Annotated in this window: 53 protein-coding genes and 2 pseudogenes (1 of these 55 running past the window's edge); 26 read left to right on the forward strand and 29 right to left on the reverse strand. The window is 66.3% G+C overall.

The genetic code is table 11. The features are described from left to right. The 9 genes and pseudogenes from B0I08_RS09815 to B0I08_RS09855 form a co-directional block, all read left to right on the forward strand. Nucleotides 1-480: pseudogene (locus B0I08_RS09815) on the forward strand (L-rhamnose isomerase); the annotation flags it as partial. Nucleotides 481-833: 353 nt separating this feature from the next. Continuing rightward, nucleotides 834-3,035, forward strand: coding sequence for a bifunctional aldolase/short-chain dehydrogenase (locus tag B0I08_RS09820; protein WP_106212345.1), 2,202 nt, complete (start codon nt 834-836; stop codon nt 3,033-3,035). Continuing rightward, entirely contained in the window at nt 3,032-4,477 is a 1,446-nt protein-coding gene (locus tag B0I08_RS09825) for a rhamnulokinase (RefSeq protein ID WP_106212347.1), read from the forward strand. The genes B0I08_RS09820 and B0I08_RS09825 overlap by 4 nt, the downstream gene beginning before the upstream one ends. A 70-nt stretch (nt 4,478-4,547) precedes the next feature. Next, nucleotides 4,548-5,786: an alpha-hydroxy acid oxidase gene (locus B0I08_RS09830; RefSeq protein ID WP_106212349.1), complete on the forward strand. Its 1,239-nt coding sequence runs from the start codon at nt 4,548-4,550 to the stop codon at nt 5,784-5,786. A gap of 293 nt (nt 5,787-6,079) precedes the next feature. Beyond that, on the forward strand, nt 6,080-6,742 hold the full coding sequence (locus tag B0I08_RS09835; RefSeq protein WP_146134380.1) for a hypothetical protein: 663 nt from the start codon (nt 6,080-6,082) through the stop codon (nt 6,740-6,742). 55 nt (nt 6,743-6,797) lie between these two features. Further along, nucleotides 6,798-7,385 (forward strand): SipW-dependent-type signal peptide-containing protein, encoded by a 588-nt coding sequence (locus B0I08_RS09840; protein WP_106212354.1) that lies wholly within the window; start codon nt 6,798-6,800, stop codon nt 7,383-7,385. Between the two features lie 57 nt (nt 7,386-7,442). Beyond that, nucleotides 7,443-10,475 carry an RCC1 domain-containing protein gene (locus B0I08_RS09845; protein WP_106212356.1) on the forward strand — a complete coding sequence of 1,011 codons (3,033 nt, stop codon included), beginning with the start codon at nt 7,443-7,445 and terminating at the stop codon, nt 10,473-10,475. Next, nucleotides 10,475-10,984 carry a signal peptidase I gene (locus B0I08_RS09850; protein ID WP_106212358.1) on the forward strand — a complete coding sequence of 170 codons (510 nt, stop codon included), beginning with the start codon at nt 10,475-10,477 and terminating at the stop codon, nt 10,982-10,984. The genes B0I08_RS09845 and B0I08_RS09850 overlap by 1 nt, the downstream gene beginning before the upstream one ends. A gap of 173 nt (nt 10,985-11,157) precedes the next feature. Beyond that, entirely contained in the window at nt 11,158-12,069 is a 912-nt protein-coding gene (locus tag B0I08_RS09855) for a PIG-L deacetylase family protein (RefSeq protein WP_106212360.1), read from the forward strand. Nucleotides 12,070-12,161: 92 nt separating this feature from the next. On the opposite strand, the gene B0I08_RS09860 is transcribed toward B0I08_RS09855, so the two are convergent. Next, complete coding sequence (locus B0I08_RS09860) at nt 12,162-13,277, reverse strand: acyl-CoA dehydrogenase family protein (protein ID WP_106212362.1); 1,116 nt, start codon at nt 13,275-13,277, stop codon at nt 12,162-12,164. Between the two features lie 48 nt (nt 13,278-13,325). Between B0I08_RS09860 and B0I08_RS17780 the strand changes: the two genes are divergently transcribed. Next, entirely contained in the window at nt 13,326-13,499 is a 174-nt protein-coding gene (locus B0I08_RS17780; protein ID WP_181243375.1) for a hypothetical protein, read from the forward strand. A 102-nt stretch (nt 13,500-13,601) separates the two neighbouring features. On the opposite strand, the gene B0I08_RS09865 is transcribed toward B0I08_RS17780, so the two are convergent. The 12 genes from B0I08_RS09865 to B0I08_RS09920 all read right to left on the reverse strand — a co-directional run bounded on the left by B0I08_RS09865 (nt 13,602) and on the right by B0I08_RS09920 (nt 26,064). Then, nucleotides 13,602-14,780 carry a low temperature requirement protein A gene (locus B0I08_RS09865; RefSeq protein ID WP_219905643.1) on the reverse strand — a complete coding sequence of 393 codons (1,179 nt, stop codon included), beginning with the start codon at nt 14,778-14,780 and terminating at the stop codon, nt 13,602-13,604. 122 nt (nt 14,781-14,902) lie between these two features. Next, nucleotides 14,903-16,261, reverse strand: a complete 1,359-nt coding sequence (locus B0I08_RS09870) for an NtaA/DmoA family FMN-dependent monooxygenase (RefSeq protein WP_181243376.1) — start codon at nt 16,259-16,261, stop codon at nt 14,903-14,905. Between the two features lie 140 nt (nt 16,262-16,401). After that, a complete protein-coding gene (locus tag B0I08_RS09875; protein ID WP_106212368.1) occupies nt 16,402-17,058 on the reverse strand; it encodes a TetR/AcrR family transcriptional regulator in 657 nt (218 codons plus the stop codon). Beyond that, on the reverse strand, nt 17,055-18,053 hold the full coding sequence (add, locus tag B0I08_RS09880) for an adenosine deaminase (RefSeq protein WP_219905644.1): 999 nt from the start codon (nt 18,051-18,053) through the stop codon (nt 17,055-17,057). Before add ends, B0I08_RS09875 begins: the two co-directional genes overlap by 4 nt. Nucleotides 18,054-18,152: 99 nt before the next feature. Beyond that, nucleotides 18,153-19,202, reverse strand: a complete 1,050-nt coding sequence (locus tag B0I08_RS09885; protein WP_106212372.1) for an ABC transporter substrate-binding protein — start codon at nt 19,200-19,202, stop codon at nt 18,153-18,155. Nucleotides 19,203-19,346: 144 nt separating this feature from the next. Next, complete coding sequence (locus B0I08_RS09890) at nt 19,347-20,102, reverse strand: ABC transporter permease (protein WP_106212374.1); 756 nt, start codon at nt 20,100-20,102, stop codon at nt 19,347-19,349. Then, entirely contained in the window at nt 20,099-20,857 is a 759-nt protein-coding gene (locus B0I08_RS09895; RefSeq protein ID WP_219905645.1) for an ABC transporter permease, read from the reverse strand. Before B0I08_RS09895 ends, B0I08_RS09890 begins: the two co-directional genes overlap by 4 nt. After that, nucleotides 20,854-21,687, reverse strand: a complete 834-nt coding sequence (locus tag B0I08_RS09900; protein WP_106212376.1) for an ABC transporter ATP-binding protein — start codon at nt 21,685-21,687, stop codon at nt 20,854-20,856. The genes B0I08_RS09895 and B0I08_RS09900 overlap by 4 nt, the downstream gene beginning before the upstream one ends. Before the next feature lie 224 nt (nt 21,688-21,911). Continuing rightward, the gene (locus B0I08_RS09905) at nt 21,912-22,442 is read right to left on the reverse strand and encodes a flavin reductase family protein (protein ID WP_106212378.1); all 531 of its coding nucleotides are present in this window, start codon (nt 22,440-22,442) and stop codon (nt 21,912-21,914) included. Further along, a complete protein-coding gene (locus tag B0I08_RS09910; RefSeq protein ID WP_106212380.1) occupies nt 22,439-23,008 on the reverse strand; it encodes an NADPH-dependent FMN reductase in 570 nt (189 codons plus the stop codon). Before B0I08_RS09910 ends, B0I08_RS09905 begins: the two co-directional genes overlap by 4 nt. Nucleotides 23,009-23,269: 261 nt before the next feature. Then, nucleotides 23,270-24,484 carry an MFS transporter gene (locus tag B0I08_RS09915; RefSeq protein WP_106212381.1) on the reverse strand — a complete coding sequence of 405 codons (1,215 nt, stop codon included), beginning with the start codon at nt 24,482-24,484 and terminating at the stop codon, nt 23,270-23,272. Between the two features lie 110 nt (nt 24,485-24,594). After that, nucleotides 24,595-26,064 carry a peptide MFS transporter gene (locus B0I08_RS09920; RefSeq protein WP_106212383.1) on the reverse strand — a complete coding sequence of 490 codons (1,470 nt, stop codon included), beginning with the start codon at nt 26,062-26,064 and terminating at the stop codon, nt 24,595-24,597. Between the two features lie 153 nt (nt 26,065-26,217). Here B0I08_RS09920 and B0I08_RS09925 point away from each other — a divergent pair, with 153 nt between their 5' ends. After that, the gene (locus B0I08_RS09925; protein ID WP_106212384.1) at nt 26,218-26,655 is read left to right on the forward strand and encodes a VOC family protein; all 438 of its coding nucleotides are present in this window, start codon (nt 26,218-26,220) and stop codon (nt 26,653-26,655) included. On the opposite strand, the gene rocD is transcribed toward B0I08_RS09925, so the two are convergent. Further along, nucleotides 26,652-27,881, reverse strand: a complete 1,230-nt coding sequence (rocD, locus tag B0I08_RS09930) for an ornithine--oxo-acid transaminase (RefSeq protein WP_106212386.1) — start codon at nt 27,879-27,881, stop codon at nt 26,652-26,654. The two genes, B0I08_RS09925 and rocD, sit on opposite strands and share 4 nt — an antisense overlap. Then, nucleotides 27,878-28,711, reverse strand: a complete 834-nt coding sequence (ddaH, locus tag B0I08_RS09935) for a dimethylargininase (protein WP_106212388.1) — start codon at nt 28,709-28,711, stop codon at nt 27,878-27,880. Before ddaH ends, rocD begins: the two co-directional genes overlap by 4 nt. 103 nt (nt 28,712-28,814) lie before the next feature. On the opposite strand from ddaH, the gene B0I08_RS09940 reads away from it, so the two are divergent. Next, nucleotides 28,815-29,252, forward strand: coding sequence for an Lrp/AsnC family transcriptional regulator (locus tag B0I08_RS09940; protein WP_106212390.1), 438 nt, complete (start codon nt 28,815-28,817; stop codon nt 29,250-29,252). Nucleotides 29,253-29,698: 446 nt separating this feature from the next. Here the strand turns inward: B0I08_RS09940 and B0I08_RS09945 are convergent, their stop codons facing one another. Next, nucleotides 29,699-30,586 (reverse strand): SMP-30/gluconolactonase/LRE family protein, encoded by an 888-nt coding sequence (locus B0I08_RS09945; RefSeq protein WP_106212392.1) that lies wholly within the window; start codon nt 30,584-30,586, stop codon nt 29,699-29,701. A 39-nt stretch (nt 30,587-30,625) separates the two neighbouring features. On the opposite strand from B0I08_RS09945, the gene B0I08_RS09950 reads away from it, so the two are divergent. The 4 genes from B0I08_RS09950 (at nt 30,626) to B0I08_RS09965 (ending at nt 33,757) form a co-directional block, all read left to right on the forward strand. After that, entirely contained in the window at nt 30,626-31,540 is a 915-nt protein-coding gene (locus B0I08_RS09950) for an endo alpha-1,4 polygalactosaminidase (RefSeq protein ID WP_106212909.1), read from the forward strand. A gap of 188 nt (nt 31,541-31,728) precedes the next feature. Beyond that, nucleotides 31,729-32,013 carry a helix-turn-helix domain-containing protein gene (locus tag B0I08_RS09955; RefSeq protein ID WP_106212394.1) on the forward strand — a complete coding sequence of 95 codons (285 nt, stop codon included), beginning with the start codon at nt 31,729-31,731 and terminating at the stop codon, nt 32,011-32,013. Next, a complete protein-coding gene (locus B0I08_RS09960) occupies nt 32,006-33,301 on the forward strand; it encodes a type II toxin-antitoxin system HipA family toxin (RefSeq protein ID WP_106212396.1) in 1,296 nt (431 codons plus the stop codon). Before B0I08_RS09955 ends, B0I08_RS09960 begins: the two co-directional genes overlap by 8 nt. 102 nt (nt 33,302-33,403) lie before the next feature. Next, nucleotides 33,404-33,757, forward strand: a complete 354-nt coding sequence (locus tag B0I08_RS09965; protein WP_106212398.1) for a GntR family transcriptional regulator — start codon at nt 33,404-33,406, stop codon at nt 33,755-33,757. A 262-nt stretch (nt 33,758-34,019) separates the two neighbouring features. Here B0I08_RS09965 and B0I08_RS18040 read toward each other — a convergent pair whose 3' ends face one another. Then, nucleotides 34,020-34,949 (reverse strand): RNase H family protein, encoded by a 930-nt coding sequence (locus tag B0I08_RS18040; protein WP_245884746.1) that lies wholly within the window; start codon nt 34,947-34,949, stop codon nt 34,020-34,022. A gap of 49 nt (nt 34,950-34,998) precedes the next feature. Then, complete coding sequence (locus B0I08_RS09975) at nt 34,999-38,607, reverse strand: proline dehydrogenase family protein (protein ID WP_106212400.1); 3,609 nt, start codon at nt 38,605-38,607, stop codon at nt 34,999-35,001. Nucleotides 38,608-38,752: 145 nt separating this feature from the next. Between B0I08_RS09975 and B0I08_RS09980 the strand changes: the two genes are divergently transcribed. From B0I08_RS09980 to B0I08_RS10000, 5 genes and pseudogenes are all read left to right on the forward strand, one after another. After that, a complete protein-coding gene (locus tag B0I08_RS09980) occupies nt 38,753-39,265 on the forward strand; it encodes a MarR family winged helix-turn-helix transcriptional regulator (protein ID WP_106212402.1) in 513 nt (170 codons plus the stop codon). Between the two features lie 112 nt (nt 39,266-39,377). Beyond that, complete coding sequence (nrdD, locus tag B0I08_RS09985; RefSeq protein WP_106212404.1) at nt 39,378-41,579, forward strand: anaerobic ribonucleoside-triphosphate reductase; 2,202 nt, start codon at nt 39,378-39,380, stop codon at nt 41,577-41,579. Nucleotides 41,580-41,600: 21 nt separating this feature from the next. Beyond that, a pseudogene (gene nrdG, locus B0I08_RS09990) lies at nt 41,601-42,107 on the forward strand (anaerobic ribonucleoside-triphosphate reductase activating protein); the annotation flags it as partial. Nucleotides 42,108-42,233: 126 nt separating this feature from the next. Next, a complete protein-coding gene (locus B0I08_RS09995; RefSeq protein ID WP_106212408.1) occupies nt 42,234-42,752 on the forward strand; it encodes a DUF1269 domain-containing protein in 519 nt (172 codons plus the stop codon). A gap of 46 nt (nt 42,753-42,798) precedes the next feature. Next, complete coding sequence (locus B0I08_RS10000; RefSeq protein WP_106212410.1) at nt 42,799-43,770, forward strand: SDR family NAD(P)-dependent oxidoreductase; 972 nt, start codon at nt 42,799-42,801, stop codon at nt 43,768-43,770. A 21-nt stretch (nt 43,771-43,791) separates the two neighbouring features. Here the strand turns inward: B0I08_RS10000 and B0I08_RS10005 are convergent, their stop codons facing one another. From B0I08_RS10005 to B0I08_RS10030, 6 genes are all read right to left on the reverse strand, one after another. Beyond that, the gene (locus tag B0I08_RS10005; protein ID WP_245884747.1) at nt 43,792-44,466 is read right to left on the reverse strand and encodes a flavin reductase family protein; all 675 of its coding nucleotides are present in this window, start codon (nt 44,464-44,466) and stop codon (nt 43,792-43,794) included. Nucleotides 44,467-44,683: 217 nt separating this feature from the next. Then, entirely contained in the window at nt 44,684-45,823 is a 1,140-nt protein-coding gene (locus B0I08_RS10010; protein ID WP_106212412.1) for an IS3 family transposase, read from the reverse strand. Then, entirely contained in the window at nt 45,724-46,164 is a 441-nt protein-coding gene (locus tag B0I08_RS10015; protein WP_106212414.1) for a hypothetical protein, read from the reverse strand. The genes B0I08_RS10010 and B0I08_RS10015 overlap by 100 nt, the downstream gene beginning before the upstream one ends. Nucleotides 46,165-46,450: 286 nt before the next feature. Next, a complete protein-coding gene (locus B0I08_RS10020; protein WP_245884749.1) occupies nt 46,451-47,452 on the reverse strand; it encodes a DNA-3-methyladenine glycosylase family protein in 1,002 nt (333 codons plus the stop codon). A 148-nt stretch (nt 47,453-47,600) separates the two neighbouring features. Further along, nucleotides 47,601-47,918 (reverse strand): AzlD domain-containing protein, encoded by a 318-nt coding sequence (locus B0I08_RS10025; RefSeq protein ID WP_106212416.1) that lies wholly within the window; start codon nt 47,916-47,918, stop codon nt 47,601-47,603. After that, nucleotides 47,911-48,582, reverse strand: a complete 672-nt coding sequence (locus tag B0I08_RS10030; protein ID WP_181243377.1) for an AzlC family ABC transporter permease — start codon at nt 48,580-48,582, stop codon at nt 47,911-47,913. Before B0I08_RS10030 ends, B0I08_RS10025 begins: the two co-directional genes overlap by 8 nt. A 65-nt stretch (nt 48,583-48,647) precedes the next feature. Here B0I08_RS10030 and B0I08_RS10035 point away from each other — a divergent pair, with 65 nt between their 5' ends. From B0I08_RS10035 to B0I08_RS10050, 4 genes are all read left to right on the forward strand, one after another. Then, the gene (locus tag B0I08_RS10035) at nt 48,648-49,199 is read left to right on the forward strand and encodes a helix-turn-helix domain-containing protein (RefSeq protein ID WP_106212419.1); all 552 of its coding nucleotides are present in this window, start codon (nt 48,648-48,650) and stop codon (nt 49,197-49,199) included. Nucleotides 49,200-49,290: 91 nt separating this feature from the next. Further along, nucleotides 49,291-49,791 carry an SRPBCC domain-containing protein gene (locus B0I08_RS10040; protein WP_106212421.1) on the forward strand — a complete coding sequence of 167 codons (501 nt, stop codon included), beginning with the start codon at nt 49,291-49,293 and terminating at the stop codon, nt 49,789-49,791. Between the two features lie 103 nt (nt 49,792-49,894). After that, nucleotides 49,895-50,761 carry an oxygen-dependent tRNA uridine(34) hydroxylase TrhO gene (trhO, locus tag B0I08_RS10045; RefSeq protein ID WP_106212423.1) on the forward strand — a complete coding sequence of 289 codons (867 nt, stop codon included), beginning with the start codon at nt 49,895-49,897 and terminating at the stop codon, nt 50,759-50,761. 119 nt (nt 50,762-50,880) lie between these two features. Next, entirely contained in the window at nt 50,881-51,906 is a 1,026-nt protein-coding gene (locus tag B0I08_RS10050) for an ATP-dependent 6-phosphofructokinase (protein ID WP_106212425.1), read from the forward strand. On the opposite strand, the gene B0I08_RS17585 is transcribed toward B0I08_RS10050, so the two are convergent. Then, nucleotides 51,903-52,097 (reverse strand): hypothetical protein, encoded by a 195-nt coding sequence (locus B0I08_RS17585; protein ID WP_146134381.1) that lies wholly within the window; start codon nt 52,095-52,097, stop codon nt 51,903-51,905. The two genes, B0I08_RS10050 and B0I08_RS17585, sit on opposite strands and share 4 nt — an antisense overlap. On the opposite strand from B0I08_RS17585, the gene B0I08_RS10055 reads away from it, so the two are divergent. Continuing rightward, nucleotides 52,075-53,142 carry an MDR family oxidoreductase gene (locus tag B0I08_RS10055; RefSeq protein WP_106212427.1) on the forward strand — a complete coding sequence of 356 codons (1,068 nt, stop codon included), beginning with the start codon at nt 52,075-52,077 and terminating at the stop codon, nt 53,140-53,142. The two genes, B0I08_RS17585 and B0I08_RS10055, sit on opposite strands and share 23 nt — an antisense overlap. A 494-nt stretch (nt 53,143-53,636) precedes the next feature. Here the strand turns inward: B0I08_RS10055 and hemL are convergent, their stop codons facing one another. The 4 genes in view from hemL to hemC are tightly spaced (at most 2 nt apart) and all read right to left on the reverse strand, a layout consistent with a single transcriptional unit that may run on beyond the window. Further along, nucleotides 53,637-55,067, reverse strand: coding sequence for a glutamate-1-semialdehyde 2,1-aminomutase (gene hemL, locus B0I08_RS10060; protein WP_106212429.1), 1,431 nt, complete (start codon nt 55,065-55,067; stop codon nt 53,637-53,639). Further along, the gene (hemB, locus tag B0I08_RS10065) at nt 55,064-56,104 is read right to left on the reverse strand and encodes a porphobilinogen synthase (protein WP_281260206.1); all 1,041 of its coding nucleotides are present in this window, start codon (nt 56,102-56,104) and stop codon (nt 55,064-55,066) included. The genes hemL and hemB overlap by 4 nt, the downstream gene beginning before the upstream one ends. A 2-nt stretch (nt 56,105-56,106) precedes the next feature. Then, complete coding sequence (locus tag B0I08_RS10070; protein ID WP_106212433.1) at nt 56,107-57,120, reverse strand: uroporphyrinogen-III synthase; 1,014 nt, start codon at nt 57,118-57,120, stop codon at nt 56,107-56,109. After that, nucleotides 57,117-57,671, reverse strand: partial view of a hydroxymethylbilane synthase gene (hemC, locus tag B0I08_RS10075; protein WP_106212435.1) — the 3' portion only. The gene runs 411 nt beyond the window's last position; the window shows 555 of its 966 coding nt (coding positions 412-966); its start codon lies off the right edge, out of view; the stop codon is at nt 57,117-57,119. The genes B0I08_RS10070 and hemC overlap by 4 nt, the downstream gene beginning before the upstream one ends.

Consider the following 57,671-nt stretch of genomic DNA (forward strand, 5'->3'; position numbering starts at 1 on the left):
CAGCTGTTGCGTCTCGGCAAGCTGGGGTCGTTCGACTTCAACTCCCGTTTCTACGCCGATGACGACCTCATCGTCGGGGCAGCGGACCCGTTCCAACTGTTCCGTATCCTCTACGAAGTCATCCGCGGCGGCGGACTGGCCGAAGACTCCCCGGTCGCGTTCATGCTCGACCAGTGCCACAACGTCGAAGACAAAATCCCCGGGCAGATCCGCTCGGTCCTGAACGTGCAGGAAATGACCGCGCGGGCCTTGCTCGTCGACCGGGAGGCACTGACCGCGGCGCAACTCGCCGGCGACGTTCTCGGCGCCAACGGGATCCTGATGGACGCGTTCTACACCGACGTGCGACCCGACCTCGCGACCTGGCGACAGTCGCGGGGACTCGACGGCGACCCGATGGCCGCCTACGCGGCATCCGGCTACCAACAATCCATCGCCGACACCCGCGTCGGGGGCCAACAAGCCTCCTGGGGCGCCTAACCCACACGCCCGGCGCGGAGAAACCGGCACCCGGACGAAGAAACCTGCCCTCCCGGACGGAGATACCCGCTCCCGGACGGAGTTACAACTCCCTCTGGGAGCCGGTTTCTCCCTCCGGGAGCTAGCGGGACCAGCCACCCGACATCCGCCCCACACCGCAGCGACCGCACCGCCGGCACCGCACAGCTCACCCGCACCGCGCCGCACCCAGACCTAGACCCAGACCCACACCCACACCCACACCCACCAACGCAGCACCGCACCAACGCCGCACCGCACCGCACCGCACCGCACAGCCTCCACCTTCACCGCTCACCGCCGCAGCAGCCGTCACGAACCGAAGGACACCCGCAATGACGAATTCGCAGACCCCGCAACCGACTCCCCCGCAGACTCTTCCGCAGACTCCCCCGCAGACCGCCCAGACGACATCCCAGACGAACCCCGCCGCGGCCGACCTGATCGCGCGGAGCAATCGCCTCGGGTCCGACCCGCGCATCACCAACTACGCCGGCGGTAACACCTCCGCGAAGGGTTCCGAGATCGATCCGGTCACGGGCGAGCAGGTGGAGCTGCTCTGGGTGAAGGGATCCGGCGGCGACCTCGGAACCCTGAAGGAGTCGGGGCTCGCGGTGCTGCGCCTCGATCGGCTTCGCGCGCTGAGCTCGGTGTATCCCGGGGTGGAGCGCGAGGACGAGATGGTCAGCGCCTTCGACTTCACGCTTCACGGCAAGGGAGGCGCCGCGCCCTCGATCGACACGGCCATGCACGGCCTCGTCGACGCGGCCCACGTTGACCACCTGCATCCCGACTCGGGAATCGCGTTCGCGACCGCTGCTGACGGCGAGGCGCTCACCGCGAAGGCCTTCGGAGACAAGGTCGTCTGGGTGCCGTGGCGACGTCCCGGGTTTCAGCTCGGACTCGACATCGCCGAGATCAAGCGCAGCAACCCGCAGGCGATCGGAGTAATCCTCGGCGGCCACGGCATCACCGCTTGGGGCGACACCAGCGACGAAGCCGAAACGAACTCGCGCTGGATCATCGACACCGCCGAGCAGTTCATCGCGGCAGAGGGACGCGAACAGCCGTTCGGCCCCGCACTCGACGGCTACGGCGCCCTGCCCGAGGCCGAACGCCGGGCGAAGGCCGCGGCACTGGCGGCGCACCTGCGCGGCATCGCATCCAGCGACCGCGCCCAGGTCGGCTCCTTCACTGACGCCGCGGTGGTCACCGACTTCCTGGCCAGCGCCGAGCACCCCCGCCTGGCGGCACTCGGCACAAGCTGCCCCGACCACTTCCTGCGCACCAAGGTGCGTCCTCTCGTACTCGACCTGCCCGCGGACGCCTCTGTCGAGGAGTCGATCGCGCGTCTCGACGAGCTCCACGCGCAGTACCGCACCGATTACGAGGCCTACTACGCGGCCTACGCACCCCTGCTTGAATCCGAGCTCGCAGGCTCGCTCGGCACTGGCGTCGCGGGATCGCTTCGCGCTCCCCATAGCTCCAGCGTGCCCGCCATCCGCGGCGCGGACCCTGCCATCATCCTCATCCCCGGGGTGGGCATGTTCAGCTACGGCGCGACGGCGCAGACCGCGCGCGTCGCCGGCGAGTTCTACATCAACGCCATCAATGTGATGCGCGGCGCGGAGTCCCTCTCCACCTACGCGCCCATTTCCGACGAGGAAAAGTTCCGCATCGAGTACTGGGCGCTGGAGGAGGCAAAGCTCAAGCGCCTTCCCGCGCCGAAACCCCTCGCCTCCCGAATCGCCCTGGTGACGGGAGCAGCCTCCGGCATCGGCAAGGCGATCGCCACCCGTCTCGCCGCCGAGGGCGCCTGCGTGGTCATCGCCGACCTCGACCTGGAGAAGGCGCAGGCCGCGGCAGCCGAGATCAGCGCTGGCTCCCCGAACCCGGGCGACGTGGCCATCGGCGTGCAGGCGAACGTCACAGATGAGACGCAGGTGCAGCAGGCGGTGGATGCCGCGTTGCTCACGTTCGGCGGCCTCGACCTCGTCGTCAACAACGCGGGACTCTCTCTGTCGAAGTCGCTGCTCGAGACCACCGTCGCGGACTGGGACCTCCAGCACAACGTCATGGCAAAGGGCTCCTTCCTGGTCTCCCGTGCCGCGGCGAAGGTGCTGATCGACCAAAAGCTCGGTGGGGACATCATCTACATCTCGTCGAAGAACTCCGTTTTCGCCGGCCCGAATAACATCGCCTACTCCGCGACGAAGGCCGACCAGGCACACCAGGTGCGGTTGCTCGCCGCGGAGCTTGGTGAGTACGGGGTCAAGGTCAACGGCATCAACCCCGACGGGGTGGTGCGCGGATCCGGCATCTTCGCCGGCGGCTGGGGAGCCAAGCGCGCCGCGGTCTACGGGGTACCGGAGGAGGAGCTCGGCAAGTACTACGCCCAGCGCACCCTGCTGAAGCGCGAGGTGCTGCCGGAGAACGTCGCGAACGCGGTGTTTGTGCTCTGCACGTCTGACCTCAGCCACACCACCGGACTGCATATCCCGGTGGACGCCGGCGTCGCCGCTGCCTTCTTGCGATGAGTGCCCGCACGAGCTCCAGTGCGGTCGCGGCCGTCGACCTCGGCGCCACGAGCGGCCGGGTCATCCTGGGCCACGTTTCGCACAACGAGCTGAGCATCATGCCGGTCGCCCGGTTTCCGAACACCCCGGTGCGCACAATCGACGGGCTGCACTGGAACATCCTCGAGCTGTACCGCAGCGTGCTCGCCGGGCTGACCGTCGCCGCCCGCGAGGAGCCGGCGCTCTCGAGCATCGCCGTCGACTCCTGGGCGGTCGACTACGCGCTGATGCGGGGCGGGCGCATGCTCGGCGTTCCCTACCATTACCGCGACGAGCGCACCGCGGCCGGAGTGGATGCGGCCCACCGTCGGGTCGACCCGCAAACCCTGTACGCGACGAACGGCCTGCAGCACCTCCCCTTTAACACCCTGTTCCAGCTGGAGGCAGACCAGATCGCGGGCAGCCTCGACGCGGCAGACGGGCTCCTGCTCGTGCCCGACCTGATCAACTACTGGCTCACGGGGGTGGCCGCCGCCGAACGCACCAACGCGTCCACCACCGGCCTGCTTGGGGTGCAAAGCGGCGAGTGGGACGACGACCTGATCGCCGCGCTCGAGCTTCCGCGCGCTATTTTTCCTAAACTGGTGGATGCCGGCACCTCACTCGGACCCGTGCTCGGCCGGGTCGCCGACGATCTCCAGCTCGGCCCGCACACGCGGGTCACCGCGGTCGGGTCGCACGACACCGCCTCCGCGGTGGTCGCCGTTCCCGCCACCGGCGATGACTTCGCCTTCATCTCCTGCGGCACCTGGGGTCTGGTCGGGGTCGAGTTGCCCTCCCCGGTGCTCACAGCCGAAGGACGGCTCGCGAACTTCACCAACGAGGGCGGTGTCGACGGCCGGGTTCGATACCTGCACAACGTGATGGGGCTGTGGCTGCTGAGCGAGTCGGTGCGGATCTGGGAGAAGGACGGCGAGAGCATCGACCTTGCCGCGCTCCTCGCTGGGGCTGCTGCGCTGACCACCCCGGTGAGCGTATTCGACGCCAACGACCCCGTTTTCCTCTCGCCGGGCGATATGCCCGCACGGATCGCGCAGTGGTGCAGCGAGCACGGCGTCGGCGCACCGGGTTCCCGGGTCGAGTTTGTGCGCAGCATCGTCGAGTCACTCGCCGAGGCTTTTGCGAGCGCCGTGCGGCGGGCCAGCGAACTGTCGGGGAAAACCGTGTCCGTCATCCACATCGTGGGCGGAGGCTCGCTGAATTCGCTGCTCTGCCAACGCACCGCCGACCGCAGCGGGCTCCCGGTGCTCGCCGGTCCGGTCGAGGCGACCGCGATTGGCAACGTGCTCGTGCAGGCGCGCGCGCAGGGCATGGTGAGCGGCTCGCTCGAGTCGCTGCGTTCACTCGTGGCGCTTGCTTTTGCACCGCTGCGCTACACGCCGACGGCCGACCGGGCACGGTAGCCGACATCCGCCTTCATTAATCACGAAGAATAAAGCCAGAAGACCACGAGAAGACCAGCTAAGGAATCCCATGCTCGAGCGACGTATCCCCAAAGTGCGCGACCTCGCACCCCTGATGCACTTCAAAACCCCCGAGCTCAACGGGCGCAAGCGTCGCCTGGCGGGCGCCCTCACCATCGAGGACCTGCGCACCATCGCCAAACGCCGCACGCCCAAGGCCGCGTTCGACTACACCGATGGGTCGGCCGAGGCGGAGCTGTCGCTGCGGCGCGCGCGCCAGTCGTTCCGGGACGTGGAGTTTCACCCGGCGATCCTGCGGGACGTGTCATCCGTCGACCTGTCCTCAACCGTTCTCGGGGCCCCGTCCGCGCTGCCCTTCGGAATCGCGCCCACCGGCTTCACGCGCATGATGCACGCCGAGGGTGAGGTCGCCGGAGCGGGTGCCGCCGGGGCAGCGGGCATTCCGTTCAGCCTCTCGACCATGGGCACCTCGTCGATCGAAGACGTCGCCGCGGCCAACCCCCACGGCCGCAACTGGTTTCAGCTCTACATGTGGAAGGACCGCGAACGCTCGATGGCGCTCGTCGACCGAGCAGCGAAAGCCGGGTTTGACACCCTCCTTGTCACGGTGGATGTCCCGGTCGCGGGCGCTCGGCTGCGTGACAAGCGCAACGGCTTCTCCATCCCCCCGCAGCTCACGCTCGGCACCGTGATCAATGCGCTGCCGCGTCCGGAATGGTGGATCAACTTTCTCACCACCGAACCGCTCGCCTTCGCGTCGATCGACCGCTGGTCGGGCACGGTGGCCGAGCTCATCGACACGATGTTCGACCCCACGGTCACCTACGACGACCTCGCGTGGATCAAAGACCAGTGGCCGGGAAAGCTCGTGGTCAAGGGCATCCAGACGGTGGACGACGCGAAACGAGTCACCGCTCTGGGCGTCGACGGCCTCGTGCTCTCCAACCACGGCGGGCGCCAGCTCGACCGAGCACCGATCCCGTTCCACCTGCTGCCGGAGGTCGTGCGCGAGGTCGGCGGCGACACCGAGGTTCACCTCGACACGGGCATCATGTCCGGCGCCGACATCGTCGCCTCGATCGCCCTCGGCGCGAAGTTCACCCTCATCGGCCGCGCCTACCTCTACGGGCTGATGGCAGGCGGACGCGAGGGCGTCGACCGCACCATCGAGATCCTCGCCGAGCAGATCGCCCGCACCATGCGCCTGCTCGGGGTCACCAGCCTCGCCGAACTCACTCCGGAGCACGTCACCCAGCTCGAGCGACTGGTGCCGCGCGCCCGGTCATAGCTGGGGCCGCAGTCCCGTTCGTCGCGGGGGCCGCAACCCTGTTCGGTTGGGCCCTCGCGGTGGTGGACGCACCCCCAGTTCTGGGAGCGCGTCCCCCATTTCGCCTCCGCCATGTCCCCCATTCGCCCTCAATGACGGGTTTTGATCCCCTCACAGTGCATGCGCGGGTTCTGGGGCGTTGTGAGCGGTGTCACCGCACCCTAAGCTGACGGAAATTCGCCTCCAGAGTGGTGTGGCGTCGAATCACACACCTGGGGGCCATCGTGATCCGTGCTGCGTTAGACGTGTGCTCCGTGACGGTTCCGTCGGCATCCGGCACCACAAACTCCGGGGTGGCAGGAGGGCTCGCATCCACCGGTCTGGGCAATGTTGTCACCGTTCTCGTTGTCGCCGCGCTTCTGTTGCTCGCAGGCACACTCGTGTTTGTTGTTCGCCCCCGGTTGGCCGCCCGCACGCATAAGCGTCAGGGCGCAGGCGCCGCCCTCGGCCTACTCCTGGTGGCCCTGGTCGCCGGTGGTGTTGTACTCACCCCGCAACCCGCCTCCGCCGTGACCACCACCGCCACCGCCACCCAATCGTGCGAGCTGTTCACCATCGACGACGTTGTGCGCGCCACCAGCGCGGGTGCCGGGGCACTTCCCGGCGACACGGTGGAGCCCCTGGCTTTCACCATCAGCAACCCCACCCGCTTCCCCATCACGGTTGTTGTCGACACCACGGTAACCCTGGATCCGGCCGGTGCCGCTGCGCTGTACCTGGCCGAGCTGTCCGACGGCGGCTCCGCGGTGCTCACCCGCGGCCCCCTCGACGCGGTGCCCTCCACCGCAGCCATCACCATCGCTGCGGGCGCCGAGCTCACCGTGAGCTATGCGCTCACCCTCGACCCCGCCGCAACCAACGCGGTGCAGGGTTCCGTTGTCGCATTCGACTCATTGATTTCCGCCTCGTCCGAGTAGTCCAGACAACCCCACACTCCCGTTGCTCCTCGTGCTCCCCTTGAAAGGTTTACTCATGACTCCCACTTCCCCAGCCGCAGACACCACCACCGAGTCCGTCATTACGACTTCCCCCACCCGCGGCCGCCGACGCGCAGTTGTCGGCGCAAGCGCCGCAGCCGCGGTTGTGGCGATCGGCGCCGGTGGTTTTGCCGTCACCTCGGCCTACTTCACCGACCAGGAGACCATCACCGGCAACACAGTGGGCACGGCGACCCTCACCATCGGCACGGTGACCGGCATCCCCATCACGGTCGCCGACCTTCTCCCCGACCAGACGAGCGGCCCGGAGACCTTCACCTTCACCAACTCCGGCAGCGTCGACTTTGACTACAGCATCACCCTCGACAACGTTGTGGTCAGCCCCACCCAGACCCCCACCGACCTCGCCACAATCACCAGCTGGCTCGAAGTCACGCTTGCCTCGGGCACCAGCACCGACAGCGGTTCGCTCGCGAGCGTGCCGGAACTGGTGGGCGCCGGTACCGTCGCCCCCGGTGCCAGCGGAACCGCCACCATCGAGGTTGGCCTCAGCGATACCGCCACCAACCTCGCCCAGGGACTCGACATCACGTTCGACGTCATCATCGACGCCGCCCAGTAACAGCACCACCGCTGGCGCCCCTGATCACACACTCGTTTCTGCCTGGAAGGCATCCCCATGATTCGCATTCGCACACGCGGTCGTCTTCGCGCAGCGCTGCCCACCGTGCTGACGGTGGCCTTTGGGGTGAGCCAGGTACTCGGTGGTGGTGGCGGCTTCACCGACCAGGCGACACTATCCGGAAGTAGCGCCGGCACCGCCACTCTGGCCGCCAGCACCCCCGCGCCGACAGGCGCCACGGCAACCTCCCTCGACCTGGCCTGGGACGCAGTTCCCGCGGGCAACACCGCTGCCGAATTTGCGCTGCAACGCTCCGCCAGCGCCGACGGCGCCAACCCCGCGACCGTCTACACCGGCACCGACTCGTCCGCGATCGACCCGGGCAACATACCCACGGAATTAGGCGCTAGAACCGTCACGGCCGTCAGCGTCAGCTCGTCGCGCGCCTGCGCCATCGCCGACGGTGCCGTGTATTGCTGGGGTGACAACTACTGGGGTGATCTCGGAGACGGAACATCCACTAACTCCTCGATCCCCGTCGCCGTTCTTGGACTCACCGGCAAAACAGCCACCGCAGTCTCCTCCAGCGACTATCACTCCTGCGCGATCGTCGACGGCGCCGCGTACTGCTGGGGTTACAATTACCGCGGAATTCTCGGAGACGGCACAACCACCAATCCCTTCTCCGCAGTCGCCGTGGTCGGTCTTTCCGGAAAAACTATCACCGCGATTACGGTTGCCAGATACCACGCATGCGCCTTGGCCTCCGGTAGCGCTTACTGCTGGGGGATAAATTCGTCTGGCCAACTTGGAAACGGAACCACCACCGACTCCATTACCCCGGTCGCCGTCACCAACCTCAGTGGCAAAACCATTACCGCAATCAGTGCCGGTCCCTTACATACCTGTGCAGTTGCCGACGGCATTCTCTACTGCTGGGGTGAAAACCGACTCGGGCAGCTCGGCAACGGCACAACCACAAACTCCACCACCCCGGTCGCCGTCACCAACCTCAGTGGCAAAACCATTACCGCAATCAGTGCCGGTTCCGACCATACCTGTGCGACTGCGGACGCAATCCTCTACTGCTGGGGAAACAACTCCTACGGGCAGCTCGGCAACGGCACAACCACACAGTCCCCGACCCCCGTCGCCGTCCCCGGCGTCAGCGGCAGAAACGTTAGCGTGATCTCCGCGAGCAATTACTACACCTGCGCGGTCGCTGATAGCACCGCGTACTGCTGGGGAAGGGATTGGCGCGACCAACTCGCCGGTGGAATGGTCTTCAGCTCGCTCACCCCCGTCGCCGTCCCCGGCCTCATTGGTGAAAACATCACCACCATCAGTGGCGGCGGAAGCAGCGCCTGCGTGCTCTTTGAGGGGTCGTCGTATTGCTGGGGCTACAACTCCTCGGGGGCTCTCGGAGATGGTTCGACAACCAACTCGTTTGTGCCCGTCGCGACATCTCCGATACCTGGCCAAGTCTGCGCCGCGGGTGCCACGTCGCTGACCTCAACCCTTTGTTCGCTCACCCCGGACACCACCTACTACTACAAGGTCGACTACGGCATTGCGAACTGGACCGCCCCCCCTAGCGCCTGGGTCGCTGCCCGCACCGCACCAGTGACGCTCACCGCGAGCGCTCCCGCGGCGGCGACCAGCGGCACCACGACCGTTGGCCTCGCCTGGGACGCGGCGCCCGCCGGCACCACTGGTGCCGAGTACACCGTGCAGCGCTCCACCTCGCCCGACGGCTCCGATCCCGAAACGGTGTACACCGGCACGTCGACCAGCACCACAGACCTGGGCAACATTCCGCCGGAGTTGCGCACCAAGGCCGTATCCACAATCGCCGTCGGCGATTACCAAACCTGCGCGGTCGCGGACGGCGCCGCCTATTGCTGGGGTGACAACTACGCCGGACAACTCGGCAACGGCACCACCACAAACTCCAGCACCCCCGTCGCGGTCACCGGCCTCGCCAACAAAACCGTCACCAGCATCAGCACGGGAATCAACCACTCCTGCGCGATCGCAGATGGCACCCCGTACTGCTGGGGCAGCAACGGCTATGGGCAACTGGGCAACGGCACCACCACAAACTCCAGCGTCCCCGTCGCCGTCTCCGTCCCCACGGTCGGGGCCGTCACGGAACTCGCCACAGGCTTGTCCCACTCGTGCGTACTCACCGCCGACGGTGCCGCCTACTGCTGGGGCTTTAACCGGACCGGGCAGCTCGGAAACGGCACAACAACAGACTCCAGCATTCCCGTCGCTGTTACCGGCCTCGCGGGCGAGGCCATCACCGACATCGCCGTCGGAAGCATCCACTCCTGTGCCGTGGCCACCAACGGCACCGGCTACTGCTGGGGATACAACGAATACGGGCAGCTCGGAAATGGCACAACCACAAACTCCAGTACCCCCGTCGCTGTCACCGGGCTCGCCGGCACAACCATCACCGACATCGCCGCGGGGAACTCGAGCGCGTGTGCACTCACCTCCGACGGCATTGTCTCCTGCTGGGGCTATAACCTCGTCGGGCAGCTGGGCGACGGAACAACGGGGTATCCCACCGCTCCCGTCACCACGCCTGTCACCGTCGCCGGGCTCACCGCCAAGTCCGTCACCGGCATCACCGTGGGCGGCGACAGCGCCTGCGCACTTATATCCGACGGCACCGCCTACTGCTGGGGTAACAACAATTACGGCCAAGTTGGCGACGGTAAGATCCAACACGTCAGAACCGCCGTGCCCGTCATCGGCCTCGCCGATGTGGTCGGCACAACCATCACGACCGTCACCACCGGCCAATACCACTCCTGCGCCGTGACCTCCGACGGCATCGCCTACTGCTGGGGCTTCAACGGGCGCGGCGAGGTCGGAAACGGTACAGCGGGACAGCCGGTGCGGGCTCCGGTGCGGATGACTCCGATAGCCGGCGTCGCGTGTGAGACGGGCGCAACGCAGTTCACCGCCACCACCTGCTCCCTCACCCCGGGCACCACCTATTACTACCGAGTCGACTACACCGTCGGCACGCGCACGTCCCCGGCTGGTGCCTGGACCGCGGTGGCGACCCAGCCCTGATGACCCCACGGTTTGCCCTGCCGGTGTGGCCGCGGGTGATTCTGTTGGCGCTCATCGCGCTTGTTGTGGTGACGCCCGTTGCGCTGCCGTCGGTCACCGGTACCCGTTGGATCGTGGTCGACGGCGGCTCCATGGAGCCCACTTTTGCGGTCGGCGACATCGTGATGGTCGCCCCACTGAACGCGCGACCGCTCGAGGTTGGGGAGGTCGTAACGGTGCGGCGCCGCGACGGCCAGCTCTACACGCACCGCATTACCGAGATCGCCAGTGCTGGCGCGATGACCACCAGGGGAGACGCCAATACGTTCAACGACCGCGACCCGGTGAGCCCCGCGGACATCGCGGGACGGGTGACCGGCGTGCTCACCGGTGCGCCAGCCGCCGTGGTGCGGGCTTCGGGTGAGCTGCCGCTGCGCCTCGCGCTGGCTCTCGGTGTGCTCGCGTTGTTTGTGCTTCCGGTTCGGAAACTCGAAAGCATACCGATCGGCGTTGCCGCGTCAAGCGCTTGAGGCGTTGAGGGCTCAAAGTTAGCCTTTTTCACCTACCCGCTTACCTGTTTACCCGAGCCGCGATACCAAAGGAACCCGAAGCTGATGGTCGCTAGAACTCCCTTCGCTCTGCCCTGTCCCCATCTATCCCCCACCCGTTCGTTGCTGCACCCAGGTTTGGTGCGGGTGATCGAATGTTCTGGCTTGGCATAGTTTTTGTCAGTGCCTTTCTCGTCCTTCTCGTCGGCGCAATCACCCAGGCCGTCTGGATTCAGAGGCACATCCGTCATCCCCGCACCGTGATGGCGCTGATCGTGTTGGCGTCGTTAGTTGCCATTCCGGCGAGCCTGTCGATTGCGCTGGCTGAACCCGATCACTTCGTGGGATGGGCTCAGTACGTCATCGGTGCCCAGACTATTTTTCTCGTGGGTATCACGGTCGTGGTGTTTGCCCTGCGGCATCCCACGATCCAGCCTCCCAAGGTGCGCCGCGTGCTCGCGATTGGGGCCCACCCCGACGACCTGGAACTCGCCTGCGGCGGCTCCCTCGCCCGATTCGCAGACGAAGGTCACGAAGTCATGGCCATCGTGATGAGTCACGGCGCGAACGGCGGCCGCGACGAGGTGCGCGAGAACGAGGCGCGCTTGGGGGCCGACACCCTTGAGGTCGCGAGCGTGTCGGTGCAGGACTTCACCGACACCAAGATGGCCACCGAGATGGAACGGATGGTGAAGGTCATCGAGCTGGCGGTCGAGCTGTTCAAACCCGATGTGATCCTCACGCACTCCGAACACGACCAGCACCAGGATCACCACGCGGTGCACCTGGCAACGCTGCGTGCGGGTCGGCGCAGCTCGACGATCCTGTGTTACGAGTCTCCATCAGCGACCCGGGACTTCGCACCGAACTACTTCGTCGACGTGGCGCCGTACATGGATGCGAAAGTGGCGGCGGTGAAGCGCCACAAGGACCAGGCCGGCAAGCCCTACATGGGTGCGAAGGTGTTGCGCGGCGCCGCGGTATTCCGCGGCAGCCAGGCGCGCACGGAGCAGGCAGAGGGATTCGAGGTGGTCCGGGCGTTGTCGTCCGGACTCGGCGACCTGTAACGCGCTGCCGGGGGCCGTCCTCCGAGAGGCGACCACCGTAGGCCGGGCCGTGCAGGGTCCGGCCTACGGTTGTGCGCCGTGCAGGGTCCGGTCTACGGAAGCGGACCGAGCAGATTCGCCGCCACCGTGGCGTGCACCGACTCCGGGTCGCTCGGGTGAAAGATGCCCGCGGCGACATCGCGATACAGCCTGGCCAGTTCGCTGTCCGCCCGGTAAGAGCTGCCGCCCGACACCCGGATCGCCTGGTCAACCACCCGCCGCGCAACCTCGGTCGAGTGATGTTTCACACCCACCAGCCGACGAAACCAGTCGCGCCCGTGGTCGACGAGTCCGTCGACGTCGGCGGCAACCCGTTCAAGCTGCGGACCGACGGCGTCCAGCGCGAGCGCCGCGTCTGCAATTCTCCAGCGGATGTCGGGGTCCTCGGCATAGGGACGGCCCCCACTTTTGCGGCTGATGCGACGCTGCACCGCGGCCACGGCAAGCTCGAGCGCGCGATCCGCGATCCCGGCGTAGACGGCGGCGATCAGGGTCTCGAACGCGGCGAAGATCGCGAAGATGAATGGGTCTGCGCTGGGGCCGACGGGCACCGTGCGCACGATCCTGGCTGCCGGAACGACCGCTCCCTCGAGCACCGTCGTGTGACTCTGGGTAGCGCGCTGGCCGAGGGTGTCCCAGTCCGCCAGGATCCGGTAACCGGGATCGCGGCGCAGCAGAAACCCGTGCACCAGGACCGGATTGTTTGGGTCGCTGTCGTCGCGGCCAAATACACCTAGACGGGTCCACGCGGGCGACAAGGACGTGAAGATCTTGGTGCCGGTAAAGCGGTAGCCGCCGGCGCCATCGGGCACAGCTGCGGTGACGGAGTCCTGCAGCACCAGGTCGTTGCCCGGTTCGCTGTTGCCGAACGCGAAGACTTCACCCGCCTCGGCGTCCGCGAGAATCCAGGCGAGCGAATCGTCGCCGCGCTCACGCAAGATGCGGGCGACCGCCGTCCAGACCAGGTGCATATTGATGCCCAGCGCGGTCGCGGGCGCGTAGGCGGCGAGCAGTCGCTGGTCGGCCGACGCGTCGGCAAGGCTGCGGTCGCAGAGGTATCCGGCGGCGGTGAGTTCCGCGAGGTCATCCGTAAAAAAGGCATTGTCTCGGTCGTACCCCGCCGCGCGCGAACGGATGCGGTCGAGGAGGTCGCCATCGAGTACGGACACAACCCAAGTTTATCTCGACGGCGCCCGCGCACACCCTAGGCTGCGACCATGAACGAAACAGTGATCTACAACGGCGGTGGGTGGTGGTTCGCGCTCGCTCTGGTCAACGCGGGTCTGGCAGAGGGAAAGGGCAGAGGCAGGTTGGCGTGGTTCCTGCTGTCGCTGCTCCTTGGACCGTTTGCAACACTCATCATTGTTGCGTCAGCCCCGTCGCGACGCTGACGGAACGCTCACGCAACACCGTCGCAACGCTGACGCTGACGCTGACGCTGACGCTGACGCTGACTGAGCTTGCCCCTGCTGGATCAGACCGCCTCCCCAACGCTATGGTTTCGCGCGGCTCGCGATCGTGAGCGCGATCACCAGCACGCAGACGAGTGCAATGCCGATCACTTCGGGGCCAACGCCCCATTGCGCGGTGAGCAGCGGCATCGCCAGCACGAGCGCCGCAGCCGGCAGGATCACCGCTGGGCGGATCACCGGTTGCTCGACCACCGGAGCGTGAATCGCCCAGAGTAAAACGAGAAAGAGCGCGACCGGAATCGCGAGGGCGAAGCCGACGACGAGCGCCGACACGTCCAGGTGATGGCCGGAGTACTCCACCGCCACCTCGAGCCCGGCGCCGAGTGCGGCGAGCGACGCGAACACCCCGTAGTGACCGTATCCCCAGAAGTAGGCGCGATGTCGTCTCGCGGCCAGGCCATCGGCGGCCGGTTCGAGAAAGTACAACCACCACAGCGCGAAGAGCAGCACGAGGCCGCTCAATGAGATCGCGACCAACTCGGCGCTAAGGCCGTCATTTTGAACAGCCGCCTGCACGCCGGTCGTAGCCGCGAACACGCTCTCGCCGAGCACGATGATCGTGAACAGGCCGTACCGTTCGGCGATGTGATGGGGATGCCAGCTCGGCTCTCCCTTGCGCGCCGCCCAGATCGGCACGGCCAGTTCGAACGCCACCAGAACAGCGAAGGACGCAACACCGAAACCCTCCGGGAGCAGCTGGCGCAGCAACCAGCCGACCTGCACAACGGCGATGCCGCCGGCGTAACGCAATGCCGTCGCCCGGCCCGCCGGATGTTCTATCGCAACGCGCAGCCACTGCGCGACGAGCCCGATCCGCATGATCACGTACCCCATGACCACCATGATGAAGTTGCCCTCGGCGAACGCGGTGGGCACTCCAGCGGCAAGCGTCAGAACGCCCGCCATCTGCACCATCGTCAGCACGCGGTAGGGAACGTCGTCGGTGTCGTAGGCGGAGGCGAACCAGGTGCAGGTCACCCACGCCCACCAAATCGCAAAAAAGACCATGAGGTAGGGCACGAGCACCTCGCCCGCGTGCCCGTCCGCGATGCCGTGGGCCAGCTCCGCCGCGATCTGCGCGATCGCCACAACAAAGGTCAGGTCGAACAGCAACTCGAGCGGGCTCGACGCTCGGTGCGGCTCGGTCTGACTGCGGGCAACCATGGGTACGCGAAAGCGGGGAGCGGGAGCGTGCGTCATCCGCCCAGCATATTGACGACGGGATGCCGGGGCGACGCCCAATTGCGGTGGTAAACGAAACGATCGCGACGGTCAGGCCAGACGCTTCTTGACGGTCGGGCGAGACGCGGCGATTCGGATGATCAAACCAGGCTTGCCGCTTCCCAAATACGGGCGCCCGGGTGATCCGGAGCCAGCCGGGCACGGCCGTCACCGCGGATTCGGCCGCGCAGGGTCTCCCCGACCTGAGGCTCCACGACGAGCCCGCGAGCTCGCAGCTCCGGCATGACGAGCTCGAGGAAGCTGTCGAACGTGCCGGTCGCATCGGGCTGCACGAGGAAGCCGTCGGCCCCCGTCGCGGCCATGGCGGCCTCGGCCTGGTCGACCACCTCTCCGGGATCACCGATAAAGGGGGCGCCCATAACACTGTTGCGCTGGAACTCTTCAAGCACCTCCCGTACCGTCGGCGCATTCGGCCCGAGGAATCGCTCCAGGTTGGTACGCCCGGTCTCGGTTACCGTCGACGGGTCGATGGGCTTGTCCGGATCCATTACGGAAAGGTCGACGCCGGTATAAAAGGAATAGGACGCGGCGGCCTCATCGAGGGTTCGTGTGGCGATCTGTCGGGCGCGGAGCTGATGCGCCTCTTCGCTGGTGGGCGCGACAATGAAGGTGCCGGCCATGAGGAACTTGATCGACTGCGCGTCCCGTCCAAACTCGGTGGCACGGCGGCGCATATCGCTGATCTGCTCGGTCATCGCCGACACTTCGGCCGCGAGGAAGACCCCCTCCGCGTACTTTGCCGCGAGATCGCGGCCGGGACCCGATGCTCCGGCTTGGAAGAGCATCGGCGTGCGCTGCGGCCCCGGGGGAACGTTGAGTAGGCCCTTGGATCGGAAGTGCGGCCCGTCGTGCTCGATCTCACGCACCTTCGCCGGGTCGGCGTAGACGCCGGCCTCACGGTCGAGGACGATCGCGTCGTCATCCCAGCATCCCTCCCAGAGCTTCAGCGAGAGCTCGACGTGATCGGTCGCGATCTCATAGCGGCGGTCGTGCTCCACCATCGGCGCGCCGAACAGGCGGGCAGAGGCATTTTGCCCGGCACCCGTGACGATGTTCCAGCCGATGCGACCCTTCGTCAGGTGGTCGAGGGTCGCCATCTTGCGCGCCACCATGGGCGGCTTCTCGACGGAGGTGGACAACGTCGTGACCAGGCCGAGCCGCTCGGTGACGGCGGCCAGTGCGGGCAGGATCATCGAAGGATCAGCCTTCGGGGTCTGTATGCCGTTGCGGATTGCCGCCGGCGGGATGGTGTCGTTCACGACGGGGTAGCCGTAATCGTCGGCGAGGAAGAGGAAGTCCACCCCCGCGGCCTCGCAGCGCTTCGCCATGTCGATCCAGTGGGCGAGATCGAGGAAATCGGTCGAGGTGTTCTCCGGCAACCTCCACGAACCCATCAACATCGCAGATTGGAACATCCCGATTTTCCAAGGTGTCGTCATCATTCTCTCCTGTCGTCAGGGTTGTGAACTGAATAGTTCACACTGTAGGTGGCGGATGTTTCGCTCACGTCACGGCTGCGTGACAGTGCGGGTCACACGCTCGAATATCCGTGTGACCTGCGCACGGACGAGGCACCTGATTAGTCGCGCGTCGCGCCCGGAGTGCGGATCGCGTCGAGTTCCTCGACCAGTGTGCGCACCCGCGCCGCGTAGGCGAGCGTCAGCTCGTCAACGCTCAGGCCGGTCAGGAGCAGGATTTGGAGGCCGCGCCAGAGCGACAGGATCTCGATCGCCGCGGTGCGGCTGCGCTCTTCGCCGTATCCGTCACGGCGAAGCTGGCCTGCCAACAGGTCAAGCCACTGCGTCGCCGAACGGGTCATAAACGGTGCCCAGGCGTGGGTGGCATGGATAGCGATCCCCAGCTGCTGAAAGTAAAGCCGCAGGTACGGCAGGTGCTCCGGCGCCGACAGATCCTCCCAGGCGCGGATGAGGCGCCCTTCGAGACCGCCGGGTTCGCTGAATCTCACGAACAGGTCGCGCAGACGGGGGAAGCGTTCGAACGCACGCACGGCGGCCTCGTCGAGCAAGTCTTCCCGGGACCCGAAGTAGTACAGCAACATCCGATTGTTTGAGCCGATGCTCCTCGCGATACCGCTCAGGCTCATCTGAATCATGGTCTCATCGAGGATCCGATCCACCACGAGATCGAGAAGTCGATTCCTCTCCGCTGTGCCTGCTCCGCCGTCGGCGCGACCCGGTGCGCGCAGCCGGGCAGAGACTCCCAGTGACTCGCTCACAACAACCAGGCGTCGATGCGTCGACGCGCGGCGCTTTTGACTTCGTCGGGCGCAGCGGTCGTCTCGATCGACGTCCACGCGCAGTCCGCGAGCTGTTCGTCGGTGAGACCGAGTTCGGCGCGGCAGAGCTCATACTCGGCGAGGATGTTCGGCCCGAAGATAATCGGGTCGTCCGCGTTGATCGAGCAGCGCACGCCCGCGGCAAGCAGGCGGGGCAGCGGGTGCTCCGCGATGGTATCGACTACGTCCAGCAGCACGTTCGAGGTCGGGCATACGTCAAGCGTGATGCCTCGCGCGGCGAGTTCCGCGACCAGTTCAGGGTCTTCGATCGCGCGCACTCCGTGAAGTACGCGGTCGGCGTGGAGTACATCAATGGCCTCGCGGACCGACGGCGGACCGACCAGCTCGCCCGCATGGGGGGTCGAGTGCAGTCCCGCCGCCTTCGCGATCGCGAATGCCTCGGCGAAATCGGCGCACGGGTGTCCGCGTTCGTCGCTCGCGAGCCCAAGAGAGACGACTCCCTCTCCGGCGAAAAGCGCCGCTGCCTCCGCGATGAGTATCGAGTGCTCGATGCTGGCTGTCCGGTCTATCGTGACCATGAACCCGAAGGCAAGTCCGTGACGTTCGGACGCCGTGCGCGCGAGCCCCAGCATGACCTCAAGCGCTCGGGAATGAGATCCATAGCGCTCCACATAGAACGACGAGTCGACCCCAAGCTCGAGGTAGACCACCCCGTTGGCGACCTGATCTTCGAAGATTTGGTCCATGAGCGTGGCCAAATGCGTCGGTTCCTGCAGCACAGCCAGGAGCGTGCGGTACACAATATCGAACTGGCTAAACCCGCTGAAGACAGTGGTGTTTGGCGGCTCAATGCCCAGCGTCGCTGCCATCTCATTCAGGGTGGATGGTCGGATTGCCGCCTCCATGTGGAGGTGAAGATGGCCCTTCGGGAGGTCCCTCAGGTTGCGAGGGGCAGTCTGGGTGGGCGGGATCACGGTCATGGTCTAGAGCTCTCTCATTGGTCCGGGTGCAACGCTGGGGTGTTCGGGGAGCGGGTGGGGCAGCGCGCCGGGCGCGTGCCCCACCCACTCCTCTCATTCAGGGCCGGCAGCCGCCGCTTCAAGATATGACATGTCGATGTAGTCGGATGGAGCGGGGAGGTCCTCATACCCCGCGGCCTCGAGGCCCGGGTACATCTCGTCGGTCATCCTATCGACGTCCATCGTGAACAGCGGGTCTCCGGTCGTGCCTTCGACCAGCGGCTGTTGTAGCTCGTTTTCCCGCGTCTGCTGGGTAAGGTCGAGGCCAAGGTCGGCGCCATACTCGTTCACCGACAGCTCCGCCGCCACGGCCGGGTCAGTGCCGTTCTCCTGCCACCCGCGAACGGACGCCCGCAGGAAGCCCTCCATGTCGTCACCGTTGTCCTCGACGTACGCCGAGTCGCCGTAGATGATGTTGCCGTATGTCGGAATACCGAGGTCGGAGTAGAGCGTGACGACGTATTCGTCGGACTCGAGGCCGTATTGCTCTTCCAGCGTGATGGGCTGGTTCGTGGCGTACGCGGTGTAGGCGACGCCCTGCCCTTCAACCAGTGGCGCGATGTCGAAACCGGCCGGAATGAACTCATAATCCGGCTCAAGGCCGGCGACCTTAAAAATCGCGTCGTAGTCGATCTGCGTACCTTCCTGTCCAAGCACGGTCTTGCCCACGAGGTCCTCGGCCGACGTGACCGGATCACTCGCGAGCGACACAATGGAGGCAGGGCTGTCCTGGTACAGGGCGCCGATGGCCGTCCAGTCGTTGCCGTCGGCGAAGCTCGCGAGCCAGGCCTGCGCGCCCGGCTGGATGCCGAGGTCGGCGTCACCGGCGGCGACGGTCGCCATGGTGGTCGGCGCGTTGGGGCCGCCACCGATCCATTCGATATCGAGGCCCTCCTCGGCGTAGTAGCCGTTGGCATCGGCGAGCCAGAAACCAGCCCACTCGACGTTGGTAATCCATCCGAGCGAGACGCGAACGGTCTTGAGGTCTCCGGCCCCGGGTTCGGCGGGCTCGGCGCTCGAGCAACCGGCGAGAGCGGCGGCGACGGCGGCGACAAGACCGACGCCGGCGGCGCGGATGACGCGCGGCGAAGTAGTGGCGAACATGGTGCTCCTTCTGGGACTAGTGGTGCAGATGGTGTTGTGGGTGGGCAGGCGGCGCCGTAGTAGCCGGCAGCGCTCTGTATCCGGCTGCGTTTTGCGCGACCGGCATTGAGGGTCTCGTCACATCGGCGACGCGAACCAGATTTGTCAGGTCACCCGGGCGACGACGCGATTCTCCAGGGCTCGGGCGCCAAGGAAAACGAAGACCGACACCGTGGTCGCAACAAGGGCGACGCCCCAAGCGCGTTCCATATCCATGTAGCTCCGCGACTCAGAAAACAACGCCCCAAGGCCGTGCGCGCCCATCAGGAACTCGGCGAGCATTGCCGCAAGAACGGCCGTCGGAGCGGTGATCCGCACCGAAACCATCAGGTTAGGCACGGCATAGAGCACCCCGAGGCGCGCGAGCACCTGCAGCTTGTTCCCGCCGAGTACCCGAAAGAGGTCATGTCCAGACGCGGGAATTGCAGCGAGCCCGGACAACGTGAACACAAACGCGGGAAAGAAACAGATGAGCACCGTAGAAGTGAGCACAGCCGGGTCCCCATAACCAACGATCCGCGCGATGATCGGTATCAGCGCGGTGATCGGTACCGATCGGATGATCAGTGCGGCCGGCGTCACGACACCGGCGAGAGCCGCGGACGACCAGACGACAACCGCTGCGGCAAACCCGACAAGCGTTCCTCCCAGCAAACCCACGAGGGCGACGCCGAGGGTGTAACTGATGTACGGCAGGTATTCCCCGAATCCGATGACCACGTCGGTCACGACCGGAAACGGTCGAGGTGCGACAGTCGAGGTGTATCCGTTGAGGACGACCCAGGCATCCCATGCAACGAAGACCAGGACCACGGGCCACAGGTGCACGAGGCCCCGTAGGAACGAGAGGGCGCGAGTCATCCGAATCTCCTGACGGCGATGCGCTGAAATTGCACGAAAACGATGTACGCCGCGAGCGACAGTGCGGTCGCGACGAGTGCCGCAGACCACAGCAGCGGCATCTGGTAGTTCTGCATCGCGCTCACGAGGAGAAGGCCCAGCCCTTTCGGAGCACCGAACCACTCGCCGATGGTCGCCCCGAGAATGGCGGCGGGGGCGCTGAGGGTTAACCCGTCAAAGAAGGACGGCACGGCCCGGGGGAGTTCGAGGCGCACCAGGCGCTGCACTCGACTCGATCCCAGCACAGTAAGGACGTCCGAGTGGGCAGCGGGAACGTTCGCGAATCCCGAGGTCATCGTCACGAACATCACGAATCCAACGCTGAGCGCCGCGATTACCATTGGTGTGTCTTCCCGACCGGCTGTGGTGATGAGTAGCGGCGCGAGCGCGATCGTTGGGAACGCGTTGAGGATCGCGGCGAAGCGCTCAAACCCGGGACGCAGCATAGGAACTACAAGAGCTAGGGCGGCTCCGAACACGGCAACCACCACTCCCAGCAGGAGACCCTGTGCCGCCGCGGTCAGCGTCACCAGCCCGTTGCGAAGCAGCAGGCCCGATCCCGCGGGCGTCGTGACATAGGCGAGGACGTCGGTGAGGGGAGGCCATGCCCGCCCTGCGAGCTGGAACTGACCGACAAGCTGCGCGGCCACCACGACAAGGAGCGCGCCGCCTATTCCGAATAGGGCCGCCGTCCCGGGACGCGCGGCCGCGGTCAATCGTCTACCCCCTCGACCTGGTCGAGCAGAGCGGTGAGCTCGTCGACGAGGTCGTGGAACTCGGGGCTCCGCGTTGTCTCGAACCCACGAGGGCGCGGGAAGTCGACTTTGGCGATTTTGCGGATCCGGCCTGGCCGGCCCGTCATGACAACCACTCGGTCGGCGAGGATGAGAGCTTCGTCCACATCGTGGGTGACGAGAATCGTGGTGATCTTCTCTTCGCCCCAGATGCGAGCAAGCTCCGCGTTCATCCGGCGACGGGTCACCGCATCCAAAGCGCCAAAGGGCTCGTCGAGCAGGAGAAGGTCGGGGCTGAGCGCTAGTGCACGAGCAATCGAGGCGCGCTGGCGCATTCCTCCCGAGAGCTGCTTTGGTCGCGCGTCCTCGAATCCGACAAGTCCGACAAGCTGAATCAGTTCGTCCACCCGGGCCTTGTCAACGCGGCGACCGGCGACCTGGAACGGCAGCGCGATGTTCGCGCGCACCGATGCCCACGGCAGGAGCGCGTGCTCTTGGAACGCAACGCCGAGACGGTGCTGTTTCGCGAGCCGGTGAGGGTCGTCTCCGAACACCTCGATTGCCCCGTTAGTGGGTGTGTCGAGTCCAGCTGCGAGGCGCAACACAGTTGACTTGCCGCAACCCGAGGGCCCGATGATGGCCACAAACTCCCCTTCGGCGATCTCGAGGTCCACCTCGGCGAGGGCCTGAAGAGTGCGACCGCGGCCGAGCGAAAAAACCTTTTCGGCCCCGCGGATGGTGACCGCCGCGCCGGGACGCGCCGCTGGGCGGTCGACTTCGGCTTGAGCCGTGCGTATGGTGCTCGTGGACATTCCACTTCTCCGTCGGGTTTGATACAGCAGAAGCACCTAAGCGCCAGCGAGTGAATCGAATAGTTCAACCGTAAGAGCCGACTGTTTCCGATAGATTTCAGTTCGGTGCGGAGTGTGTTACATGTCGATCGCGGGGCGATCCAACCAACGCGCGCGTCAATTTTGCGTGGTCGTGGGCCCGGGCAGTCCGGCTTTCGAGGGGTGTTTCTCGTCCCCCGCGGCGCTTATGAAGCGAGTTGGCGAAAGGTGGCGCCGTGGTAAATGAGTGGCTCCTGGTCGGCTTCCACTTTGAGCGCCTTAACTTCAAGGAGAACGATGTGGTGGTCGCCCGCTGCCGTTTCCGACAAGATCTCACAGTCCAGCCAGAGCGCGGAACCGTCGATAAATAGCGCTCCTTCATCCGTCGCGACGACGGGGACTCCCGCGAATCGGTCTCCGGAACGCGAGGCCAGCTGATAGCACAGCTGGGCGTGTTCGCTTCCGAGAACCGAGACGCCGATCCGTCCGTGGCGGCGCAGGGTCGGCCACGTGGTTGAGCTGTTCTGGACTGAAAACATCACCAATGGGGGGTCGAATGACGCTCCCACTGAAAAGGACGACGCAACTATCCCTACCGGGGCCCCGTCAACGAGAGCGCTCAGCGCGGCGATACCGGAGGGGAACCGTCCGAACGCTGTGCGTATGACGGCGGGATCTGTGCTGACGGCTTCAAAACCGTGCTGAAACTGCTGGTCGAGAGGCTGGAGGTACGTCATCGGTGGGCTCCCGCCGGCTCAAGTGCTGGTTCAGTGCCATCGGTGTAGGCCGCGGCGCCGTGGATGAGCGGGAGCAGCAGGTTGAGGACCTCGCTGGCTTCACGAGCCCAGGCGTCGGCGATCTCATCGAGGTGGTCCATTTGGCTTGCAACGAAGTACAGCCCGCTGGTCGGAACGCTGGCGCCTAGCTCGACAAGCAGGGGTCGCAGATGAACATCGGGGCCCATGGAGTGGCTGAGGTCGGCGCCGGTCATCACGGGAATGGCGATGACCCCGCGGAGGCCCTTGTTGGAGTAGCGATCGAGGAACGCCTTCAGTAGGCCGGTGTAGGTGGCTTTGTACGTCGGGGATGCAACGACCAGCAGGTCGCTATCGGCCGCTGCCTGCGTGAGTTCGTTCATCTCGGCGGAGGGCCACGTGAAGATAGTCGACGAATAGTTCGCCAGGTCGATGACCGTGAGCGTGTAGCTGTCCTCCGCGAGGAGCTTCACGACCAGGGTTTTCGCTATGCGCAGAGTGCGCGAATCGGCTTTGGGATTACCAACAAGAAGGGTTACTTTCAGCACTATGTCTCCAGCGTTTGAGCGGGCGGTCAGAAGTGTCACAGACTCAATCGCCCGGAAGTCGCCGAGGGTCAGCGATAAGCCGGATGATCAATGTCTTTGACGCATCGTCGAGTTTTTTTGTCCCGACGGGCCACAACGGCTTACGCTGCGATCCCAACGTAACCGCAGAATGTAACGCCCACCCACGATTTACGTTTCACGTGTGTTTCTTTTTGCTGAGAAGGAGACCGAGGCGACGGTCAGGAAAGACCGGCGCGACGGTCAGGCCAGGCGGCGGCGCGACCGTCGCGCGAACAGCGCGTAGCCGATAACGCTGACCGAAAGCCCGACCACGAGAAACGCGATCTCGACGTAGGGCAGGGCCTCGAGCCCGACCCCGTCGAGCAGCAGCCCACCGAGCAGGGCGCCGCCGCCGATGCCGACGTTGAACGCGGTCGTCTGCAGCGCCGCAGCCAGGTCCCGTGCCCGGGGCGATGCGGTGCGCAGCAGCCGGGTCTGCAGCATGGCGGGCACTCCCCCGAACGCGATTCCCCAGACAACAAAGGCGACCAGAACCGCCGCGGTGGTGCCGGAGGCCAGGGCGAGCGCCAGCACGGACGCCATCACCGCGAGAATTCCGACCGCGAAGCCCCGCTCGGGAAAGCGGTCGGCGGCGAATCCCGCCAGGAACAATCCCACCACGCCTGCACCGCCGAACAGAAACAGCAGCCCCGCGATGGAACCGGATTCGAACCCTGCTACGTCGGTCAGCCAGGGGGCGATGTAGGTATAGAAGGTGTTCTGACCGGTCAGCACGATCAGGATCACAACACACACGATGATCACCCCGGCCAGCGTGGGATCCTTGCGCATCGGTAGCGCGATCTCGCCTGTCGCGAGCGGCACATGGTGGTCGACCGGCGGCAGGAACTTTGCGACAGCGAGCACCAGCACAACCACGACGACAGCGATGATGATGAACGCCACGCGCCAGCCGAGCCAGTGGCCGAGCGCCGTGCCCACGGGAACACCGAGAACAAACGCGGCCGATCCGCCACCAGCGGTGATCGCGACGGCGCGACCGAGCTGGTGCTTGGGAACCAGGTGGGCCGAGTATGCGGCGACCACGGCCCAGAACAGTCCGTGCGCGAGGCCCCCGAGGATCCGCGCCCCCACGAGGAACGCGTAGCTGGGCGCAATCGCCGCGAGCACGTTGGCCGTGGCGATCACCAGGAGCACCACGATCACCAGCTTCTTCCGAGAGTAGCGGCGGGTGAGGGCGGCGAGTGGGGTAGTGGCAACCACGACGGTGCCCGCGAACACGGTGACCAGGTACCCCGCGGTCGACAGCCTCACGTCGAGGTCGCGGGCCATGTCGGGCAGCAGTCCGGTCGGCAGAAATTCACTCGTCACCGACACGAAGATGGCCCCCGCCAGAGTCAGCAACCCGATCCACGGGAAGGGCGCTGTGGTGGTCTGCGTCGAAGGCACGGACATTCAAGGGTCCAATCGAGGGGGGCGGATGCCGGCGGCCGCCACCACGGAGCAGCACACACCAACCGCCAACACTAGCGACACCCGGTGACGCAGGTGTGGATCTGCGCAGCTCAGCGCACCCCGCGCATCAGCTTGAGCACGGGTCGTGCGCCGACGATGAGGGCAGCACCCAGCACGATCGCGACCGTACCAAGAACTCCGAAGTAGGGCGCTTCGTTGTCTGGGTCGTAGTAGCCGGCGAGGGAACCCGACAACGCGGTCCCGAGCGCGACAGACAGGAAAAACAGGGCAACCATCTGGGCCCGAAAACGCTCGGGCGCAAGCTTCGTCGAGATCGACAGCCCCACGGGAGACAGCAGCAATTCGGCGATGGTGAACAGCAGCAGTATCACGAGGATCGCGTACAGCGGCGTGCCGTTGTCCCCGGTTCCACTGAACGGGATGAACAGCAAAAAGGCCACGCCCATCCCGATTGTGCCGAGGGCGAATTTGACCGGGGTCGAGGGTTGGCGTGTACCGAGCTTGGTCCACAGCGCCGCGAAGACTCCCGACAGCACGATGATGTAGACGGGGTTGATCGACTGCACCCACGAGACCGGAAACTCCCACCCGAACACGTCGCGGTTGAGCCGTTGGTCGGCGTAGAGGGTGAGCACGGTGAATTGCTGTTGGTAGAGCGCCCAGAATGCGACACTCGCGATGAACAGCGGGATAAACGCGTACACACGACTGCGCTCGTCCGCGTTGATAACCCGGGACCGCAGAATCACCACGAAGTACGCGATCGACGCGATTGTCGTGAGGCCAACCACGATGGTGGCGAGGTTGTCGACGGTGATCCACCCCAGCGCAACCGCGACGACGATGATCACGATCGCCGCGGCAAAGATGGTTGCCATGCGCGGGTAGTCCTTGCGCGGAAGCGGGCTCGGCACCGTGCGCGCCTGCGCCGGAAGCCGCTTGCGCCCCACCGAGTACTGGATGAGCCCGATCGCCATCCCCACCGCTGCAAGTCCGAAGCCCAGGTGGAACCCCGCGGTGGTTTGCAGCAGTCCCGTAAGCAGAGGGCCCAAGAAGGCACCCAGATTGATGCCGAGGTAGTAGAGCGAGAATCCAGCGTCCCGACGGGTGTCGCCGGGCGAGTAAAGCGCGCCCACCAGGGTCGTCGCCGTCGCCTTCACGCCGCCGCTGCCGATGGCGATGGCGATAAGCCCGACCGCCACCCCGGGAACCCCGGGAATCACGGCGAGCGCGATGTGGCCGAACATCACCACGGTCGCGCTGATAAAGAGGGTGCGCTCGGCACTGAGCACCCGGTCGGCGATCCAGGCGCCGAGGATGGTTGAGAGGTACACCCCACCGCCGTACGCGCCGACGATGCCGGCCGCCGTCGCCTCCGGGATCGCCAGACCACCGTCGGCTACTGAGTAGTACAGGTAGAGGAGCAGGATGCCCTGCATGCCGTAGAAGGAGAAACGCTCCCACAGCTCGACCCCGAACAGCGTGGCCAGCGCCCGCGGCTGACCGAAGAAACCCGTGTCTGGGCCGTCCTGGGTCTCCGCGGACGGCTCAACACTCATAGGTACATGGTCGCACCGACGACACGATCCGACAATCTCTGGCAGCTGGCCGGCGCCCACCTCCGACAATCCCCTGCCCGCCGTCCAGAGCCCACCTCCGACAATCCCCGGCGGTGGCTGGCGCCCGCGTCTGGGCCGTGCCTAGGGTGATTTATGACCGAGACAAACCGCACGGCTGCAGCTGCACTGCGTGGCCTCGCCACCGTCAGCCTCTGGGCCGAAGACCTCCCTGCCGCCGTCGAGTGGTACCGCACGGTGCTCGCGGTTGATCCATACTTCGTGCGCCCCGAGCCGCCCGAAGCCCCAATGTACGTCGAGTTTCGCATCGGTGACAGCGAGGACGAGCTCGGCATCATCGACCGCCGCTTCGGCCCGCCCGCAGCTCCCACCGCGCCGGGAGGTGCCGTGGTCTACTGGCACGTCGACGACCTCCAGGGCACCTACGACCGATTACTCGAGGCGGGCGCGACAGAGTATGAACCACCCACCCCGCGCGAGGCGGGCTTTGTTACCGCCGCGGTTGTCGATCCATTCGGCAACGTCCTCGGCGTGATGTACAACCCGCACTGGCTGGAGCACTCGAAGCTCTAGCCGCGAAGCTCCTCGAGCACGGCGGAGAGCTGTTCGACGGCCCACGTAAGGTCCGCGGCATCCACCACAATCGGCGGCGCGAGCCTGATCGTCGAGCCGTGCGTGTCCTTCGCGAGCACGCCGCGGGCCATGAGCATCTCGCATACCGTGCGTCCGGTCGCCAGCGAAGGATCGATGTCGATGCCCGCCCAGAGTCCGGCCCCGCGCACGGCAACCACACCGTGTCCGACGAGGGCGCGCAGGTTCTTCAGCAGATCCTCGCCCAGCACGCGGGCGCGCTCCTGCATTTCGCCGGTCTCGAGCAACTCGACCACGGCCAGCCCCACTGCTGTCGCGAGCGGGTTGCCGCCGAAGGTCGAGCCGTGTTCGCCGGGGCGCAATACCCCGAGGATGTCGCGATTGCCAACGACCGCGCTGAGCGGCACGATCCCGCCGCCAAGCGCCTTGCCGAGCAGGTACAGGTCGGGAACAACGCCCGCGTTGTCGCACTGGAACGTCGCCCCGGTGCGCCCGAGGCCCGACTGGATCTCGTCCGCGATGAACAACACGTTGTTCTCCGTGGTGATGCGGCGCACCTCGGGCAGGTAGTCGGCGGGCGGAACCACGATGCCCGCCTCACCCTGGATCGGTTCGAGAAGTACGGCCACGGTGTTCTCGTCGATCGCGGCCGCCAGCGCCGCGGCATCCCCATATGGCACGCTGATAAATCCCGGCGTGAACGGCCCGAAGTCCGCACGTGCCTGCTCGTCGTCGGAGAAGCTGATGATGGTGGTCGTGCGTCCGTGGAAGTTGCCGTCGGCGACGATGATGTTTGCCCGGTTCTGCTCGACCCCCTTCACGCGGTAGCCCCAGGCCCGCGCGACCTTGATGGCCGACTCGACGGCTTCGGCGCCGGTGTTCATCGGCAGAACCATGTCCTTATGGGCGAGGCGGCTGAGCGCGGCGACGAACGGTCCGAGCCGGTCGTTGTGAAACGCCCGGCTGGTCAAAGTGATCCGGCCGAGCTGGTCTTTGGCGGCGGCGATGAGGGTGGGATGCCCGTGTCCGAAGTTCACGGCGGAATAAGCCGCGAGACAATCGAGATACCTGTTGCCGTCGACATCCGTCACCCAGGCACCTTCACCGTGGCTGACCACCACTTCGAGCGGGTGGTAGTTGTGGGCGGCGTGCTCGTTCTCGTCGCGGAGGAACGCTGCCGCGGTGGACGACTCCCGCACTGCGCTCATGACCGCAGCTCCAGGGTGCAGCACTTCACTCCGCCGCCGCCGAGGAGCAGCTCGGAGAGGTCGACGCCGATCGGGTTGTAACCGTTCTCGCGCAGCTGGCGCTCGAAGTCGGTGGCGCGGGCGGCGATCACGACGTTGTAGCCGTCGCTGAAGGAGTTGAGTCCAAGGAAGGCGGCGTCGGTTTCGGTGACCAGGATCGCGTCCGGGTAGCGCTGCTCGAGGATGGCCAGGCTCACCGCGCTGAAAGCCGAGGGAAGGTACGCGATGTTGCGCTCGTCGAGCACAGCGATGGCGGTGTCGAGGTGGTAAAAACTGGGGTTTACCAGCTCGAGCGTGATCACCGGGCGGCCGAAGATGTCGGCCAGTTCGGCGTGGCTGTCCGAGGCGCTACGGAAACCGGTGCCCGCGAGAATCACGTCGCCGACCAGCAGGAAGTCGCCCTCGCCCTCGTTGATGTTTGCCGGTTCGCGAACGTCGAACCCGGCGCCGCGGAACCAATCCATGTAAGCGGGACCCTCCGGCTGGCGCTCGGGGTGAGTGAAGCTGGCGCCGTAGGCGATCCCGTCGAGCACAAACCCGCCGTTGGCCGCGTAAACCATGTCGGGCAGGCCGACCACGGGATCGACCAGCTTGACGTCGAATCCGAGGTCGAGGTAGGTCTGGTACAGCGTTTCCCACTGGCGCACCGCGAGGGCGGTGTCGGTCGGCAGGGCGGGGTCCATCCACGGATTGATCCGGTAGACGACGGTGAAGTGGGTGGGGCGGCACATCAGCACGGTGCGCGCACTGGGCACGCGCACGGGCGCGGCAGAGGTGTCAGTCAAGGTCATGCCCTCAGTGTCACACGCATCTATTGACAGTTTCTCGCCATTACGCGCACATATTCGCCGTCTTTGTCTGGTCGGACACAACTATTCGCCGTAGAGTGAGGCGATGGACAGTCTTGACTACGGCATCATCGACCTTCTTCGCCAGAACTCGCGGGCGGGTTACGGCGACATCGGCGAAACGATCGGGCTGTCTGCTTCCGCCGTCAAGAGAAGGGTAGACCGCCTTGTGGCCGACGGAGTCATCCGCTCCTTCACAATCCAGGTTGACCCCGCCGTCGACGGAATGAGCACCGAGGCGTACGTCGAACTGTTCTGCCGTGGCACCGTCGCACCGGACGAGCTGAAACGCATCCTGTCCGGTATCCCGGAGGTCGTCGACGCGGGAACGGTAACCGGCTCAGCCGACGCGATCGTGCACATGCGGTCGCGGGACATCCCGTCGCTCGAGATGGCGCTCGAGATGGTGCGCGTCGCCCCCAACGTCGATCACACCCGCAGCGCGATCGTGCTGTCCAAGCTCATCCACCGTCCGCACGAGTAGGGCGCGAGCGGCAGGAGTAGAGCGTCGCTTGAGTACAGCGTCGCTCGAGCAGAGCGTCGCTTGAGCAGAGCGTCGCTTGAGCAGAGCGTCGACCCGGCTAGAGCGCGGCTCGAGTAGAGCGTCGCTTGAGCAGAGCGCGGCTCGAGTAGAGCGTCGCTTGAGCAGAGCGCGGCAGGAGCAGAGCGCGGCGCGCGTCCCGCCGGTCGACAAGTCGTGACACTTCAACCCCACGAGGGCCGCCGCCGCGGCGAAGGGTCTCACGTGGTCGCAACTCGTCGTGAAGTTACGACGAATCGTGTCACGTCAGCGTTGACACTCGACCAATCGGGACACTTCACCCGTGGCGCTTCGACGAATCCTGACACTTCAGATTCCGGCAGAGACACAACGCGACACCTCGGTTCAGGGGCAGAGACCAATCGCGACACCTCACCCCACGCGCGGGGTCACTCGGCGTCGGCCGGGCCAAACGTGTACGCGAGGCGGCCGCGAGTCGCGGTCGGGATCGCGAAAATCGCACCGGAGAGCGGATTGCCGCGCAGCTCCTGGTCGCTGAGGTTCTCGCGCGCCGAAGCCACGAACAGCGTCGAGAGGTCATCCCCGCCGAAGGCGACCGAGGTCACATTCGGAGCGGGCAGTGGGATCGAGAGGTCTTCCCGTCCGTCTGAGGAATAGCGGATGACTCGTCCGCCACCGTAAATGCCGCTCCAGAGGTACCCCTGCTCGTCCATGACGAGGCCGTCGAACATTTCGCCCGCGACAAACACCTCGACGTCCGTCAGTCCGGTGTCGCGACTGTATGCCCCGCGGTAAATCGTCTGCACCGCGGTGTCGGTGAAGTACATCGTGGTGCCGTCGGGAGTCCACTCGAACCCGTTGGCCGTCCCCAACCCGCCAATGAGCTCGGTCGTGCCGCCCTCAGCATCGATGACGTAGATCGCGCCGTTAGGTTCGCCGTCGGGATCCAGCGATCCGGTCACCCAGCGCCCAAACGGGTCGACCTTGCCCTCGTTGAGGCGCATGCCGTCGTTGGCGTGGTCAATGGCGGCGAGCTCGCGCAGTTCGACGCCCGCCTCGTCGATCAGGATGACGCGGGACCCAAGCGACACCACGTGGCCACCCGCTGTCGCGCGGTGGAATGACGCTACGGGTGCGGGCAGCGCGGCCGTGCCGTCTTCCGCGCCGAATGGTGATCCGTTGGAGGGACTGCGGTGCAGCGTCCCCTCGGTGATGTCGCACCAGAGCAGGTCACCCACCGGATCCCAGACCAGGCTCTCGCCCAGGGTCGCTTTGGCGCTGCGGAACAATCGGGCCTCGCCCGTGACAATCGGCATTGGTCCAGCCTACGAAACCGCGCTGGGTACCCTGTGAAGATGAAGCTAGATCGTCGCCTCGTGGCCTGCAGTGCGCTCGTTGCTGCGGCCGCGCTGCTCGGGGGGTGCGCGAGTACGCCCGCGACATCCACCGCCACAAATCCCAGCGAAGCTGATGCCGGCCAAAGTGATGCCGGCGAAACGCGGACGCTGCCCACCGACGTGCAGGCCGACTACCAGCTCGGCGGAAGCTACGAGCCGCCCGCCGGCGTTGGCCTGGTCGTTCGGGACAGCGGCGATTACCCGGCCGAGGGCATGTACTCGATTTGTTACGTGAACGGGTTCCAGACGCAGCCGCAGGATGCCGCGGTCTGGCTGGCTGAGCACCCCGAGCTGATCCTGTGGGAGGGCGGCGGCAGGGCGGAAGGCGTGGACGGGGCAGGCCAGCCGGTCATCGACCCCAACTGGCCGGACGAGATGATCCTCGACACGTCCACGGAGTCGAATCGCACGGCCATCGCCGAGGTCATCGGCGAGACCATCGCTCAGTGCGGCGAGCGCGGATTCGACGCGGTGGAGTTCGACAACCTTGACTCCTGGTCGCGGTCGTCCGGCGCCCTCACCCTCGACGACAGCATCGCCCTGGCCACTCTTCTCGTCGACAAGGCCGCGGATGCGGGACTCGCCGCCGGACAGAAGAACAGCGCCGAACTCGCCACCCGCGGACGCGACGAGGCCGGCTTTCTCTTTGCCATCGCGGAGGAGTGCGCGGCGTTCGACGAATGTGACGCCTATTCCGACGTCTATGGCACGAATGTGATCGACATCGAGTACCTCGAGACCAAATATGCAGATGAGATGGATGTCGCCTTCGCCGAAGTCTGCGCCGACCCCTCAAGCATTCCGTTGACGACCCTCCGCGACCGCGACCTCGTCACCCCGGACAACCCCGACTACGTCTTCGACGCCTGCTGAGTTTGGGGCACTGCGAGCGCGACGCGCACGGCTGGTTGCCGTCGACATATGCACGAATATTCTTGCATACAGCTATGCCGTAATATTCTTGCATCGCTCAATGCAAGAATATCGCCACATTGAGCCATGCACGGATATAGTTGCTTGCGGGGATGCAAGAATATTGAGGCATTGAGGAGGGATAGACGATGACCACGACGATACGTGTGGGTAAATTTCGCGATCTTGGCGCGATAATCAAAGCTGTCCGCGAGTCGCGTGGCATTCGGCAGGAAGACCTGGCGGAACAGTTGGCGATGTCGCGAAACTATCTTCAAGACCTGGAGAAGGGGAAACCCACCCTCTACATCACCCGGCTCTTCCGGGCCATGAACGTGCTGGGCATCACCGTCAGTGTGACCTACACCCTCAAGCGGGAGATCCATCCGCCGGCCGAACGACCGGAAGCTCCCGAGGCAATCGACCGTGACTGACGCACTCGCAGTTTTTCTGCACGACGACTTCCTCGGCGAGGTCACCCCTTATCGCCGAGCCAAGAACGACAAGTCGCGCATCTCGTTTGACTGGGGCAGCAGCTACGCGCCCGGAGAGATCACGCTTACCGAGTCATTTGCGGCAATCCCGGGCGTCACCCCCAATGCGTCACTCGTGTCGAACTTTTTCGGTGGGTACACCCCCGACGGCAATCAGCGAGTTGCGATGGCGAAGCATCGGGGGATCGATCCGGACGACCTCTTCGCCGTTCTCCGTGAGTTCGGTGGGTCTCTTGGCGGGGCGCTGACATTCCGTGACCCCGCCGAGCCAGCGAATTACACACCCAGCTACCGCCTGCTGGACGACGACAGCGTCAGCAAGCGGCTCCGACAAGCAATCGAGAAGCACGACCTGGGCGTGCAGGACGATGGCCGGTCGATGATTCCTGGTTTCCAGCCAAAGCTACTGCTGGCTCGGTTTGATGGCGACTGGTATGAACCGCACGGCCGCGCTCATTCAACCCACATCCTCAAGCCGCAGCTCCCATCGCGCCCAGGCAATATCTACAACGAGTTCTACAGCCATGAACTTGCGCGCCATATGGGACTGTCTCATTTCGCGAGCGAGATCGCGACTGCTGGGCAGACCACATTTCTCGCCATCGAGAGGTTCGACCGGAAAGTAGACAATCACGCGGTGAGTCTCGTGCACCAGGAAGATGCCGCGCAGGCTCTCGGCCTCGATTGGAAGGATTCTGCGGTGAAGTTTCAGGACCCGGATCGACCTAACCTGCGGTCGCGGCCCAGTGCATTTCGAATCGCCGAATTGACCGGCAGCCTGCCCGAGTCGTCAGCGGCCACAACGAGGTGGCTCGAGCAATTGGTGTTCCACGTTCTCGTGGGAAACAACGACGCTCATGCGAAAAACGTCGCGTTCCTTCACACCACTGCAGGCACAACTATCTCGGAGCTGTACGACGCGGTGCCGAACTTTTTTCAATCCGGACGGATCGACTGGAGTCTGGCGATGGCCGTCGATGGGATCTTCGATCACCGTCGCATCAGCACCGAGCGGCTTGTCGCGGAGGCAACATCGTGGTCCGTGCTCGGACGCAGCGCCATCGAGTCCACGGTCGAGTCGACGATTCGCGCCTTTAGGGAGGCGCAGGCGGCGACCACTGCACTGGCACAGACTGATCCGGGGGTAGTCGAGAGGCTCGACTGGAACGCCGCGCGCCTCGCCGCCGGAGACGAGATCAGTCAGCCCAAGGAGCGGGCTACACCGTAGAGCACACCCCGAGCACATCTGGAGCGCGTCACGGAGCACATCACGGAGCGCGTCACGTGCCCTCCATGATGAGGTAACGGCCGCACGCTACCATCGGGATCCATGGCTCTCTCACTCGACCCGAACTCGACGGTTCCGCCGTTCGAGCAATTGCGCGTGCAGTTAGTTGCGCAGATCGCCGATGGATCGTTGCTCGCCGGGACCCGGCTCCCGACCGTGCGCGGACTCGCCGATGAGCTGAACATCGCGCCCAACACCGTGCTGCGCGCCTACCGCGAGCTGGAGGCGGATGGCTTTCTCGAGTCGCGTGGGCGCAATGGCACGTTCGTGAATGCCCGGGCGGATGTCGCGGAGCAGCAAGCACAGCTCGCCGCCCGCGCGTACGCCGACCGCGTGCAGCAGCTCGGCATCAGCCCCGCTGCCGCCCTCGCGTATGTCACCACGGCACTGAAGTAACGGCGGGCTAGCCGTTCTCGCGCGCCGAGAGGACAGCAACCGCTACCTCGCCACCGCTCCTCCGCATCGAGAGGACAGCCGTCGACCACTTTTTCGCGATTTCGCCCCCAGAAGTGGCCGGTCGACGAGGGTCGGAGTCGACACGTGGCCGGTCGACGAGGCGAGCGGCAGTGAAGCCTCACTCGGCCACCGTGACCGAGACTGAGACGGCGGCGGCATCGCGAAAGTGTCTGGTGCGGGCCCTTATGTCGCCCGAGTCTGGCTAGATCAGGCGGGCGAGTGCTTCCTCGACCGTGATCCCGTCGCGGGCGGCGATCGCGCGGAGCTTGTCGTACCGCGGACGGTCCAGAGTGAGCGAAACCTCGACCGCTGCGGCATCCTCGCCACTCGCTACCCCTCCTGAGGCGTCGAAGTCGAAGAGACTCGGGGCCGACTGCCCGGTGCGAGCCCGTCGCGCGGCGGTTGCCGGCTGAGTGGACGAAAGCGGCTGGCCCGCGGCAGCGTTGCGCGCGGCGCGGGCGGCCGCGGTTGCCCCCGGGACGACGGCCGCGGAACTCGCGCCCGACGCAGAACCTGCGACCGAGGCAGAACCCCCGGCCGCGGAGCCAGTGCCCGACGCGGAGCGCGTGCCCAGCGAAGCGCTCGCGCGACCAGCGACCGCGCCACCGGCGTTTGCGGGGAGGCCGCTGCCGTCGGCGGGGGCGGAGACGGGCGCCGCGGCATCCCCCTCACGGGTCCAGCCGGGTCCGGTGGGAATCGGACGTCCGCGCTGGAACGCCTCCGACACGGCCCGCGCCCGCGAGTCGGCCGCCTCGTTCAGCGGGTGGTTCGCGTGGCCCTTGACCCACTCGAAGCGGTATTTGCGTCCGACGAGGGCCGCATCGATCTCCTGCAGCAACTCGAGGTTCAAGACGGGCTTGCCGTCGGCCTTCTTCCAGCCCTTTTTCTTCCAGCCGGGCATCCACTTGGTCACCGAGTTGATCACGTATTGGCTGTCGCAGAGGATCAGCAGGTCGTCATCGAGATGCGCGGTCGCGCGGAAGAACTGCAACACCGCCATGAGCTCGCCCTGGTTGTTGGTGGCGTGGCGCCAACCGCCGGCCGCCCAACAGGCGTCGTCGACGTACCAGGCCCAGCCGGCCGGCCCGGGGTTGCCGAGCGCCGAACCGTCTGCCGCCGCGCGGATCGTCATGGGGGTTCCTTCGTGCGTGAGGATGCAGAGCGTGATGATTAAGTCTGCCCTACAGCCGAAGCCCGCTCAGCTCCGGGTCGAGGGTGCCGAACCGGTGCGCCGTGATGCTCACCGACTGCTCCCGCAGGAAGGTGAGGAGTTCGATCCGTCCCGCAGTGGTCACCGGACCCGCGTAAACCGCGATATCAACCCGGTCGCCGAGCGCGAATGCGAGCTGCGCGGGGTCACCTCCGATGAGTCTGATGCGGGATGTCTCGACCGCACCGCCACGCACCCGCTCGAGCCACCGCGCATCACTCTCGACGGTGACCGAGTTCACGGCAACCGGGCTGGCCTTCGCCTCAAACAGCTCGACCAGGCTGGCGGGCAGGGGAAGCGCCGACGAGATCGTGAGCGGAGACCGGGTGCGGGCCGCGGCGGCAATGAGGCGCACGAGGTCGCCGAGCGCGTGCTTCTCCGACAGCCGCAGGGTCACCGGGGCCGGCCGGTAGCGCAGGACGTTGCGCTCGATGACGAGTCCGCTGACGTCGCGGGCGAGTCCGAACTCGCTCACCCAGGCCGCCTCGTCGTTCTGTGCCGCGCGGCGCACCCGGTCGAACTCGTCGTACTGCATGCCGACCTGCGACACCTTGATGACCTTGCTCACCTGCCGACTGAGCCCGTCGAGCCGAAGGTCGTCGCTCGGGGGCGCCTCGAGGGGAGCCCAGTCGCCGAGGGCGAGCAGGTAGTTCGGACCGCCGGCCTTGGCGCCAGTGCCCACCGACGACCGCTTCCAGCCACCGAACGGCTGGCGCTGCACGATCGCTCCGGTGATGCCCCGGTTGACGTAGAGGTTGCCCGCCTCGACCGTGGCGAGCCAGCGCTCCACCTCGTCAACGTCGAGCGAGTGAATTCCGGCAGTGAGACCGAAGTCGGTGCCGTTTTGAAGAGCGATGGCATCCTCCAGGGTGTCCGCGGTCATCACACCGAGGACGGGACCGAAGTACTCGGTCTGGTGGAACGCGCTTCCCACCGCAACGCCGTCACGCACCCCGGGCGACCACAGTCGACCGGTGTCGTCGAGTTGCCGCGGGGTGACCAGCCAGCGTTCGCCGGGTTCGAGCGTGGTGAGGGCGCTGCGGAGCTTGCCTTCGGCCGGTTCGATGAGCGGGCCCATCTGCGCCGCGAGATCCTGGGGATAGCCCACCGGCAGCGACGTCACCGCGTCGACCAGCTGGCGGCGGAACCGGTCGGAGAGCGACGCGGTGCCCACGAGAATGACGAGGGATGCCGCGGAGCATTTCTGGCCGGCGTGGCCGAACGCGCTCCTGACCACGTCGGCGACGGCGAGGTCGAAGTCGGCGCCCGGAGTGATGATGATCGCGTTTTTGCCGCTGGTCTCTCCGACCAGTCGCAGCTCCGGCCGCCAGCTGTGGAACAGTTGCGCGGTCTCGAACGCGCCCGTGAGGATCACCCGGTCGACCTGCGGCGATGACATCAGTTGCTGCCCGAGGTCCTCCTCCTCGACGTCGATCAGGGTGAGCAGATCCTGCGGCACCCCGGCCTCCCACAGGGCCTCCATCAGCACCGCGGCCGAACGCCGGGCGAGCGGCGCGGGCTTGAGGATCACGCCGCTGCCCACCGCAAGCGCGGCGAGCACTCCCCCGGCGGGGATCGCGACGGGAAAGTTCCAGGGCGGTGCGACCACGGTCAGGCGCGGCGACACAAAGCGCGCGCCGGTGATGCCGTCGAGGTCGAGGGCCCGCTCGGCGTAGTAGTGCGCGAAATCCACGGCTTCGCTCACCTCGGCGTCGGCCTCGGCGATGGTCTTGCCGGTCTCGATCGCCATTACCTCGACGAGGCGCCCGCGGAACGCCGCGAGCACGTCGCCGACGTCGTGGAGGAGGCGGCTGCGGGTGATCGCCGGAGTCTGCGCCCAGCTCTCGCCGGCGCGGGCGGTCACGTCGATGAGCCGGTCGAGCCGGTCGGCGCTGACCACGCGCGCGACCGCGATGGTCGCCCGCCCGATGGTCGAGTGCCGGCTGCGCTCCATGACCCTGCGCCCCCAGGCCCGGTTCGCCGCGATCGCGGGGTCGGTGTCGCGCTCGTTGCCGAATCCGCGAGGCCCATCGCCAGTGGGAGCGACCGGGGCCTCCAGCGCGACCGGATCGTCCGCGGCGACCGCGGGAGCCCCGGGCGCCCCGGGAGCCACGGCGTGCTCGCGATGCTGCACCCGGTGCGACGCCGGAACCTCGCCATCGAGCTGCGCCAGTGAGGCACGGAAACGGTCGGCTTCCCGTTGGAACAGCCCCGCATCATCCGCCAGTGAAAAGACGGCACTCATAAAGTTCTCGCTGCTCGCGTTTTCTTCGAGGCGGCGCACCAGGTAGCTGATCGCCGAGTCGAACTCGCGCGCGTGCACGACGGGCGTGTAGAGCACGAGCGTGCCGACATCCCGCCGCACCGCCTCGGCCTGCGCGGTCGCCATGCCCAGCAGCATCTCGAAGCCGACCGCGTCCTCGACCCCTCGCCGTTTGGCGAGCAGCCAGGCGAACGCCACGTCGAACAGGTTGTGGCCGGCAACGCCGATGTGCACGGCGGCGGCGCGCTCGGGCGTGAGCGCCCAGTCGAGCACGCGTTTGTAGTTCGTGTCGGTGTCGACCTTCGCCGAATAGGTGGCGAGCGGCCACCCGTGCAGCGTCGCGTCGACGCGCTCCATCGCGAGGTTGGCACCCTTCACGAGGCGCACCTTGATGGGCGCACCCCCGGCGGCGCGGCGGGCCGTAGCCCAGGCGGTGAGGCGCTGCAGTGCGGCGAGCGCGTCGGGAAGGTACGCCTGCAGAACAATCCCGGCCTCGAGCGCGCGCAGTTGCGGCTGGTCGAGCAACCGCTGGAACACCGCGATCGTGAGGTCGAGGTCGCGGAATTCCTCCATGTCGAGGTTGATGAATTTAGGGGTGGATGCCGCGGCCGCCAGTTCATAGAGCGGAATCAACCGCGCCACCACGCGGTCCACGGTGGCGTCGAAGCCCCACAGGGAGAGCCCGCTCGCGATCGCCGACACCTTGATCGAGACGTAGTCCACGTCGTCGCGCTTCAGCAGGGCGACGTTGCCGGCCAGGCGGCGGTCGGCTTCCTTGGTGCCGAGCACGGCCTCGCCCAGCAGGTTGAGATTCAGCCGGGTTCGCTTTCCGGGCGTTCCCTCGCTCGGCGTTCCCTTGCTCGGCGTTCCCTCGCCCGGCGTGCCTTCTCCCTCGCCGCGGAGCCGCGCGAGCGTCGCTCCGAGCTGGGCGTCGCTCGCGTCGACCACGAGGTGGCCGACCATCCGGCGCAGTACCCTCCGCGCCAGGGGAACCACGAGCCAGGGGAACTGCGGAGCGAAGCCGCCGCCGAACGAGATCGCAGCGCGCTCGTACCAGGGCAGGAACGAGGGGATGCTGCGGCTCAGCCGTTCGAGATTGCGAGCGGCAACGCGCTGGTCTTCCGGCCGCACGACCCGGTCGACGAATCCCAGGGTGAAGTCCAGCCCGCGGGGGTCGGCGAGCAGACCCGCGAGACGACGCGCACCCGGATCGGGGGTGGCCTCAGCGGATTCGGACAGCCAGCGGCGCACCACTCGGATGGCATCTTCGCCGAGCTCCGCGAAGAGCGACCCTGCGTCCGGCTGCTGCGTAGACATGCTCACCGCACTAGCCTCTCACTGCGCCCCCCAAAAGTCGGTCGATTGTCGTCCCGGGTGTGCCCGCGTGTCACCGGCCCAGGCCCGTTGCTGAGCGTTTGTCCAGCACTGGGTGACGCGTCAACCAGCGCCCTAAGCTGAGGTTATGACGGAGGTATCGCAGTTCACCGACGCCGAGTGGGACGTGTGGCGATCCTTCACCACCATGCGGCGCCAACTCGACCACGCCCTCGAGAAGCAGTTGCAGCACGACGCGGGTATCTCGCGCCCCGACTTCGAGGTTCTGCTCGCCGTGTTCGACGCTCGCGAGCGGCAGCTGCGCTCGGGCGAGCTGGCCGAGATTTTGGGCTGGGAGAAGAGCCGCGTCTCCCACCAGACGACCCGGATGGCCCGCCGCGGGCTCGTCACCCGCCGCGACTGCGACTCCGACGGTCGGGGCACCTGGATCGGGCTGACCCCGGACGGCATGCGCGCGGTGCTCGGCTCGATGCGTGACCATGCGGCGACGATCCGCCGCTACTTCTTCGACGTGCTCAGCGCCGACGAGCTCGAAGCCGTGCGCTCCACCTCACACCGCGTGCTCGACGCGATCGATCCGCCCGTCTGCCGCCGCGACAACGACAACGACAACGACAACGACAACGAAGAATCCGCGTAGCGGCACGCTGATCGCGCAAACACGCGCGCAATCGCAATATATAGCGGTCGGCTCCCACAATAGGGACTAAATATAGTATTTTGACGAGCCGCCGGTTCCTAGGCTGGAGCGCATGAACCCGCGCTCCACAGAACTAGCCCCCGCGACATCCGCCTCACAAGCAAGCACCGTCACCGTGATCAAGCGTGACGGACGCCGCACCACCTTCGACAATACGAAGGTCTACGACGCTCTCGTCAAGGCCGCGGCCGGGGTGCACGAGGTGATGACGCCGCTGGTGTACCGCGCGATCACCGACATCGTCACCGCGGTGGATCGCGAGATCGCCACTCGGTTCAGTGCCGACATCAAGATCTACGAGATCCAGAACATCGTCGAGCATGCCCTGCTGGAGAGCCGCGAGTACGACCTGGCCGAGGCCTACATCGGCTACCGCACGCAGCGCGACTTCGCCCGCAGCAAGTCGACCGACATCAACCACTCGATCACCACCCTGCTGAGCAAAGACTCGGCCGTGGTCAATGAGAACGCCAATAAAGACAGCGACGTCTTCAACACCCAGCGCGACCTGACCGCCGGAGCCGTGGGCAAGGCCATCGGCCTCAAGATGCTGCCACCCCACGTCGCCAACGCCCACCAGAAGGGCGACATCCACTTTCACGATCTCGACTACAGCCCCTACGCGCCCATGACCAACTGCTGCCTGATCGACTTCGCGGGCATGCTCAGCCGCGGCTTCCGCATCGGCAACGCCGACGTCGAGCCGCCCCGGTCGATCCAGACCGCGACGGCTCAGATCTCGCAGATCATCGCGAACGTCGCATCGAGCCAGTACGGCGGGTGCTCGGCGAACCGCGCGGACGAACTGCTCGCCCCCTACGCCGAGGCCAACTTCGCCAAGCACCTGGCCGACGCCGAGCGCTGGATCGACGACGCCGCCAAGCGCCGCCCGTATGCGGAGGAGAAGACGCGCAAGGACATCTATGACGCGATGCAGAGCCTCGAGTACGAGATCAACACCCTCTTCACCTCGAACGGCCAGACACCGTTCGTCTCGCTGGGATTCGGCCTCGGCACCACCTGGTTCGAGCGCGAGATCCAACGCGCCATCCTGCAGATCCGCATCGACGGACTCGGCAGCGAGAAGCGCACCGCCATCTTCCCGAAACTGATCTTCACCCTCCGGCGCGGCCTCAACCTCGAGCCCGACGACCCGAACTACGACATCAAGCAGCTGGCGCTGGAGTGCTCGACCAAGCGCATGTACCCCGACGTTCTCAGCTACGACAAGATCGTCGAGATCACCGGCAGCTTCAAGGTGCCGATGGGCTGCCGCTCGTTTTTGCAGGGCTGGACCGACGAGAACGGCATTGACGTGTCCGAGGGGCGGATGAATCTGGGCGTAGTCACCCTGAACCTGCCCAGAATCGCGCTCGAAGCCGCGGGCGACCCGGCCAAGTTCTGGAAGATCCTCGAAGACCGGCTCGGGATTTCCCGTGACGCCCTCGTCTACCGGATCGAGCGCAGCAAGCAGGCGATCCCCGCGAACGCCCCGATTTTGTACGTCTACGGGGCATTCGGGCAAACGCTGGACCGCGCCGACTCGGTCGACACCCTCTTCGCGAACGGACGCGCCACGGTCTCGCTCGGCTACATCGGCCTGTACGAGGTTGCGGCGGCGTTCTTCGGAGGCGCCTGGGAAGACAACTCGGAGGCGAAGGACTTCACCCTCCAGATTCTGCGGACTCTCGACATCCACACGAAAAAATGGAGCAGGGAGTACGGCTACCAGTTCAGCGTCTACTCCACGCCGAGCGAGAGCCTCACCGACCGGTTCTGCCGCCTCGACACGGCGAAGTTCGGCCGGGTGGAGAACATCACCGACAAGGATTACTACACCAACAGCTTCCACTACGACGTGCGCAAGAACCCGACGCCGTTCGAGAAGCTCGACTTTGAGAAGGACTACCCGCCCCTGTCCTCGGGCGGGTTTATCCACTACTGCGAATACCCCGTTCTGCAGCAGAACCCGAAGGCACTCGAGGCGGTCTGGGACTACGCCTACGACCGGGTCGGCTACCTCGGCACCAACACCCCCATCGACCGCTGCTACGCCTGCGGCTTCTCCGGCGACTTCGACGCCACCGCGCGGGGATTCGAGTGCCCGGACTGCGGCAACGGCGACCCGCAGTCCTGCGATGTCGTCAAGCGCACCTGCGGCTACCTCGGCAACCCGCAGGCACGGCCGATGGTGCACGGTCGCCACCAGGAGATCGTGTCCCGGGTCAAGCACATGACCGGCGCGGCTGGCTGAGCGACCGGCCTGCACACCGCAATGCGTACTCCAAAGCCCCGCCAGTGGCGATCAGACACCCTCAGCCAGCGCTACATCGCGGACTACAAACCGTTCGTGTTCGTCGACGGCGAGGGCGTGCGCTGCAGCCTGTATGTGAGCGGATGCCTCTTCGCCTGTGACGGGTGCTTCAACCAGTCCACCTGGAACTTTCGCTACGGCACGCCCTACACCGCAGAGCTCGGGGACCGCATCATCGAGGATCTCCGCCAGCCCTACGTGCAGGGGCTCACGCTGCTCGGCGGGGAGCCGTTCCTCAATACCGGCGTCTGCCTCGAGCTCGTCCGCCGGGTGCGCGCGGAGTTCGGCGACAGCAAGGACATCTGGTCGTGGTCGGGCTATACCTACGAGCAGCTTTTGCTCGACACCGACGACAAGGTGGAGCTGCTTCGCGGCATCGACGTGCTCGTCGACGGCCCCTTCGAGATCGGCAAGAAGGACCTGGGGCTGCGATTTCGGGGCAGCAGCAACCAGCGGGTCATCGACGTGGCGAGTTCGCTGCGCACCGGAAACGCCGTGCCGTATTTCACCCCGGGCAGGTGACGATCTTCGCGACCCGACCGTCCACGATGGCCGTGGCACACGCCTACCAACGAAGAAGAAGCGGAGTTACTCATGACATCCGACATCGATACACCGGTGGACCTCTACATCGCGACCTATCCCGACCCGGACTCGGCAAAGGGCGACTGGGAGGCGATCAAGCAACTCGCAGACGATGACCTCATCGAGGTGAAGGGGCTCATCCTGGTCAGCCGCCAGAAAGACGGCAAGATCCACGTCGACGACGACTTCCACACCGCGCGCAAGGGTTCGGCCTGGGGCGCAGTCGGCGGCGCTGTAGTCGGACTCATCTTCCCGCCGACCCTGCTCGCCGGCGCGCTCGTCGGTGCGGCAGCGGGCCTCGGTATCGGCGGACTTGTTTCCCACCGGGAGAAGGCCGAGATCAAGGCCGACGTCGAAGAGGCCCTTCCCCCGGGCAGCTCCGGGATCGTCGCGCTCATCGAAGAGAAGTGGGCCGCCGAGGTGAAGAAGTCACTGGCGAAGGCGACCAAGGTCACCCAGGAAAAGGTCGACGCGGAGAACGCGAAGCAGGTCGAAACCGAAGCGCAGATCGGCTCGGTGCAGAACTAAGGCAACTCACGGCGCAGTGTCAGACTTGCGAGCCTAGACTCGCGCAATGACGACTGCTCAACTCAAAATCCCGTCCGGATTCGGCGCACGCACCACGGCCACCGAAGTACTCGAAGGAATCGACCTCACCGGCAAAATCGCCGTCGTAACCGGCGGCTACTCCGGCCTCGGCATCGAAACGGTTGCGGCCCTAAGCCACGCCGGGGCGCACGTGATCGTTCCCGCGCGGCGCCCCGAGGTGGCCCGCGAAGCTCTCGCCGAGCGTGGCCTCATCGGCGTGACGGTGGAGGAACTCGACCTGGGCGACCTCGCCAGCGTTCGTGCGTTCGCGGAGCGTTTTCTCGCCAGTGACCGCAGCATCGACATCCTGATCAACGATGCCGCCATCATGGCCGCTCCCGAGGCACGGGTCGGCGACGGCTGGGAATCGCAGTTCGCCGTCAACCACCTCGGCCACTTCGTATTGACCAACCTGCTCTGGCCCGCCCTCGTCGCCGACGGAGGAGCCCGCGTCGTTGCGCTGTCGTCCACCGGGCACAAGCTCTCCGGCATCCGCTTCGACGACCCGCAGTTCACCACCGGCTACGACAAGTGGCTCGCCTACGGGCAGGCCAAGACGGCGAACAGCCTCTTCGCTGTGCAGCTCGACAAGCTGGGTGTCGAGCACGGCGTGCGGGCGTTCGCCGCCCACCCCGGCGGCATCATGACCCCGCTCCAGCGTCACCTCCCCCGCGAAGAAATGATCGCCTCCGGGTGGATGACCGAGGACGGCACCGTCAGCGACCGGTTCAAGACGCCGCAACAGGGCGCCGCCACCGCAACCTGGGCCGCGACATCCCCCCTCCTCGACGGCAAGGGCGGGGTCTACTGCGAAGACTGCGACATCGCCGAGCCGACCGTGGCCGATTCCCCGGATGCGAAGATCGCCGGCGTAAACCCGCATGCGATTGACGCGGATGCCGCGGCTCGCCTCTGGGCGTACTCCGCCGAGCTCACCGGGGTGAACGCCTTCGCGTAGACGCGCTAGCCGTACCACGCGCTAGCGGTACCACTCCTCGTCGATGGTCGCGAGACGCGACGGGTGCACCTGCGCGCCGAGTCCATAGAACTTCTGGAAACTCATCACCAGCGGACGCCACCGGTCTGGGTCCACACGATTAGTGGTCCCGGGCTGGCGGACAGAGGGCAGAACGTGCTCCCGCTCGATCGCCACCTCAAAGAGGTAGGTCGCAGGGTCGTCGAGCATCGCGGGCGCGAGATCGGCTGGCGCGAGTTTGTGGTGCGCGACGAGCCGCCCCTCGAGATTCACGGGGCACTCCGCGATTCGCGGCGCGCGCCCTGAGACGGCAGGCACGGGAGTCAGGCCGGCCCAGCCGAACTTGTCCGATTCGTGCCGGTAGCCCACCGATCGTTTCGACGCGGCCACGTCCGCGCGCCCGGTGGTCAGAGCGAGTCGGTCCACCGCGTCGACCTGGTCAACCGACGGCAGGTTGAGAACACACTCGCCCGTGGCGAGAAGATTCCGCGCGGTCTGCGATCGGCCGCCCATGCCGAGGATCGCGGTCTTTCCCAGCCAGAATACGGATGACATCGGCGCCAGGTTCGGCGTGCCATCACCCGCGACGGTACTGAGCAACACCACCGGAGTGCCGAAGTTGAGGATGGCGGGATCAATGACGTCATGCGTCACAGCGGCAGAGAGGTTTGTCTTCACTCCGTCAGTCTTGTGAACAGCTCACCTCTGCGCTGGCGGAAAACGGCCCTCACGCTGCGGATGCGCTGTCCTCACCCCACGCCACCGAACCTTCAACCCAGCCAGCGGGCAGTTGTCGACCCGACCCGCTCATTTCGCGCGCCCAGCGGACAAGAATCGACGGCTTTTCGCAGAAAATGCGACGGGACTGGCCGCTCGGTGAAGGGTCCGGTGTTTGTCAACCTGTGTGAGACAGGGTGAGGGTTGGGGTTGGTGTGGTTTTGCCGCGTGGGTCGTTGATCGCGGAGTGTGTGGGCACCCGTGGTGGTGTGGGTGGGGTAGTAAACCGTTCCGGATGGATCGCGTAGGCCAGATTTAGGGTTCTGGTTCGTGCAGTGTCGATTTCGAGTGTGAGGCCTTCGTGGACATCGTTCGGGGTGTGATATCCGATCCCGGAATGGCGGTGGTTCATGTTGTATTCGTGGACGAACCAGCCCGCCCACTCGCGGGCGTGGGTGATGTTGTCGAAGACTTCGGGGAACTGGGGAACATACTTTCCGGTGCGGAACAACGCCTCAGAAAATGGGTTGTCGTTCGAGACCTTCGGGCGGGAAAATGACCGCGTGATGCCCAACCGTTCTAAGAGCAACGCGACAGGTTTACTGATCATCGCTGCGCCATTGTCGGAATGAAAGAACCGAGGTTCGGCGCCGTTGCTGGCAACAGCAGCGGTGATCATTTGCTGGGCGAAGGTGCCGTCTTCGTATTCGTCGAGCCGCCAGCCAACGATCTTGCGGGAGAAGATATCGATGATGACATACCAGTGGAACCACTGCCCATAACGGGGCCCCTTCAGCTTCGTGATGTCCCACGACCACACCTGGGTGGGTGCTGACGCGATCAGTTCCGGAATCTTCCGCGGGTTCTTGCTGGCCCGCTTTCTGTGTTTGCGTAACTCGAGCCGTGCGGCGCGGGCGATGCGATACCAGGTCGATTTCGACGCCACCCAGTGGCCGTCGTCCCAGGCGCGGAAGAAGATCTGTGACAGCGACAGGCCCGCATATTTACTGTCGCTGATCAACGCCAACACCCGGTCACGTTCGGTCTGGTCCAGCATCGCGGGCTGCGGGCGCAGGCGCTGCGGGATCGGATCGGTGACCGGGATGGCGGGGCCGGCGCGGTCGCGATAAAACGAGCCCCGGGGGTATCCGGCCAAAGCGCACGCAGCGACCGTGCTGGTACCGGCGGCGATCAGCGCGCAGACCAGCGCGAACAGGATTACTTGCCGCGCCGCCGCAGTGGCGGCAACGGCGGCGTCGGTGCCATCCGTTGCGGGGTGGGTTTCGAGCTCTTGGCCAGCGCGGTCAAGAGCTCGGATGCTTTTCCCAACGCATCCACCGCACCCTCAGCGCGGGCCAGCTCACGCCGCAAGGTGTCGTTTTCCTTCGCGAGAAGTTTCAGCTGCGCGGCTTGGTCGCGCTGCACGACTGCACTGCGGTGCTTAGCTTCGCGGCGGATGAGGGTGCCCTCGCGTCGCCGTTTCGCCCAGCCAGCCACTGTCGCGGGCCTGATCCCGAGACGGTGACACAGTGCGGTTTTCAGGCCCGGCTCTCCCGCCCTGTCCCACACCTGAAGGATGCGGATCTTCTCGTCATAGGAAAATCGTTGCTTGGGTGTGACCTGATGGGGTAGCTCTGCTGCCTCAATATCAAGATCCATTATGGGTACTCATTTCCCCGCCAACGTCGTCATCCCCGAGAGACTAACTGTCTCGCTGCGGGCTGGCACAGAGGGGTCACCTCGACAACTGGCCTCTCGACGGAGGGATGCCTCGACAACTGGCCTCTCGACGGAGGGATGCGTCGACAACTGACCGGTCGAGGGCCGGTATCGCGGTCAGCCACCGGGCGTCCGGGGCAATCGACCGCGAGATTGGTAGACGCGCGTCCTTTCGACGCGCGTCCTTTCGACGCGTCCAGCGGCGCGTCCGAGGGCGGCTGCGCGATCAGTGGCCGCGGTGGTCCTGGATGGTGATTCTGGGACCAAAGCGGGGCTTCGAGACGCCGCTGGCCGCAATCAACCGCATGATGCGCTGCCGGTGGCCGGCCCATGGGGCCAGTAGCTCGAGCATGCCGTCGTCGTCGACCGGTTTGCCGATTAGAGCCCAACCGACGAGCGACGGCAGGTGATAGTCGCCGACGCTCGGGGCGTCCGCGTCGCCGTGGGAGCGCTGGGTTGTCTCCGCGGCGGTCCAGATTCCGACGCCGGGCAGTGATCGCAGCCGTTTCGCCACCTCGGGTCCGCCGCGGCCGAGCGTGAGCGTTCGTTCGAGAGAGGAAGCCACCGCAGCGACACGCAGAATCGTCTGTGAACGCTGCGGACCAACGCCCGCCCGGTGCCATTCCCAGGATGGAATATGTCGCCAGGTGTGCGCATCGGGGATTACCCTCATCCCGTCCGGGGCAGGGCCGGGTGCGGGGGTGCCGTGAGACAAGACGAGCTGGCGCCAACTCCGGCGGGCCTCGACACCCGTCACCTTTTGCTCGAGGATCGCCGGCACGAGTGCCTCGAACACCGCGTTGGTGCGCAGCAGTTTCAGGCCCGGCGCGCGACGGCGGGCCTCGGCGAGGAACGGCGACCCCGAGACATCCAACTCGCTCCAATCATCGCCGTGCCCGCACAATTCGGGCACTCCCGCGATCGCCCGTTCGGCGCCCGGGCCCCAGGCGGTTGCGGTAATGCCGTCGGCCTGCGCGAGGTGCAGCGTTGCCGGGCCGTCCGCGGTGGCGAGGGTGCGCCAGACGCCGCGACCGTCCCAGCGAAGTGTCGGGTCGCCCGCCCCGCGGCTCAGTGGGCCGAGCGTCTGCCGCAGGTTCACGGGGTCGGCGGGTTCGTAGACGGTCGAGAGCGGCGGTGACGGCTGCAAGAACGACTGCGACGATGGGGGAGAGGCCAGCTGAACGCGCACGTTAGGAAAGGTTGCTGGCGTCACCGTCTTTCCGTACATCCTCCGAGCGTACGTGCATCCGCGCCGCCTGCGGCGCACCAGCCCGAGGAATCAAACTCTGCGCGCGCTAGTCGGATAATTGAGCCGCCGCTCGCTACCGACTTGGGCTGTTGGCCTGCTGGGCGATGACGAAGTCACCCGCGCCGAGTCAATGAACTCCGACAGCCCGCAGGCCTGCGGTAATGGCGGCCGCAACCAGCACGACAACGACGAATGGAGCCCGGATCGCGGCCGCGAGGGCGGTTACTGCCACTCCGGCGACGCGGGCCCACCCGGCGAATTCCTGTCCGTCGTAGAGCGCCCCAGTGGTCGCGACCCCCGCGAGAAGCACGATCACGGCCGGTTCGGTCCATTGCTCGAATTGTCGGGCCAGGCGAGACCCGCCAAAGCCGACCCCACCGAGTCTGGTGGCGTAGGTGCCGACAGCTAGAACGAGCACCGCGAGAAAAAGATTGACGTCAGGCACGATTCTTGCGCTTTCGAACAGATGTCAGGAGACCGGCTAGGCCCAGGATCGGGGCGAGGCCAGTCGCGACGAACGGGGTCAGGGCTGCGGCAATTGTCGCGCCAGCTGCTGCGGGCGCTAGTGCGCTGCGCCTGATGCATCCGCTGAGGATCGCAACAAAGATCGCCGGGAAGGCAGCATCCAAACCAAGATGGGCGGGGTCGGGCACGACGTATCCGACAAGCACGCCAATCGCCGCACCGACTGGCCAAGCGATCAAGATAGCGACCCCAACCATTCGAAAGGCGGCAAGTCGCTGTGCCGGTTTCTGCTGGGTCAACGCAAACGCCACCGTCTCGTCGTTGACAAGATGCGCGGTCAGATATCGCGCGATGCGCGGCGTCGGGAGGAACGAGGACGCGGAAATTCCGTAGACGATATTGCGAAGGTTCACCAGTAGTGCTGCTGCGACGGCGACCCCGGGCAGACCGCCGGCCGCAATGACCCCGACAAACAGCAACTCCGACGATGCACTGAGCACAAGAATCGCCGCGAGGATGACGAGCCAGGGTGGAAAGCCGGCTGCGAGCGCGGTCAATCCATACGCCACCCCCACTACAAGCACTGCGGTCGCGATGGCTATCGCGGACGCAACCGGGCTGGCCGTTCGATTGGATGAACGCATGCTAGTTATCCTGAACGGTCGGAGAGTGTTTGTCAAACTAATCATCCGTTCGATATAATGGGCCAATGGTTGAACAGCTCGGCTCCCGAATCGGATCAGCCATCAAGCGCGAGCGCACTGCGGCAGGTCTGACGGTGTCGGAACTCGCCAGGCGCGCGGGTATATCAAAGGCCACCGTCTCTCAGCTTGAATCAGGTGGCGGCAATCCGAGCGTGGAAACGCTGTGGGCACTCGGCGATGCGCTCGGCGTGCCATTTGCGCGTCTGGTCGATGAAACACCCGAACCCGTCACCTTGATTCGCGCGGCCGATGCGCCGCGTATCAGCTCGGCAAACAGCAGCTACGTGGCGGCGCTCCTGTCCGCCAGTCCCCCGAACGCGCGCCGGGACATTTACCTGGTGCACGTTGAACCCGGCAGTCCCAAATCGTCTCTTCCCCACACCCGCGGCACAGTCGAACACGTGATCCTGATGACCGGGACCGCGCTCGTCGGCCCCGCGGCATCCCCCCTCGCCATGTCTCCCGGCGACTACCTCTGTTACCCAGGAGACGCTCCTCACATCTTTGACGCGCAGGACGAAGGCACGACCGCGGTTCTCATCTCGGAAATCCGCTAGCACCAACAGGCACGCGCTGCGAGGGCTGGGCGCCCACGCTAGCTCCGCGACGGGGTTCCGCTGGCCACTCTGTGCTGCATAGGCTGTCGAAATGACCCTCCGGTGGCCCAATGGGCGTGTCATTCGGGACTCAGACGGTCTCGAATTGATCGTCGAGCGCGCCATCGAAGCCCCCGCCAGCGAGGTGTGGGAGTGGCTGACAGCACCGAGTCGCCTGAGCCAATGGATTGGCTCCTGGGAGGGCGAGCCAGCCGTCGGGGGCACCCTGTCGTTCACCATGAGCGCCGAACAGGGCGCCGCGCCTGAGCCGCTGACCGTCTTGATCTGCGACCCCGGCGTTCACTTTCTCTGCGACATGGGCGAAAACCGCTGGCGGATCGGGTTCTCCCTCACCGAGGTACAGGGACTGACCCTGGTCTTCTTCACCCAGCGAATGGCGGGCGCGGAGCAGGCGGGCAGCATCGGACCCGGCTGGGAGTACTACCTTGACCGCATGATCGCCGCCCGCTCGTCGCTGCCCCTACCCGTCTGGGCCGACTACTACCCGGCCTTCTCGCGCTACTACGCCCGCGTTGCGGCGACCCCGTCGTAGTTGCGCGCGGGGAGCCCGTCGCCACGCCCGCCCCAGTTGGGCTCCGATCGGTTGAATGACGGATGACGGGCGCCGTGACATCCGCCTCACTTAAACTGAACTCGTGGCTGTCCCCAAAATCCTGCTCTTCTACTGCTTTACCCCGCTCGCCGACCCTGAGGCGATCCGGCTGTGGCAGCGCGACCTCTGTGAGTCGCTGGGCATCACCGGGCGCATCCTGCTCTCGAAGGACGGCATCAACGGCACCGTCGGCGGGGAGCTGGCCGACGTCAAACGCTACCTGCGTAAGACCCGCGACTACCCGCCCTTCAAGACGATGGACGTGAAGTGGAGCGAGGGCAACGGCGACGACTTTCCGCGACTGAGCGTCAAGGTGCGCGATGAGATCGTGAGCTTCGGCGCGCCACACGAACTCGTCGTCGACGCCGACGGGGTCGTGGGCGGCGGCACACGATTGTCGCCCGAGCAGCTGCACACGCTGGTCGACGAGAAAGAGGTCACCTTCTTCGACGGGCGCAATGCTTTCGAAGCGGAGATCGGACGGTTCCGTGACGCGGTCGTGCCGGATGTCGCAACCACCCGCGATTTCGTCGCCGAACTCGACAGCGGCCGCTACGACCACCTCAAAAACACCCCGATCGTCACCTACTGCACCGGCGGGATCCGCTGCGAGGTGCTGAGCTCGCTGATGGTGACCCGCGGCTTCTCCGAGGTGTACCAGCTCGAGGGCGGCATCGTGCGCTACGGCGAAAAATACGGCAACGACGGCCTGTGGGATGGCTCGCTCTACGTGTTCGACGACCGCAAATCGATTGAATTTACGGGGGATGCCGCGGTGCTCGGTTCCTGTGTGGAATGCAGCACCGCGACCAAAAGAATGGAGAACTGTGGCGAGCCCTCGTGCCGCCAGCAGCTCGTGGTGTGCGACGAGCACGCCGACGCGATCCGGTGCGCGGTGCACCGAAACTAGGCCTTCGGACTCTAGAGGGGGTTTCTGAGCCGCCACGGCCCCGAAACTAATCGAATGAGCCTGCCCAAGGACGGCAAAACGCTCATGTTCACCCCGGCTGCATGCAGCAGAATGGGGACATGAGAATCGGAATCCTGACCAGCGGCGGCGATGCACCCGGACTGAATGCGGTTATTCGCGGAGCCGTACTGACGGGCTCGCAGACCGGCACGGCCGACTTTGTAGGGTTCCGTGACGGCTGGCGCGGACTGGTCGAAGAAGATCTCCTCCCCCTGGGCCGGCACGAGGTCAAGGGAATCAGCAAACAGGGCGGCACCATCATCGGCACCTCCCGCACGAACCCGTTCGAAGGCATCGGCGGTGTGGACCGCGTCAACGAGGTCATGAAGCGCAACGGTATCGACGCGATCATGGCCATCGGCGGCGAGGGCACTCTGGCCGCAGCCAAGCGCCTCACCGACGCGGGCGTTCCCATCGTGGGTGTGCCGAAGACGGTCGACAACGACCTCGGCGCCACCGACTACTCCTTCGGTTTCGACACCGCCGTCGGCATTGCGACCGACGCCATGGACCGCCTGCGCACCACCGGCGACTCCCACGGCCGCTGCATGGTCGCCGAAGTTATGGGTCGCCACGTCGGCTGGATCGCCCTGCACTCCGGCATGGCCGCCGGCGCCCACGTCATCCTGATCCCGGAGCGCAAGACCTCCTTCGCGCAGATCACCGAGTGGGTCACCAGCGCCAAGGACCGCGGCCGCGCGCCGCTCGTCGTCGTTGCCGAGGGCTTCGCGCTCGACAACATGAGCGACGCCCACTCCGAGCGTGGACTCGACACCTTCGGCCGCCCGCGCCTCGGCGGCATTGGCGAGATGATCGCCCCCATGATCGAGGACGCCACGGGCATCGAAACCCGCGCCACCACCCTCGGTCACATCCAGCGCGGTGGAACGCCCTCCGCATTCGACCGCGTGCTCGCAACGCGACTGGGCATGGCAGCGCTGCAGTGCGCGCTCGACGAGAACTGGGGTCACATGGTCGCTCTCCAGCGCACCAACATCGTCTCCGTTCCTTTCGCTGAGGCCCTCGGCAAGCTCAACACCGTGCCGGACGACCGCTACGACGAGGCCCGCGTCCTCTTCGGCTAGGCCTGTTCTGCCCGCTTCACCTGCACCACTTGCACCATCTGCTCCACTTGCTCCACCTGCACCACCTGCTCCGTCGGGTCGGCCGTGCACGTCGCGGCCGGCCCTTCCGCATCCACCCGCCAGGGCTGGCCCCGACGCGATGCCGAGGCAGCCAGAAACCAGGTTGCAATGTTCCGATCGATCTTCGTCACCCGAGCGGAAGACAAGTCGGTTCACGCCGCCCTCCGCGAGAACACCACGGACGACGACCTCGGACCGGGCGATGTCCTCATCGACGTGACCTGGTCGGGCATCAACTACAAAGACGGCATGGCACTCGCGGGCGACCGCGGCGTCATGCGCACCAACGAATTGATTCCGGGCATCGACCTGGTGGGCACGATCGCGCAGATCGGCGCGGGCACTCGCGCCGATTCTCTCGCCGCGGACTCGGCCCCGGACGATCGTTCTCCTGAGGCGGATGCCGCGGGCCTCCGCGTCGGCGACGCCGTACTTCTCAACGGCTGGGGCATCGGCGAGACTCACAACGGCGGGCTCAGCGAACGCGCCCGAGTCGACAGCGACTGGCTGGTGCCGTTGCCGAAGGGCATCAGCCCGCGTCGCGCGGCAGCGATCGGAACCGCGGGCTTCACGGCCGCACTGAGTGTGCTCGCGCTCGAGCGCGGAGGCTTGGGCCGCGGCGCTGCCGATGGCTCTGGCGAAGTGTTGGTCACGGGAGCGTCTGGCGGCGTTGGGTCCATCGCGATCGCGCTGCTCGCCGCCGCGGGTCACCGCGTCGTCGCCTCGTCCGGTCGCCCGGAGCACCGTGACTACCTGCTCTCACTCGGCGCCTCAGAAGTCATCGGGCGTGACGAACTCGAGAGCGCCGGCCGCCCACTGCAATCTCAGCGTTGGGCCGGAGTGATCGACGGCGTCGGCGGCCAGACCCTCGCGGCGGCGCTCGCGCAAACCCAGTACGGCGCAACCGTCGCCGCCTGCGGTATGGTCGGCGGCGTCGAGCTGCCCACCACCGTGCTCCCCTTCATCCTCCGCGGCATCCACCTCTCTGGAATCAACTCGGTCGAGTGCCCGCGCGAGCTGCGCCTGGCCGCCTGGGGTCGCCTCGCCCGCGACCTCGACCTCGACCTGCTTGACTCCCTCACCACCGAGATCCCCCTCGCGGACGCGATCACCGCCGGCGAGCAGATCCTCGCGGGAAAGCTGCACGGCCGCACGGTAGTAAACGTCCGCGCGTAGCTGCCGCGAGGGCCCCTCCTCACGCGAGCGCCCCGACCGCTCACGTGTCAGCTTTTGTCGACTCCCCGAACCCACGGCCATGCTCCACCCGCTCACGTGTCAGCTTTTGTCGGCACGACTCCGCCCCGACCGGCCGAAGTGTCGCGTTTTGTCGGCACGACTCCGCCCCGACCCGCCGAAGTGTCGCGTTTCGTCGCTTCGCCGCGGCGAGGGGACGGAATTAGTCGCTGCAGAAGCGATCCGAGCGACCATACGCGACACGTCAGCTCCCGCGGAGCGAAGTGCCAAGTTCGGTCGCTCGGCGAAACTCAGGTCTCAACTTCTGTCGCTCTGACCGAAGCAGACCCGACAGAAGTTGAGACTTGGCCCGCGCGACGAGCCCGCAGGCTGCGAACTACCTGCTCGGGGCGGATGAGGCGGATGCCCCGGGGCAACGTCACGGCCCGAGCACGTTGCCGACCCCGCGTGGTGGCCCCGCGTGGTGGCCCCGGCGGTTACGGCGCGGACGCGGCGGCCGCGGCCTTCGCCGCGGCGGGAAGCGCAGCGACGATCTGCCCGAGCGACTCGCCGTTGTGGGCCGCCGACACGAACCACGCCTCGAAGACTGACGGCGGCAGGGACACTCCCGCGTCGAGCATCGCGTGGAAGAACGGCGGATACCGGAACGCCTGCTGCGCACGCACCTGGTCGTAGGTGCGCGGGGGCTCGGCGGTGAACGCGAACGAGAAGAGGTTTCCCGCCCGCTGGACCACGTGCTCCACGCCCTCCGTCGACAGCGCGGCGGAGACCTCGGATGCGATCGTGTCCGCGGTGGCGTCGAGCCGGTCATAGACCGAGCGGTCGGCCGCGCGCAGGGTCGCGATTCCCGCGGCCACGGCCACGGGATTGCCGCTGAGCGTGCCGGCCTGGTACACCGGACCGAGGGGGGCGAGGAAGTCCATCACATCGGCACGACCGCCGAGGGCGGCCAGGGGTAGGCCTCCACCGATGACCTTGCCGTAGGTGATCAGGTCAGGTTCCCAGCCGCCGCCGTCCGGCACCACCAGCGACGATTCCAGGCCCCACCAGCCGGCGGGACCCACTCGGAATCCGGTGAGCACCTCGTCGATGATCAGCAGGGCACCAAACTCATGAGCTATCTGGGAGAGCGCGCGGTTGAAGCCGCGCGCCGGAGCGACAACGCCCATGTTGGCGGCGGCGGCCTCGACGATGATCGCCGCCACGTTGTGTCCGTGCTCCTCGAACGCCAGGCGTACCGCGTCGAGGTCGTTGTAGGGCAGCACGAGGGTCTGCGCGGCGGTTGCCGCGGTGACGCCGGCAGATCCGGGCATCGCCAAAGTCGCGAGTCCCGAGCCGGCCTCGGCCAGCAGGGCGTCGGAGTGGCCGTGGTAGTGGCCGGCGAACTTGATCAGCAGCTCACGCCCGGTGAAGCCGCGGGCCAGCCGGATCGCGGTCATCGTGGCCTCGGTGCCGGTGGAGACGAGGCGGATCTTCTCGACGGGGTTGCGAGTTTCTTTCGGGAGGCCGACAGCGCCGTCGCTTCGAACGCCGCCTCCGAGTCCAACGCCTCCGGGTCCGCCACTGCCGAGCCCTTCGCGACCGTGGTTGTTCACCCGGCCGCGCACCAGCTCCGCGAGTTCGGTCTCGCCGGGGGTGGAGGCGCCGAAGGAGAGGCCGCGAGCGGCGGCTTCCTGCACGGCGGCGACCACGGCGGGGTGGGCGTGCCCCAGGATGGCGGGGCCCCACGAGTTGACGAGGTCGGCGTAGCGGTGACCCTCAACGTCGGTGACGTAGGCGCCCTGCGCGGAGACCATAAAGCGGGGGGTTCCGCCGACGGAGCCGAACGCCCTCACCGGTGAGTTCACGCCACCCGGAATGGACTGCCGGGCACGAGCGAACTGGGTGTCATTGGCGCTGGCGTTCATTTGGCTCTCCGTCCGCCCTTGCGACCGCGGGTGGGCGTGCGCAGGGGTTTTTCTGACTGCAGCATTTGCGCGAACTCGACGGCGAAGTAGCTGAGCACCACGTCCGCTCCGGCTCGGCGGATGCTGACGATGCTCTCCGCGATGGCACGGTCCCGGTCGATCCAGCCGTTGGCCGCGGCGGCCTGGATCATGGCGTATTCGCCGCTCACCTGATACGCCCACACCGGCACCGGGCTGATCGCGGCGGTCTCTGCGAGAACGTCAAGATAGCTCATCGCTGGCTTGACCATGATGACGTCTGCGCCCTCGGCGATATCGAGCTCCACCTCGCGGAGCCCCTCCCGCCGGTTCGCGGGTTCGATCTGGTAGCTGCGGCGGTCGCCGACCAGCGACGAGTTCACCGCGTCGCGGAACGGGCCGTAGAACGCGGACGCATACTTGGCTGCGTAGGCGAGCACGGCGGTATCGGTGTACCCGTTGGCGTCGAGTACGTCGCGCACGGCGGCCACCTGGCCGTCCATCATCCCGCTGAGGCTCACCAGCTGGGATCCGGCGGCGGCCTGCGCCAGGGCCATGTCGCGATAGACCAGCAGGGAGGCGTCGTTGTCGACCCGTCCGGCGGCGTCCAACACTCCGCAGTGGCCGTGGTCGGTGAACTCGTCCAGGCACAGGTCGGTCTGCACCACGAGCGCGTCGCCGACCGCGGACGCCGCGATGCGTGTCGCGACGTTGAGGATGCCCTCGGGGTCGATCGCGCCCGAGCCGACGGCGTCCTTCTGCTCGGGGACTCCGAACAGCATCACTCCCCCGATTCCGGCTTCGGCGGCTTCGACCAGTGCGCGTTCGAAGCTGTCGAGGCTGTGGTGTTGAACGCCGGGCATCGACGCGATGTTCACGGGTTCGGTGATGCCCTCGCGGATGAACATCGGCAGAACCAGGTCTGCGGGGTGCACTCGGGTCTCGACGACGAGGCGTCGCATCGCCGGGGTGGAACGCAACCGTCGGGGACGGATGACGGGGTGGAGCGGGTCAGACAAAATCAGGCCTCCGGGGCACGGTCGTTCGTTGCGGTGTCGCTGTGTGTGGTGTCACTCCGTGGGGCAGCGCCGTGTGTGGTGTCACTGTGTGGCGCGGCGCGATGTGTGGTGTCGCTGTGCGTGGTGTCAGTGTGCGTGGTGTCACTATGCGCGGCGGCGTCGAAGGGAGCAGTTCCGCGCGCCGCGTCGATGTGGGCGGCGTCGATCTGGGCGGTGTCGAGGGGGCTGCGGCCCCCGACATCCGCGCTCTGGGCATACTCGGCGAGCGCTTCAACCAGCGAGTCCGCGGCCCGGAACTCGGCGATGATGTGCACCGACAACCCGGCCGCGCGCGCGTCGAACGCGGTGCGTGGTCCGATGCAGGCGACGGCGGTCTGCTCGGGAAGCGGCCCGAGTTGCAGCGCGATCTGGCGCGCGACGCTGCCCGAGGTGACCAGGATCGCCCGGATCCGCCCGGAGGCGACATCCGCTCGAATGGATTCTGTTACGGGCACCCCGACCGTGCGGTAGGCGGCAACGAATTGCACGTCGAGCCCGAGGTCGCTGAGGGCACTGACGAGGGTGGGGTCCGCGATGTCGGACTGCGGGATGAGGACGCGACCCGTGATTTCTGTGCGGGGCCATTCCTTCACCAGCCCGCGCGCGGAGTTGTCGGCGTCGGGGACGTAGTCGACCTGATAGCCGGCGAGGGTGAGCGCGGCGCCGGTGGTCTCGCCGACCGCGGCGATCTTTGTGGACGCGGGAATTTTTACGCGCTGGCTCATCAACACGTCGACCGTTGTGGCGCTCGTGACGACCAGCCAGTCGAAGCCGCCGTGCTGCAGCTCGGTAAGGGCAAGTTCGAGGGCCGGGGCGTCGTCCGCCGAGGCAAAGTTGATCATGGGCGCGATCACCGGCACGCCGCCGAAGCTGCGCAGGGTGGCGGCGACGCCGTCGCCCCACTTGCCGCCGCGGGGCACGAGTACGCGCCAGCCGGCGAGTGGTTTGGTGGCGGAGGCGGGGGTCTTCGCGGTCACAGCGCTCCCCCGAGGGGCGCGAGCGTTGCGGCGCCATCATCCAGAAGCTCGCGGGCGACCCGGCTGGCTACGTCAAGGGAGGGCTTCGTCACATCCGAAACATACAGGGCATGGGAGCTGGTGAGGCTCTCGGACCCGTCTATTTTGTAGACCCGGGCAGAAAGGAACAGCATTCCCTCCTCGATCAGGGCATTTGCGCCAATCGGGGCAGCGCAACCCGCCTCGAGCAGGGCGAGGACGTGGCGTTCGGCTTCCACCACCACGCGGGTGGGGCGGTGGTCGAGACCGGCGACCAGCTTCTCGTCGCCGGCACGCACCTCGATCGCGAGGGCGCCCTGCCCGGGGGCGGTCGGCCAGCCACTGATTCCGAGGTACTCGGTGATCGCGCCGAGGCGACCCAGGCGGGTGAGTCCCGCAGCGGCGAGGATGACGGCGTCGAGGTCGACGCCGACCCGGCCGAGACGCGTGTCGATGTTGCCGCGGATGTCGACGACCTCAAGGTCGGGCCGAAGGGCGCGGAGCTGGGCCTGCCGGCGCGGAGAACCGGTGCC

This window comes from Glaciihabitans tibetensis, assembly GCF_003003265.1.
Taxonomy (GTDB): Bacteria; Actinomycetota; Actinomycetes; order Actinomycetales; family Microbacteriaceae; genus Glaciihabitans; species Glaciihabitans tibetensis.

Bases quoted from the DNA above. Each gene is read 5' to 3' on its own strand.
- B0I08_RS09820 (WP_106212345.1), top strand. From the start codon at position 834: ATGACGAATTCGCAGACCCCGCAACCGACTCCCCCGCAGACTCTTCCG.
- B0I08_RS09825 (WP_106212347.1), top strand. From the start codon at position 3,032: ATGAGTGCCCGCACGAGCTCCAGTGCGGTCGCGGCCGTCGACCTCGGC.
- B0I08_RS09830 (WP_106212349.1), top strand. From the start codon at position 4,548: ATGCTCGAGCGACGTATCCCCAAAGTGCGCGACCTCGCACCCCTGATG.
- B0I08_RS09840 (WP_106212354.1), top strand. From the start codon at position 6,798: ATGACTCCCACTTCCCCAGCCGCAGACACCACCACCGAGTCCGTCATT.
- B0I08_RS09845 (WP_106212356.1), top strand. From the start codon at position 7,443: ATGATTCGCATTCGCACACGCGGTCGTCTTCGCGCAGCGCTGCCCACC.
- B0I08_RS09850 (WP_106212358.1), top strand. From the start codon at position 10,475: ATGACCCCACGGTTTGCCCTGCCGGTGTGGCCGCGGGTGATTCTGTTG.
- B0I08_RS09855 (WP_106212360.1), top strand. From the start codon at position 11,158: ATGTTCTGGCTTGGCATAGTTTTTGTCAGTGCCTTTCTCGTCCTTCTC.
- B0I08_RS17780 (WP_181243375.1), top strand. From the start codon at position 13,326: ATGAACGAAACAGTGATCTACAACGGCGGTGGGTGGTGGTTCGCGCTC.
- B0I08_RS09865 (WP_219905643.1), bottom strand. From the start codon at position 14,780: ATGACGCACGCTCCCGCTCCCCGCTTTCGCGTACCCATGGTTGCCCGC.
- B0I08_RS09870 (WP_181243376.1), bottom strand. From the start codon at position 16,261: ATGACGACACCTTGGAAAATCGGGATGTTCCAATCTGCGATGTTGATG.
- B0I08_RS09885 (WP_106212372.1), bottom strand. From the start codon at position 19,202: ATGTTCGCCACTACTTCGCCGCGCGTCATCCGCGCCGCCGGCGTCGGT.
- B0I08_RS09890 (WP_106212374.1), bottom strand. From the start codon at position 20,102: ATGACTCGCGCCCTCTCGTTCCTACGGGGCCTCGTGCACCTGTGGCCC.
- B0I08_RS09900 (WP_106212376.1), bottom strand. From the start codon at position 21,687: ATGTCCACGAGCACCATACGCACGGCTCAAGCCGAAGTCGACCGCCCA.
- B0I08_RS09905 (WP_106212378.1), bottom strand. From the start codon at position 22,442: ATGACGTACCTCCAGCCTCTCGACCAGCAGTTTCAGCACGGTTTTGAA.
- B0I08_RS09915 (WP_106212381.1), bottom strand. From the start codon at position 24,484: ATGTCCGTGCCTTCGACGCAGACCACCACAGCGCCCTTCCCGTGGATC.
- B0I08_RS09920 (WP_106212383.1), bottom strand. From the start codon at position 26,064: ATGAGTGTTGAGCCGTCCGCGGAGACCCAGGACGGCCCAGACACGGGT.
- B0I08_RS09925 (WP_106212384.1), top strand. From the start codon at position 26,218: ATGACCGAGACAAACCGCACGGCTGCAGCTGCACTGCGTGGCCTCGCC.
- rocD (WP_106212386.1), bottom strand. From the start codon at position 27,881: ATGAGCGCAGTGCGGGAGTCGTCCACCGCGGCAGCGTTCCTCCGCGAC.
- ddaH (WP_106212388.1), bottom strand. From the start codon at position 28,711: ATGACCTTGACTGACACCTCTGCCGCGCCCGTGCGCGTGCCCAGTGCG.
- B0I08_RS09940 (WP_106212390.1), top strand. From the start codon at position 28,815: ATGGACAGTCTTGACTACGGCATCATCGACCTTCTTCGCCAGAACTCG.
- B0I08_RS09945 (WP_106212392.1), bottom strand. From the start codon at position 30,586: ATGCCGATTGTCACGGGCGAGGCCCGATTGTTCCGCAGCGCCAAAGCG.
- B0I08_RS09950 (WP_106212909.1), top strand. From the start codon at position 30,626: ATGAAGCTAGATCGTCGCCTCGTGGCCTGCAGTGCGCTCGTTGCTGCG.
- B0I08_RS09955 (WP_106212394.1), top strand. From the start codon at position 31,729: ATGACCACGACGATACGTGTGGGTAAATTTCGCGATCTTGGCGCGATA.
- B0I08_RS09965 (WP_106212398.1), top strand. From the start codon at position 33,404: ATGGCTCTCTCACTCGACCCGAACTCGACGGTTCCGCCGTTCGAGCAA.
- B0I08_RS18040 (WP_245884746.1), bottom strand. From the start codon at position 34,949: ATGACGATCCGCGCGGCGGCAGACGGTTCGGCGCTCGGCAACCCCGGG.
- B0I08_RS09975 (WP_106212400.1), bottom strand. From the start codon at position 38,607: ATGTCTACGCAGCAGCCGGACGCAGGGTCGCTCTTCGCGGAGCTCGGC.
- B0I08_RS09980 (WP_106212402.1), top strand. From the start codon at position 38,753: ATGACGGAGGTATCGCAGTTCACCGACGCCGAGTGGGACGTGTGGCGA.
- nrdD (WP_106212404.1), top strand. From the start codon at position 39,378: ATGAACCCGCGCTCCACAGAACTAGCCCCCGCGACATCCGCCTCACAA.
- B0I08_RS09995 (WP_106212408.1), top strand. From the start codon at position 42,234: ATGACATCCGACATCGATACACCGGTGGACCTCTACATCGCGACCTAT.
- B0I08_RS10000 (WP_106212410.1), top strand. From the start codon at position 42,799: ATGACGACTGCTCAACTCAAAATCCCGTCCGGATTCGGCGCACGCACC.
- B0I08_RS10015 (WP_106212414.1), bottom strand. From the start codon at position 46,164: ATGGATCTTGATATTGAGGCAGCAGAGCTACCCCATCAGGTCACACCC.
- B0I08_RS10020 (WP_245884749.1), bottom strand. From the start codon at position 47,452: ATGTACGGAAAGACGGTGACGCCAGCAACCTTTCCTAACGTGCGCGTT.
- B0I08_RS10030 (WP_181243377.1), bottom strand. From the start codon at position 48,582: ATGCGTTCATCCAATCGAACGGCCAGCCCGGTTGCGTCCGCGATAGCC.
- B0I08_RS10035 (WP_106212419.1), top strand. From the start codon at position 48,648: ATGGTTGAACAGCTCGGCTCCCGAATCGGATCAGCCATCAAGCGCGAG.
- B0I08_RS10040 (WP_106212421.1), top strand. From the start codon at position 49,291: ATGACCCTCCGGTGGCCCAATGGGCGTGTCATTCGGGACTCAGACGGT.
- B0I08_RS10050 (WP_106212425.1), top strand. From the start codon at position 50,881: ATGAGAATCGGAATCCTGACCAGCGGCGGCGATGCACCCGGACTGAAT.
- B0I08_RS10055 (WP_106212427.1), top strand. From the start codon at position 52,075: ATGTTCCGATCGATCTTCGTCACCCGAGCGGAAGACAAGTCGGTTCAC.
- hemL (WP_106212429.1), bottom strand. From the start codon at position 55,067: ATGAACGCCAGCGCCAATGACACCCAGTTCGCTCGTGCCCGGCAGTCC.